The organism is Alteromonas sp. 4NH20-0056 (genome assembly GCF_057539655.1).
Genome location: NZ_BAAJLS010000003.1, coordinates 288358 through 346028, shown reverse-complemented (window position 1 = coordinate 346028; position 57671 = coordinate 288358). Strand labels below are relative to the sequence as shown.

At 41.5% G+C, this 57671-nt stretch carries 48 protein-coding genes (2 of these 48 only partly in view); 14 read left to right on the top strand and 34 right to left on the bottom strand.

Going from position 1 to position 57671, the window contains the following annotated elements; genetic code table 11:
- Window positions 1–1283: the 5' portion of a family 20 glycosylhydrolase gene (locus AC27EZ_RS07660; protein WP_487134774.1), read on the bottom strand. The gene continues 1216 nt to the left of window position 1, outside the view; the window shows 1283 of its 2499 coding nt (coding positions 1–1283); its start codon is at window positions 1281–1283; the stop codon falls past the left edge of the window.
- 92 nt (window positions 1284–1375) lie between these two features.
- On the bottom strand, window positions 1376–4105 hold the full coding sequence (locus AC27EZ_RS07655; protein ID WP_487134773.1) for a TonB-dependent receptor: 2730 nt from the start codon (window positions 4103–4105) through the stop codon (window positions 1376–1378).
- A 219-nt stretch (window positions 4106–4324) separates the two neighbouring features.
- Between AC27EZ_RS07655 and AC27EZ_RS07650 the strand changes: the two genes are divergently transcribed.
- Together AC27EZ_RS07650 and AC27EZ_RS07645 are read left to right on the top strand one after the other, a co-directional pair.
- On the top strand, window positions 4325–5353 hold the full coding sequence (locus AC27EZ_RS07650; RefSeq protein WP_487134772.1) for a LacI family DNA-binding transcriptional regulator: 1029 nt from the start codon (window positions 4325–4327) through the stop codon (window positions 5351–5353).
- The gene (locus tag AC27EZ_RS07645; protein WP_487134771.1) at window positions 5350–6828 is read left to right on the top strand and encodes a tryptophan halogenase family protein; all 1479 of its coding nucleotides are present in this window, start codon (window positions 5350–5352) and stop codon (window positions 6826–6828) included. The genes AC27EZ_RS07650 and AC27EZ_RS07645 overlap by 4 nt, the downstream gene beginning before the upstream one ends.
- A 17-nt stretch (window positions 6829–6845) precedes the next feature.
- Here the strand turns inward: AC27EZ_RS07645 and AC27EZ_RS07640 are convergent, their stop codons facing one another.
- The gene (locus AC27EZ_RS07640) at window positions 6846–7259 is read right to left on the bottom strand and encodes a BLUF domain-containing protein (RefSeq protein ID WP_487134770.1); all 414 of its coding nucleotides are present in this window, start codon (window positions 7257–7259) and stop codon (window positions 6846–6848) included.
- A 34-nt stretch (window positions 7260–7293) separates the two neighbouring features.
- A complete protein-coding gene (locus AC27EZ_RS07635) occupies window positions 7294–7971 on the bottom strand; it encodes a Crp/Fnr family transcriptional regulator (protein ID WP_487134769.1) in 678 nt (225 codons plus the stop codon).
- Between the two features lie 180 nt (window positions 7972–8151).
- Here AC27EZ_RS07635 and AC27EZ_RS07630 point away from each other — a divergent pair, with 180 nt between their 5' ends.
- Window positions 8152–8775: a response regulator transcription factor gene (locus AC27EZ_RS07630; protein WP_487134768.1), complete on the top strand. Its 624-nt coding sequence runs from the start codon at window positions 8152–8154 to the stop codon at window positions 8773–8775.
- Window positions 8776–8869: 94 nt separating this feature from the next.
- Here the strand turns inward: AC27EZ_RS07630 and AC27EZ_RS07625 are convergent, their stop codons facing one another.
- Complete coding sequence (locus AC27EZ_RS07625; RefSeq protein ID WP_487134767.1) at window positions 8870–9544, bottom strand: type 1 glutamine amidotransferase domain-containing protein; 675 nt, start codon at window positions 9542–9544, stop codon at window positions 8870–8872.
- Window positions 9545–9673: 129 nt separating this feature from the next.
- Here AC27EZ_RS07625 and AC27EZ_RS07620 point away from each other — a divergent pair, with 129 nt between their 5' ends.
- Complete coding sequence (locus tag AC27EZ_RS07620) at window positions 9674–10555, top strand: LysR family transcriptional regulator (RefSeq protein ID WP_487134766.1); 882 nt, start codon at window positions 9674–9676, stop codon at window positions 10553–10555.
- A gap of 41 nt (window positions 10556–10596) precedes the next feature.
- Here AC27EZ_RS07620 and AC27EZ_RS07615 read toward each other — a convergent pair whose 3' ends face one another.
- Genes AC27EZ_RS07615 through AC27EZ_RS07585 form a run of 7 tightly spaced genes read right to left on the bottom strand, consistent with a single transcriptional unit; the run spans window position 10597 to window position 17999 of the window.
- A complete protein-coding gene (locus tag AC27EZ_RS07615; RefSeq protein ID WP_487134765.1) occupies window positions 10597–11640 on the bottom strand; it encodes a protein-glutamate methylesterase/protein-glutamine glutaminase in 1044 nt (347 codons plus the stop codon).
- 8 nt (window positions 11641–11648) lie between these two features.
- On the bottom strand, window positions 11649–12254 hold the full coding sequence (gene cheD / locus AC27EZ_RS07610; protein ID WP_487134764.1) for a chemoreceptor glutamine deamidase CheD: 606 nt from the start codon (window positions 12252–12254) through the stop codon (window positions 11649–11651).
- The gene (locus AC27EZ_RS07605) at window positions 12251–13090 is read right to left on the bottom strand and encodes a CheR family methyltransferase (protein ID WP_487134763.1); all 840 of its coding nucleotides are present in this window, start codon (window positions 13088–13090) and stop codon (window positions 12251–12253) included. Before AC27EZ_RS07605 ends, cheD begins: the two co-directional genes overlap by 4 nt.
- Before the next feature lie 15 nt (window positions 13091–13105).
- Window positions 13106–15250: a methyl-accepting chemotaxis protein gene (locus tag AC27EZ_RS07600; RefSeq protein WP_487134762.1), complete on the bottom strand. Its 2145-nt coding sequence runs from the start codon at window positions 15248–15250 to the stop codon at window positions 13106–13108.
- A 3-nt stretch (window positions 15251–15253) separates the two neighbouring features.
- Complete coding sequence (locus AC27EZ_RS07595; protein WP_487134761.1) at window positions 15254–15766, bottom strand: chemotaxis protein CheW; 513 nt, start codon at window positions 15764–15766, stop codon at window positions 15254–15256.
- Window positions 15732–17630: a chemotaxis protein CheA gene (locus AC27EZ_RS07590; protein ID WP_487134760.1), complete on the bottom strand. Its 1899-nt coding sequence runs from the start codon at window positions 17628–17630 to the stop codon at window positions 15732–15734. Before AC27EZ_RS07590 ends, AC27EZ_RS07595 begins: the two co-directional genes overlap by 35 nt.
- Before the next feature lie 3 nt (window positions 17631–17633).
- Window positions 17634–17999, bottom strand: coding sequence for a response regulator (locus tag AC27EZ_RS07585; RefSeq protein ID WP_487134759.1), 366 nt, complete (start codon window positions 17997–17999; stop codon window positions 17634–17636).
- Window positions 18000–18201: 202 nt separating this feature from the next.
- Between AC27EZ_RS07585 and AC27EZ_RS07580 the strand changes: the two genes are divergently transcribed.
- The 5 genes from AC27EZ_RS07580 to AC27EZ_RS07560 all read left to right on the top strand — a co-directional run bounded on the left by AC27EZ_RS07580 (window position 18202) and on the right by AC27EZ_RS07560 (window position 24200).
- Entirely contained in the window at window positions 18202–19353 is a 1152-nt protein-coding gene (locus AC27EZ_RS07580; RefSeq protein WP_487134758.1) for a response regulator, read from the top strand.
- Window positions 19354–19413: 60 nt separating this feature from the next.
- Window positions 19414–20568 carry an EAL domain-containing protein gene (locus tag AC27EZ_RS07575; RefSeq protein WP_487134757.1) on the top strand — a complete coding sequence of 385 codons (1155 nt, stop codon included), beginning with the start codon at window positions 19414–19416 and terminating at the stop codon, window positions 20566–20568.
- A gap of 69 nt (window positions 20569–20637) precedes the next feature.
- On the top strand, window positions 20638–21786 hold the full coding sequence (locus AC27EZ_RS07570; protein ID WP_487134756.1) for an ATP-binding protein: 1149 nt from the start codon (window positions 20638–20640) through the stop codon (window positions 21784–21786).
- Window positions 21787–21794: 8 nt separating this feature from the next.
- Window positions 21795–22166: a response regulator gene (locus AC27EZ_RS07565; RefSeq protein ID WP_487134755.1), complete on the top strand. Its 372-nt coding sequence runs from the start codon at window positions 21795–21797 to the stop codon at window positions 22164–22166.
- 27 nt (window positions 22167–22193) lie between these two features.
- Complete coding sequence (locus AC27EZ_RS07560) at window positions 22194–24200, top strand: PAS domain-containing hybrid sensor histidine kinase/response regulator (RefSeq protein WP_487134754.1); 2007 nt, start codon at window positions 22194–22196, stop codon at window positions 24198–24200.
- Here AC27EZ_RS07560 and AC27EZ_RS07555 read toward each other — a convergent pair.
- From AC27EZ_RS07555 to AC27EZ_RS07540, 4 genes are all read right to left on the bottom strand, one after another.
- Window positions 24197–25060 (bottom strand): alpha/beta fold hydrolase, encoded by an 864-nt coding sequence (locus AC27EZ_RS07555; protein WP_487134753.1) that lies wholly within the window; start codon window positions 25058–25060, stop codon window positions 24197–24199. The two genes, AC27EZ_RS07560 and AC27EZ_RS07555, sit on opposite strands and share 4 nt — an antisense overlap.
- 389 nt (window positions 25061–25449) lie before the next feature.
- A complete protein-coding gene (locus AC27EZ_RS07550) occupies window positions 25450–27939 on the bottom strand; it encodes an Hsp70 family protein (protein WP_487134752.1) in 2490 nt (829 codons plus the stop codon).
- A complete protein-coding gene (locus tag AC27EZ_RS07545; protein WP_100970789.1) occupies window positions 27939–28319 on the bottom strand; it encodes a hypothetical protein in 381 nt (126 codons plus the stop codon). Before AC27EZ_RS07545 ends, AC27EZ_RS07550 begins: the two co-directional genes overlap by 1 nt.
- A complete protein-coding gene (locus AC27EZ_RS07540; protein ID WP_487134751.1) occupies window positions 28316–30463 on the bottom strand; it encodes a hypothetical protein in 2148 nt (715 codons plus the stop codon). The genes AC27EZ_RS07545 and AC27EZ_RS07540 overlap by 4 nt, the downstream gene beginning before the upstream one ends.
- Before the next feature lie 728 nt (window positions 30464–31191).
- Here AC27EZ_RS07540 and AC27EZ_RS07535 point away from each other — a divergent pair.
- A complete protein-coding gene (locus AC27EZ_RS07535; protein ID WP_487134750.1) occupies window positions 31192–31425 on the top strand; it encodes a hypothetical protein in 234 nt (77 codons plus the stop codon).
- 72 nt (window positions 31426–31497) lie between these two features.
- On the opposite strand, the gene AC27EZ_RS07530 is transcribed toward AC27EZ_RS07535, so the two are convergent.
- The 6 genes from AC27EZ_RS07530 to AC27EZ_RS07505 form a co-directional block, all read right to left on the bottom strand.
- Window positions 31498–32232, bottom strand: a complete 735-nt coding sequence (locus tag AC27EZ_RS07530; RefSeq protein ID WP_487134749.1) for a hypothetical protein — start codon at window positions 32230–32232, stop codon at window positions 31498–31500.
- Complete coding sequence (locus tag AC27EZ_RS07525) at window positions 32225–33334, bottom strand: ATP-binding protein (RefSeq protein ID WP_487134748.1); 1110 nt, start codon at window positions 33332–33334, stop codon at window positions 32225–32227. The genes AC27EZ_RS07530 and AC27EZ_RS07525 overlap by 8 nt, the downstream gene beginning before the upstream one ends.
- Before the next feature lie 459 nt (window positions 33335–33793).
- Complete coding sequence (locus AC27EZ_RS07520) at window positions 33794–34273, bottom strand: Panacea domain-containing protein (RefSeq protein ID WP_487134747.1); 480 nt, start codon at window positions 34271–34273, stop codon at window positions 33794–33796.
- On the bottom strand, window positions 34270–35247 hold the full coding sequence (locus AC27EZ_RS07515; protein WP_487134746.1) for a hypothetical protein: 978 nt from the start codon (window positions 35245–35247) through the stop codon (window positions 34270–34272). The genes AC27EZ_RS07520 and AC27EZ_RS07515 overlap by 4 nt, the downstream gene beginning before the upstream one ends.
- Before the next feature lie 120 nt (window positions 35248–35367).
- Entirely contained in the window at window positions 35368–37503 is a 2136-nt protein-coding gene (locus AC27EZ_RS07510; RefSeq protein WP_487134745.1) for a hypothetical protein, read from the bottom strand.
- The gene (locus AC27EZ_RS07505) at window positions 37500–38639 is read right to left on the bottom strand and encodes a hypothetical protein (protein ID WP_487134744.1); all 1140 of its coding nucleotides are present in this window, start codon (window positions 38637–38639) and stop codon (window positions 37500–37502) included. Before AC27EZ_RS07505 ends, AC27EZ_RS07510 begins: the two co-directional genes overlap by 4 nt.
- A gap of 802 nt (window positions 38640–39441) precedes the next feature.
- Between AC27EZ_RS07505 and AC27EZ_RS07500 the strand changes: the two genes are divergently transcribed.
- From AC27EZ_RS07500 to AC27EZ_RS07490, 3 genes are all read left to right on the top strand, one after another.
- Window positions 39442–40731 (top strand): tyrosine-type recombinase/integrase, encoded by a 1290-nt coding sequence (locus AC27EZ_RS07500; protein ID WP_487134743.1) that lies wholly within the window; start codon window positions 39442–39444, stop codon window positions 40729–40731.
- Between the two features lie 105 nt (window positions 40732–40836).
- Window positions 40837–42423 carry an anti-phage dCTP deaminase gene (locus tag AC27EZ_RS07495; protein ID WP_487134742.1) on the top strand — a complete coding sequence of 529 codons (1587 nt, stop codon included), beginning with the start codon at window positions 40837–40839 and terminating at the stop codon, window positions 42421–42423.
- A complete protein-coding gene (locus AC27EZ_RS07490) occupies window positions 42377–42604 on the top strand; it encodes a hypothetical protein (RefSeq protein WP_487134741.1) in 228 nt (75 codons plus the stop codon). Before AC27EZ_RS07495 ends, AC27EZ_RS07490 begins: the two co-directional genes overlap by 47 nt.
- A 242-nt stretch (window positions 42605–42846) precedes the next feature.
- On the opposite strand, the gene AC27EZ_RS07485 is transcribed toward AC27EZ_RS07490, so the two are convergent.
- The 11 genes from AC27EZ_RS07485 to AC27EZ_RS07435 form a co-directional block, all read right to left on the bottom strand.
- Window positions 42847–43509, bottom strand: a complete 663-nt coding sequence (locus AC27EZ_RS07485; RefSeq protein ID WP_487134740.1) for a hypothetical protein — start codon at window positions 43507–43509, stop codon at window positions 42847–42849.
- Entirely contained in the window at window positions 43506–44393 is an 888-nt protein-coding gene (locus AC27EZ_RS07480; RefSeq protein ID WP_487134739.1) for a DNA-processing protein DprA, read from the bottom strand. Before AC27EZ_RS07480 ends, AC27EZ_RS07485 begins: the two co-directional genes overlap by 4 nt.
- A 423-nt stretch (window positions 44394–44816) precedes the next feature.
- Window positions 44817–46754 (bottom strand): ATP-binding protein, encoded by a 1938-nt coding sequence (locus AC27EZ_RS07475; RefSeq protein ID WP_487134738.1) that lies wholly within the window; start codon window positions 46752–46754, stop codon window positions 44817–44819.
- 594 nt (window positions 46755–47348) lie between these two features.
- A complete protein-coding gene (locus AC27EZ_RS07470; protein WP_487134737.1) occupies window positions 47349–48014 on the bottom strand; it encodes a hypothetical protein in 666 nt (221 codons plus the stop codon).
- A gap of 109 nt (window positions 48015–48123) precedes the next feature.
- Entirely contained in the window at window positions 48124–49059 is a 936-nt protein-coding gene (locus tag AC27EZ_RS07465) for a hypothetical protein (protein WP_487134736.1), read from the bottom strand.
- 256 nt (window positions 49060–49315) lie between these two features.
- Complete coding sequence (locus AC27EZ_RS07460; RefSeq protein WP_487134735.1) at window positions 49316–50077, bottom strand: BRO family protein; 762 nt, start codon at window positions 50075–50077, stop codon at window positions 49316–49318.
- Window positions 50078–50284: 207 nt separating this feature from the next.
- Window positions 50285–50548 (bottom strand): hypothetical protein, encoded by a 264-nt coding sequence (locus AC27EZ_RS07455; RefSeq protein WP_487134734.1) that lies wholly within the window; start codon window positions 50546–50548, stop codon window positions 50285–50287.
- Window positions 50549–50669: 121 nt separating this feature from the next.
- Window positions 50670–51419: an HNH endonuclease family protein gene (locus AC27EZ_RS07450; protein WP_487134733.1), complete on the bottom strand. Its 750-nt coding sequence runs from the start codon at window positions 51417–51419 to the stop codon at window positions 50670–50672.
- Between the two features lie 47 nt (window positions 51420–51466).
- Window positions 51467–52168, bottom strand: coding sequence for a hypothetical protein (locus AC27EZ_RS07445; protein ID WP_487134732.1), 702 nt, complete (start codon window positions 52166–52168; stop codon window positions 51467–51469).
- A complete protein-coding gene (locus AC27EZ_RS07440; RefSeq protein ID WP_487134731.1) occupies window positions 52165–53367 on the bottom strand; it encodes an AAA family ATPase in 1203 nt (400 codons plus the stop codon). Before AC27EZ_RS07440 ends, AC27EZ_RS07445 begins: the two co-directional genes overlap by 4 nt.
- Before the next feature lie 6 nt (window positions 53368–53373).
- A complete protein-coding gene (locus AC27EZ_RS07435) occupies window positions 53374–55290 on the bottom strand; it encodes a KAP family P-loop NTPase fold protein (protein WP_487134730.1) in 1917 nt (638 codons plus the stop codon).
- A 152-nt stretch (window positions 55291–55442) separates the two neighbouring features.
- On the opposite strand from AC27EZ_RS07435, the gene AC27EZ_RS07430 reads away from it, so the two are divergent.
- Window positions 55443–55700, top strand: a complete 258-nt coding sequence (locus AC27EZ_RS07430) for a helix-turn-helix domain-containing protein (RefSeq protein ID WP_487134729.1) — start codon at window positions 55443–55445, stop codon at window positions 55698–55700.
- Between the two features lie 14 nt (window positions 55701–55714).
- Here AC27EZ_RS07430 and AC27EZ_RS07425 read toward each other — a convergent pair whose 3' ends face one another.
- Window positions 55715–57671: the 3' portion of a UvrD-helicase domain-containing protein gene (locus AC27EZ_RS07425; protein ID WP_487134728.1), read on the bottom strand. The gene runs 836 nt beyond the window's last position; 1957 of the gene's 2793 nt are visible here — the last part of the coding sequence; its start codon lies off the right edge, out of view; the stop codon is at window positions 55715–55717.

Below are 57671 nucleotides of genomic sequence, written 5' to 3'. Positions count from 1 at the left end.
ATTTTGACGATATCGATATAGTCCTGTTCGCTAAGATAACCGTTGCCCACGGCATTACGATGTGGACCGCTTCCTAACTGAGGCATTAGGCAGCGCGTTTCATTTACGTCATGGCAGCGAAAGCTGCCGACCTCGGTAAGCTCTGGTAATGCGTTAATCTCTACACGCCAGCCTTCATCGTCGCTTAAATGCAAATGAAGTTTGTTCAGCTTATAAGTAAACATTTGCGTGATAAGTGTCTCTATCGCTTGCTTACCAAGAAAGTGGCGCGCCACATCTACATGCATGCCTCTAAAGGCGAAGCGAGGAGCGTCATTAATTGTGGTAATGGGTAGGTGCTTTGTCTCACTATCAAATAACTGCATTAACGTAAGCAGCGCATAGTTTGCGCCTAGCGCTGAAGCCGCGTTAATTTCAATATCAGTGTCTGAAATAGCAAGGGTGTAGTGCGCACGCGTCGCATCGTCTGCCGATATAGTAACCGTCACTGGCATGCCATTTTCTATTTCAGGCAAGCCAAAGCTGGTAAGTTGAGCCCTTGCAGGTGCAAGTAATGTGGCTGTTTCAGGCGTAAACGTAACGCCATTAATCACTCCCGTTTTGCCGGTGTCTTCTCGCGCTGCGACTTGTGGGATCACCCTGAGTGATTTTTCTGAAACCGCGCGTTGTGCCGCAAGCGAATGGACATCATATAAATAAGTACTGTCCATGAGGGGCATGCTGTCTTCACTGCTGCGTAGGTACTGATTTTTTGTTGACCATTGTGTTGCATGTTGGTTTACCAACAGCTGTGAGCCAGGTTCGGTAATGCGCGCCGTTGAATTCACGACTACAGGCTGTAAGTCACCGAAGGTAATGTAGTAGTTGGGCATAGCATCCGAACGTGACGCATGCCAAAACGGCGATGATAAAGTGGCGGTAATCTCTGTGTTCGGTGGTATAGATTGATTAAACGAAACACGGTGCAAATCGCCATTCACATGTTCAATGTTTACGTTACTTTGCGATGTAAACCCTTTTACCGGCGCAATATGGCTAAAAAATAGTGTCGTTGATTCAGGAATAGCGTGTGCTTTTGTTGAAAGCGTTATGCGGGAAGAAAAACACTCACCTTCTTTTATGTGCGCTCTGCACATCGTGTCGTCAAGGTTACTTGTAACGGCATACTTTACCGTTAATTCACTTCCAAGCTTGTCTAATAGCGCCTGGTCAACCGTGCGTTCATCAGACTGCGCCGCCGAGCACGACATCAATACCAACGACAAGCCAAGTATACTTCTCACTTTGCAATTCCTTGTTTTACTTACTTTCTACAGCAAAAAAGAGGGCGGAGTATTTTACTGCGCCCTCTTTAGCGCTTCTTTTTTACAACAACTTAGAACTTCATACTTGCACCAACGAAGATACGACGTCCGTTGGCACTTTGCGTACCACCCAATCGCTTACCATCGCTTTCACGCACGTAGTAGTTCTCCCAAATTTCATTGGTTAAGTTTAGCGCTTCCGCTTTTAGCGTAATCGTTTCCGTTACGTTCCAGCTTAGCTGCGCATCAAGCTGGGCTTGCTCGTCGCGGTAGCGGTCACCAATTTCTGTTTGTGCACTGAAGTACTCAGAACGGTAGTTGTAATTAAGTCGTGCGCTGTAAATGTCTGTTTCATAAAACACACCTACGTTAAACGAGTCTTTTGATGTGTTTGGAAAACTTACCGCGCGAGACGCCAACGTCGCACCCGTAATGTTTCCGTCCTCATCAGTAACGACTACCGCGTCTTCTACCAATGCATCTGCCACGTCGGTATAGGTGTAGTTTGCATATCCACCGAAACCGTTGTCGAATACATGTTGAACCTGCAATTCAATACCATCAATCGTAGTCGAGCCACCATTTTCAGGGGTTCTTAGCTGGTTGATTTGCTGGCCATCAATTTCACGAGATACCGTTTTAGTGAAGATAAAGTCATTAATGTCTTTCTTAAATATAGTAATGGCTGCAATAGATGACTCGCTAAAGTACCATTCTGCACCAACCTCAAACTGATTCGCAGTCAGTGGGTTTAATTGTGGGTTACCTGCCGAGCCTGAGCTAGTCTCTGGCGTTAGGTTAACCGCTGGTGCCAACTGGAACGGCGCTGGACGAGTTAATACACGCGAAGCAGCCATTCTCAGTAGCACGTCATCACTTAGGTCATACGATAAGTTAATACTAGGTAGCCACTCGTTATATCCGCCGTCAAACGCAACCGCTTCTCCGGTGTTCAAGTCGAACCCGTTTGAGGTTGAATCTGTCTCTACATAACGAAGACCTACATTACCTCTGAAACCATCACCACTGAAGACAGCCATGGCATATAGCGCCGTAATATCTTCTTCAATTTCAAACGACGATTCTGATAAAAACTGGTCAGTTCTACGACAAAGCGTAGTGGCATCGCCTGAACACTCAGCGACGTTATAAAGCGCGCTATACATACTGTCTTTGTTTGGGAAGAAATAGCTAGCACCTACCGCATTGGTATCTGAGTGAGATACATTAAGCATTTCACCCGTCCAGAAGTCTGACGCTGGGCCTAAGCTTCCCTCTCCGACTGGCGCTAAGTTAGCAAGGTCAGTTCTAAAACGTGACTGAGAGAAACTTCTATCGCGACGTTTAATCCCTGTTTTTATTTCCGATACCACACCCCAATCTACGCTATGTGAATAATCGAATTGAACATAGTTCTCTTTATCTTCGGTAGAATTTTGTTGATCAAAAATGCCGCCTAACCACATTTCATCTGTTGGGTTTTCAAGCCATGGGCTTGCCGTGGTGAAATCGATGTAGGGCGCATCGCCACCTGGATTGTAAAAGTCAAAGGCAGCACGTGGGTCGTTTGCATCGGCCCAAAACTCTGTGAAGAAATCACGGTTTTCGCCTTCACCTGTTGTGGTACCTATTTGAAAGTGAAGGTTGCCATCACCAATAATGTAATTACCTTCTATATCCAGTAATTCTGTCGACATCTCAGAACCGTCGCGGAAAATATTGTCATAAGCAATAAAACGCGCCCATGCTGGTCGCTGTGGCACACCCACCACATTCAATGACTCAACAACGCCGTCGCTACTTACCGTTCCGGTATTTGTGTCTTCGCCCATATAAGCGATGCCGCGAAATGGAATACCAATTAAGTTAGAGTTAACGTTGTCTGCTTTTAATGTGGACGATAAATAATGCACAGACACATCGAAGTTATCTGTCGGCGCCCATTGCGCAGTAACGTCAAACCCTACACGCTCACGCTCTTGTTTAAATAATGCAGAGCCCATTCCCCATGGTAATGCCCCTTTTTGTGTTGCGCCCACGGGCGCTTCAATAAGTGGGTCGATACGTGGAATGCTTGGTCCAAACCAACCAAAGTCTTCGTTTGTTTCACGCTCTACCGTACGCTCTTGATATGAGCCAGAAAATAGAATACCGAACGTTTCATCGTCGTTTTTCCAGCTGTAGAGTCCTGACAACGATGGGTCGATTTGATCTGCAATATCACCATACTGGGCTTCTACAGAAATTTGACCCGAGTTTGCATCTAAGTCGAAAGGCTTTCTGGTTTTAAGAATAACCGTTCCACCTAGGGCGCCTTCGTCTATATCAGCCTGAGAAGATTTATAAACTTCTAGCCCTGCGATCATCTCAGAGGCAAGAATTTCAAAGTTAAAGTTACGCGTTGCGTCTGATAGTACAAACCACTGACCTGTGCCTACTGCTTGACCGTTGACTAACGTTAAGTTTTGGTCTGGCTGTACACCACGAATAGTCACACCCTGGCCTTCGCCAAAATCTCTGTCTATTGTTATACCCGGAACACGAGCAAGCGTCTCCGCGACGTTTTTATCGGGGAACTTGCCGATGTCTTCTGCGGTTATTGCATCGACAATCGCATTTGAAAAACGTTTTGCGTTTATGTTGGCCTTTTGGCTTCCACGGATCCCTGTGACTTCAATCACCTCAGGCTCAGCTGCCTGCTCTTGGGCATAAGCCACCGGCATAGCGATACTGCTGAATGCGCCCATAGCAATGGCGAGGCGAACGCTTTTTGTTAGTTTACTTTGTTGGTTTTTATACATTGTGTGAACCTTCTCTCAGCCAAAATGACAACGCTGTCATTTATTATAATAATAAAATGACAGGCGTTGTTATAGGATTGCATTTTAAGATGACAACGCTGTCATTAGATGTTAAGTTACATCACGAAATGTAAAGCTGCAAACGCAAATTTAACAATTAAGTAATAAAATTTGCTTTTTTGTTGATTTTTAAAGCAATTTTTTATTCAGGAGAGTACGTTGGCTGCCACCATTAAAAGTGTTGCCGAGTTAGCGGGCGTTTCTATTAAAACCGTATCTCGGGTGATAAACAAAGAGGGCACTGTTAAGCCCGATACATTAAAACGGGTTGAAGATGCCATTGCCTCGCTTCGCTACACTCCGAATAAAGCCGCGAGAGATTTAGCCAGTAAAGCGGCATCAGTGCTGGGCTACGTTTATGACAACCCCAATGCCTATTATATTATCGATATGCAAAACGGTATTTTGGATGTCTGCAAAAAGAATAATTACGAATTGCTTATTCACCCATGCGATGCAAGCTCAACCCATATTTCCCAAGAACTCGTTGAAATGGTAAATGCGGCGCAACTCGCTGGCCTAGTACTATCGCCACCGCTTTCTGAAATGCCTAACGTACTGTCGCACTTAGATGAAAATAATATTAGCTACGTGCGCATATTGTCTGGCGAACGAGAGCAGGACTCTTCGCTCCCATACGTGCTTGTTAATGACTTTAAGGCCGCATTTGACATTACCAACCACCTTATAGAAAAGGGCCATCAGCGCATTGCGTTTATCGCCGGTGATGAAATTCATAAATCCACCATTGAACGGTTAAATGGTTACAAGGCTGCGCTGACTAACGCGAATATCCCCATAGAAGAGAGCCTAATTATTCAAGGGTCTTACTCTTTTGAAACCGGAGTGAAAAGCTCAGAAACGATTTTATCTATGCCGGTTCGTCCTACTGCAGTTTTTGCCTGTAACGATGAAATAGCAGCAGGTACGCTTTTCGGTGCGCGTATGAACGGTATCGATGTCCCAAGCGATCTTGCCATTGCAGGTTTTGAGAATAGCCCCTTCTCTCGACAAACCTTTCCACCGTTAACCACGGCATCGCAGCCAACCGACCAAATTGCACAGTGCGCAACATCTTCACTTATCCATTTCTTAAAAGCGAAGAAGAACAAAGCACCTCATGAGAACTTTGCCCATACGTTTACTCCTGAATTAGTGGTACGCGAGTCAACAGAGGTATTGAAATGAACGCATTACCTCACAACATACTTATTGTTGGTGGCGGAACTGCGGGATGGATGACAGCATGCTATCTAGCGCGGGCACACGAGTTACAACAAGCCAACGTTGCTACGCCCTCACCGTGCAACATTACTCTTTTGGAATCTAATACCATTGGTACCATTGGCGTTGGCGAAGGCTCTACCCCCTATTTGCGCCACTTTTTCTCCTATTTAGGCGTAAATGAAGAAGAGTGGATGCCTGCATGTAGTGCGACTTATAAAATGGGGATTAACTTTGAAGGCTGGAATACACCACATACTAAAACATCCTACTTTCACCCGTTTTTTTCCGAACTCGATTTCACAACAGCAAATCAGTTTTTTGATGCTGTAAACGCGCGAAGAAAAGGGGCGGCGACAGACGTTAACCCTGCTCACTATTTCAGCGCTGCGCAAATGGTTAAGCAACATATCGCCCCCACCGATATTGATAAAAAAATACAGCTAGATTATGCCTACCATTTTGACGCGGGTCTTCTCGGTGAGTTCCTTAAAGCCTACGCGCTCAAAAAAGGGGTAACCCATAAAGTAGGAACGGTAACCGATGTTGTTGCTACTTCAGAGAATATACAGTCGGTCGCAACCGACTTGCACGGTCAACTTAACGCCGACTTATTTATTGATTGCTCAGGTTTTGCCGGGTTACTAGGAAAGCAGGCGTTGGCAAGACCATTTACGTCATTTTCGGACACGCTATACAACGATGCTGCAGTTGCAATCGCAACACCTCAAACATTAGGAGCAGCGCCCCAATACCAAACACGGTCTATCGCACTGAAGCATGGTTGGCAATGGGAGATACCGCTTACCTCACGAGTAGGCAATGGGTATGTCTACAGCTCTCAGTTTTGTTCAAAAAGCGACGCAGAGGACGAGTTAAGACAAGCGCTACAAATAGGCGATGGTGATGCGCGCCACCTTAAAATGGAAGTGGGCCGGTTAAATGAACATTGGCAGGGTAATTGTTTATCGATTGGACTTTCGCAAGGTTTTATTGAGCCGTTGGAAGCTACGGCCCTTATGCTTGTTCAATATGCGCTGCACCACTTCATTGACAGTTGGCAACATAATGCAACACCTTCGCTTGCACAGCCTGCTTACAATAAAGAAATGAACAGAATGTTTGATGGTATACGCGATTATATTGCCGCGCACTATTATTTAAATACGCGAACTGATTCTGCTTATTGGCGAGCATGCCGAAACGACATAAAAGTACCCGACACGTTAGCGTTTCTACTAAAAGCATGGGACAGCGGCGAACGCTTTGAAACCGCACTCAATGCTGTTGACGCAAACCTCGTCTATTTGCGCCCTTCTTGGTACTGCATTTTTGCCGGCATGCAGCGGTTCTCTCACCAAGTAAACCACACTAAATCAAACGTAGGCGCGCTGCAAAGCCTGTCGGAAACACTACGTCAGCATCAACGTAAACCATAAGCGTAGTGTTGATGCTGTCAGCTTAGTTCGCTTTTTAGGTCAGATAACAAATTCAATGCGCTCTCACCTTGCATCGAGAACGGGTTGAAAATATCTGTACTTGCGTACTTCAGCATAAGTTTTCGCTTCAATTTTGACTCTGAGACATACCCCATATCCCAGTCACCGAAGTCTCGTTTATAAATTTCTGAATACGCTAATATCAGCATAGACTCGTGCCTTGAGTCAGCACTTATAGTATTAAAAATTTTGTTTACCGCTGCGCGAGAGCCCTCTAAGCACTGAAGGAAATAGGTAGAATTAAAACAAAGCATTCCCGTAATGCCTAGCGCCTTATTGTTGTTACGCGCCGAATCCAAAATAGATTCCACATCACCGGGTAAAAACATATCACTTACTTTACTGGCGTAAATCAGTTGAACAAGAAACATCTTAACTCTCCCAATCTAAAAGATAACATTTATATCAGGCGTCAAATAACACCTTATCAGCAGGGCTCCTAAACGCTATCGTCCTATGATTGGTCTCAATAATTCCTTTATTACTTAGCCGCTTCATAAGGCGACTAAGTGTCTCTACCGCAATGCCTAAGTAATTGGCAATGTCTAAACGCGACATTGATAACTCAAAGGTATGCTGTTCAGGGTATGTACCGCTATATTCTTCATATAAAAAATGAATTAACCGCGTTTCCGCTTCCATCGTGTTAATTGCTGAGTAATGGTGCTGACGCTTCACTAAACGCTCGCTTATTACGCTAAGCATTTCTGACGCCAATACAGGTGATGCGTGCAAGGCACGCTCAAAATCGCTTTTCTCAATTTTGAGCACCTTGGTGTACGCCATCACTTTTACACTTTCTTGGTAGTGCGCATTACTAAAACCTGAAAGCCCGATAAGATCGCGAGGATGGTAGAACTCAAGAATACGGTCACTACCCGCCTCTTCTTTTAACATCGCTTTCGCGCTTCCTTGACACATGACATAAAACCCATCGTAGCGCTCGCCTTGTTTTATAAGCGTATCGCCTTTATCAAAGGTTAACACTCGCTTAGGTAGCGCTTTTAAACTGCCCTTGTTAGCGCAGCATTCACTTGCAAAGGGGCAGTAATTACACGCGTCAAATAATGTATTGCTATCCATAACTTTTACCTCTGTCGTTCTGCAAAGCGTATTCAAAACTCGAAGTACTTATACAAAAGTAGTAGTTTTTTTTGCATAAAGTTATTGTGTGTATTATCACTATAAGTAAGTAGAAACCACAATCACCAGTGAGTGGGCGCAATTAGCCATAGTTTTGAGTTCCAAAAAAGGGAAAGGGATTTGCAAAATTCTCGTAATGTAGTGCATATCATCGATGACGATGCGTTGTTGGTTGAAACCATTGGGCTAATTTTTGACACCATTGGTATTTCGCACGCTCATTACAATAGCGCTGAAACGTTCTTACAGACCTTTCCTAAAGACGCATTTGAAGAAATGTCGGGCTGCATTGTCTGTGACATTAGGATGCCGGGCATAGGCGGTATCGCGTGTCAGCATATTCTTAATAGCTACGACTCCGCATTGCCTATCATTTTTATAACCGGCTTTGCTGATGTAAAAATGGCTGTCGATACCATGCGCGATGGTGCATTCAACTTTGTTGAAAAGCCGTTTCGTCATCAAGTACTTATTGAAACTGTCCAACAAGCGTTTAGGCATAATGAAGAAATACTTACGCAGCGCAGCAAACGTCACAGTGTCGAAGTTGCTATGGAGCGTCTGTCAAAACGGGAGCTATCCGTACTCGACTTATTAGTAGACGGCCACCCTAATAAAACCATTGCCTCTATGCTAAATATTAGTCTTCGTACCGCAGAAGTGCATCGCGCGCATGTGCTTGAAAAAATGATGACCAAGAACGTCGCTGAATTGGTCAAGAAAGTGATGATGATTAAACAGTAATGACTAACGAGTGACGACGTCATTGTCTTTGACATATAACGAATAAGGCTTGCCTATTAGTGGCAAGCCTTCTTACATAGTGATACTGATAAGATTACTTGGTAAGTAGCCTTACAATCGCTTCACCCACCGCATGTGCGCTAGCGGGGTTCTGCCCTGTGATCAAGCGGTCATCTTCGATAACAAACGTTCCCCACGGCTGTACTTTATTAAAACGAGCGGCTTTACGCGTTAACGCCTCCTCCAACAGGAATGGAATATCATTAATAGTGCCATAATCAACTTCTTCTTCACGCGTAAAACCCGTAACCGATTTCGTTGCAAGAAGTGCGTCGCCGCTGCTTAATGTAATAGGCAGCAATGCACCAGGGCCATGGCATACCGCGGCAATAACACCACCGTTTTCATAATGGGCAGCACTTAATTTGGCAAAATCTTCGTTAGTAGCTAAATCAGATAGCAAGCCAAACCCGCCAGGATAGAAAACAGCATCGTAATCGCTAATCGTTACCTGTGAGACGGGTAAAGTATTGTTGATACGGTTTTGGAAATCTTCACTCGCTAACACGTTTTTATTTATGTCGTCGCCTTCAATGTCTTGTCCATATACCGGGGCTTCCCCCCCTTTTATAGAGGCAATATCGTAATCAATTCCTGCTTCGTTAAATACATGCACCACATGAGTCAATTCAGGAGAGAACGTACCGTTTTCCTGATCGGTGTCGCCTAACGTTGCATGGTTTGTTACTGGAATAAGTACTTTTTTCATCGTTTTTCCTCTCAAATATTAAGTTATAAGGGGTTTTTCACCGTAGCCACACTGTAATTCATTGCCCTATAAATGATAATATGCAAAATTCAATAAACTATATTGCTATATAGCAACAATAGAGCCCTAATGGACAGTTTTGACGGAATTATCGAGTTTGTTGCCGTTGCCGAAGCAAACGGTTTTTCAGCTGCTGCCAGACAGCTAGGATGCAGCACCAGCCATGTAAGCCGGCAAATAGCCCGTCTAGAAAAACGTTTGGGGTGTGCCCTTCTCGCCCGCTCCACCCGATTGGTAACCCTTACCGAAAATGGCACCGAATATTATCACCAAGCAAGAGCGCTCGTCGTTGGGTTACAACAGGCAAACGACCGCGTTAACCAACAACAGTTTTTATTAAACGGAACATTAAGAGTGAGTGCCGCGGGCGGGTTTGCCGAACATTTTGTCGCCCCAGCTTTGATGGAGTTCGGTGCCCAACACCCAGAACTGAGTATTGACCTAGACCTCAATAGCCGCTTTGTTAACCTGCTTGAGGACGGCATTGACTTTGCTATTCGCTATGGGGAACTGAACGACTCTAACTTGGTGGCCCGAAAATTGGTTAACCGCCCTATGATGGCCGTTGCAAGTGAGCTTTATTTACAAAAGCATGGCACTCCAACACTGCCTCAGCACCTCAAGAAGCACAGCTGCATTGTTTCTAATAACGACACCTGGAAATTCAATGTTGAAGGCAATCAAGAAGCAATTAAGGTAAAAGGGCGATGGCGTAGTAACAACACCAACGTGCTTTTAGACGCTTGCAAAAGAGGGTTAGGCATAGCCTATATGCCCAAAAGCACATTCAACGATGCGCTAGAAAAAGACCAATTAGTGCCAATACTCCAGCCCTACTGGGGGCAAGGGGCAAGCAGTTGGATTGTATATCAAAATAAACGTTTCATGCCTTCCCGGGTAAGACTCGCTATAGACTTCCTTGTTCAGCATTTTGCAGATTGGCACGAGTAACTGCTGAAACCGCCTAAAGTGCAATGAAAGGCTCGTAGTATTTAAAGTCGCGAGCCGCTGCCCGTTTTTCTAATATAGTCGAATACGGTTTGTGAAATATCTTTTATGTCGCATACCACCGATGCTGCGCCGAGCTTTATTGCCTCACCAGGCATACCAAACACTACGCATGAGGCCTCGTCTTGTGCAATCGTATATGCTCCGCTTTGCTTCATAGCAGATAAGCCGAGCGCGCCGTCTTTTCCCATACCCGTCATAATAATACCAATCGCATTTTTGCCGGCACACTGACTAACTGACTCAAATAACACGTCTACCGAAGGTTTGTGACCACTAACACGGGGCTTGTCTATCAATATGGTACGGTAATCAGCGCCACTCTTTTCAATTCCCATATGAATATCACCAGGTGCAATAAAAACCGACCCCGGTAGTAAGCGTTCACCTCCTTTTGCCTCACTAACATTTACGCTGCATAACGTATTTAAGCGATCGGCAAAGGTTTTCGTAAACCCTGGCGGCATATGCTGTGTAATAACCACGGCGGGAGCGTTTGCTGGCAAGCTTAATAGAAATGTTTTTATTGTTTCAGTACCGCCCGTTGATGCTCCCACTGCAATGATTTTCTCAGTGCCGCTTATGATTGATTGTTGCTTTACATTGCTTTGAGAACCTTCTCGCTTTGCGACCTTCGACGACGCAGCAACTCTCACCTTTTCAACAATAAGCTGGCGATATTCTTCCATCCCCTCTGCAACTCCTATTTTAGGCTTAGCAATATAGTCAATGGCGCCTAATTCCAAGCATTTAAGGGTCGCATCTGCTCCCTTTTCAGTAAGGGTAGATATCATCAAAACGGGAGTAGGACGGGCCTTCATCAACTTAGCCAAAAAGGTAATGCCATCCACTTTTGGCATTTCGATATCAAGTGTTATGACATCAGGCGAGAACTTATTAACCATATCTCGCGCCACGTAAGCGTCGGGAGCAGCGCCCACTACCACCATGTCTTTTTCTTTAGACAATATTTCTTTTAGCAGGCTACGAATTAACGCAGAATCATCAACAATGAGTACTTTAATCATGAATGCTCCTAGAAAAGATCAACGTTATCATTGCCTTTGGACTGGCGCAGGCGTAATCGATATTCGCTTTCTCTGTCTAATATAGTGGTATTGTGCAACGAGCGAATCTTCTTGATATTAACCACCCCGTCATTTGCTGAAAAATAGACTTTGCGAGGGTAATCAGACAGCACATCGTTGGCGATAACCGGAATATGCTCTCGTTTTAAGTAGTCAAACGTAAAATCAACATTGCGTTCGCCCACATTATTTTGAATAAAGCCTTTCATTACGTTTCCACCGCCAAACACTTTGGCTACCAAATGCTGACGCTGTGCACCTAATTTAAGCATTTTGTTGATTAGCAATTCCATGGCATAACCTCCATATCGCGCTGACTCTGACACGATTGACGAGCGCCCTTCGTCACTTGGAAGTAAGAAGTGATTCATGCCTCTTATGTTATTGATGGGGTCGTACAGACATGCCGCGACACAAGACCCCAACACAGTGACAATCATGGTGTTGTCGCTGGTTGCGTAGAACTCTCCAGGTAAAATTTTTACGGCATGGCACTTAAAAAAACTATCGTAATATCGGTTTGCATAGAGGTTATTGCCGTACTCGTCGATCATTCCTGTGGTACCCGGTTTGTGCGTATTTTTCGATAAGCCGTTTTCCCCACTGGCTTTAACACGTTGGTTGTCCCCGCAAAACTCTCAGAGTGACCGGCAAAGTAAAGGCCGTCGTCTTTTAACGTCGAGACTAATCGAGTGAGCACTTTCGCCTGGGTGGGCTTGTCGAAATAAATCATCACGTTGCGACAAAAAATAATATCGAAAGGCCCTTTAATGGCCGGCCATTGAGGCTCAATTAAATTTAATTTTTGAAACGTGATTAAATGACGTAACTCGGGCACAACTCTTACTTTACCCTCATTGGCACCTTTCCCCTTGTGAAAGAAGCGTTTTAAACGCGTTCCAGCTAAATTGGCGACGCGATCCTTTTGATAAATACCCTGCTGCGCTAAGGTTAAAACATTGCTATCAATATCCGTAGCAATTATTTCTACCGGTGGTGTTAAGGTCATATAGGCTTCGGCAGCGCACATGGCAATAGAATAGACTTCTTCCCCTGTGCTGCTTGCCGTGCACCAAATGCGCTGGTGCCCCTGCGCGCTTTTTAAATAGCGGCTTAACATTTCAAAATGGTGGTTTTCACGAAAGAACGATGTCAGATTCGTCGTTAAACCATTAATAAAGTGCTCTAACTCTTCAGTATGGGTTTCCAAATAGTGTAAGTAATCGGTAAAGCGCGTTATCTTCAGCGCCCTTAAGCGCCTTGCCAACCTGCTATAAACCATAGAGTCTTTGCTATCTGCTAGCTTAATGCCTGCAACATCATAAAGCATTGCCCTTACTCGATTGAAATCGCTAGTACTAAATACAAACTCTCTAGCTTCCATCACCATAATGTGAGCCCTTTATCAGAAAGATTCCCACTCATCATCCTCTGGTGACGACGTTTTTATTTGTCTATCCGTATTGGCTGTAGGCTTAACATTTGACGCAATAGCACGCGTCTTATTTGACACTTTCGTCTCGGGCATATCTTTCAATTTAAACACCGATATTTGACTGATCATGCTCTCTGATTGGGCTTGTAAGCTCTCTGCGGCAGCAGCAGCTTCCTCTACAAGGGCAGCGTTTTGTTGTGTTACTTCATCCATCTGAGATACCGCTTTACTGACTTCGTCAATACCAGATGCCTGTTCGGATGAAGCCGCAGCGATTTCAGCCATAATATCGTTGACTCTTTTAATCGACACCACGATCTCTTCCATGGTTTTTCCCGACTGATTTACCAACTCATTGCCGTTTTCAATTTTGTTCACCGAGTCTGAAATCAGTGATTTAATGTCTTTCGCGGCGTCGGCCGAACGCTGAGCAAGTGAACGAACTTCCGATGCGACCACCGCGAACCCGCGTCCTTGCTCGCCTGCTCTTGCAGCTTCGACCGCTGCATTAAGGGCAAGAATATTCGTTTGAAAAGCAATACCGTCGATTACACCAATAATGTCAGAAATCTTTTGTGCGGAGTCGTTTATAGAGCCCATCGTATCGACTACTTTGTTGATGAGCGTGCCACCATCAATGGCTATGGTTGATGCTTGAGAAGCCAAACCATTTGCCTGATTCGCATTTTCAGAGTTAAGTTTAACCGTGCCAGTTAACTCTTCCATACTTGACGCGGTTTCCTCTAAGCTAGATGCCTGCTCTTCTGTTCTACTGGATAAATCGCTATTACCCTGTGCAATCTCGGTCGCCGCTGTGTTGATTAAGTCTGAAGCCGTTCTGATCTCAGAAATCATCTCTACTAGGTTATTGATAAACGATGTCATTGCATCACTTATTTCAATAAACTCGCCCTCGAAATCAACAGAAACTTCCGTGGTTAAATCACCTTGTGAAAGGCTGGTTAGTACACGTTTAATCTCATTAACAGCGACTTTTCTGCCCGTAATATCGGTCGCGTATTTAACTACCTTAAAGGGCTTTCCATTGACGTCAAAAATAGGGTTGTACGTGGCTTGGATCCACACTTCCTTCCCTCCTTTGCCAATGCGCTTAAATTCATCGCTAGAATGAACGCCTTCATTCAATTGGTTCCAAAATTCTTGGTATTCGTGAGAGCGCTTATACTCGGCGTCTACAAACATACTGTGGTGCTTACCTTTTACTTCAGAAAGTGTGTACCCCACCGTATTCAAGAAATTATCATTGGCTTGAATAATGGTGCCATCCATCTCGAATTCGATCACAGCTTGAGACTTACCTATCGCTTCAATTTGCCCCGCATAATCTGCGTTTTTCATTTTTTGTGCGGTGATGTCAACGGCGTATTTGACCACCCCTGTTACATCGCCAGCATTGTTCAAAATAGGGTTGTAGGAGGCTTGGATCCACACCTCTTTCCCTGCCTTTGTGATGCGTTTAAATTCCCCGGTCTGATACTCGCCTGCTTGTAGCTTCTTCCAAAGATCAAGGTACTCAGCACTGTTGTGGTCTTTAGGGTCGACAAATATTCTGTGATGCTTTCCTACAATCTCGTCGAGGGCATAACCCGTTACTGCCAGAAAGTTTGCATTTGCTTTTAAGATATCGCCTTGAGGAGAGAATTCTATTACTGCTTGAGAGCGATCAAGGGCGTCTAACATCCCACTTTTTAGAATTAATTCACTGATGTCTAGCCATTCAACGGCAGTGCCTAAGCTTGTACCAGAGTCATCAAATAAGGGCATGAGTGTAAGACGGAAGTTTAGCGTTCCAACCGTTATTGACGACACCATGGTGTCACGCAAATTCGCTAGCATATTGCGTTGGTGTGAGGGATTTTTATGAAAAATATCAATATTCTGGCCAATCAAATTGTCGGCTGAAAACTGCGGTAATGCTTTTTGTAGTTCCTTTTCGTTGTGCTTCAACAGTGACAATACTGCTTCATTTGCGTAAACGATATTGCGATCAACGTCTGCAATCATAAAGCTGGTAGAACTTAGCTCTAATGCCTGCAGTTGTCTTTCTGTGTTTACCGATTGTGAAGATGCTTTAAACAAATTTAAGACGTTCATATGTCACTCCTGACCACCCTGGTTACTGGTATCAAATAAGGCTAGCGATTCGCTACTGATTAAGCTTTCAATGTTTACGATGATGACCATAGCGTCGTTGACCTCTGCCAAACCATGCAGAAACTTAGTATCAAACGCCACGCCAAACTCCGGAGGTGGCTTAATATCATCATCGCTAAGCGTTATAACGTCGGAAACCGCATCGACAACAATCCCAACAATCCGGTCTAAAACATTCAACATAATGACAATCGTAAACTCATTGTATGTAGGTTCCCCCACGTCGAATTTAATACGTAAATCAACGATTGGAACGATGTCACCACGTAGGTTAAGCACCCCCTTAATAAAAGGGGGGGCATTGGCGATTTTGGTAACAGGTTCGTACCCCCGTATCTCTTTGACGGACATAATATCAAGCGCGTATTGCTCTTCGCCCAATACGAAGCTTAGGAACTCGCGGTCATGATGCACGTCGTGTTCAGACCGCATGTTTTTGGTCAACGTTTCGCTCATTCGTTTGCTTCTCCGCTATTTCTTCATTGATGTCGTCTGCTAACGACTCGACATCAACAATTATGGCTACATGTCCATCACCCATGATGGTGGCACCTGCGGCACCTGGTACGCGTCTGTAATGCTGCTCCAAGCTTTTTATAACAACTTGTTGTTGGCCCAACAGCTTATCGACCATCAGCCCGAAGCGTTTTTTGCTGCTTTCAATAAGGATAATGATCGCCTCTGTCGGTGACTTTACGGCGTTATCTATATCCATGCGTTTGGCCAAATTTAAAATGGGCCAATAACGGTCGCGCACCCACAACAACTTCTCGTTACCAATAGAGCGCAGTTGCTGCTTATCGGGTTGTATCGACTCAATAATTGCCACCAGAGGAACGACAAAAACCTGATCGCCACTGGCTACGCACATACCATCGACTATTGCTAATGTCAGTGGCACGCTGATGGAAAAACACGACCCGTTACCTTGGGTCGAGGTAATGTTAATTCTGCCGCCGATACTTTCGATATTCCGTCTAACAACATCCATTCCCACCCCGCGACCCGATATATCAGTCACGCTTTGCGCGGTAGAAAAACCGGGGGCAAATATTAAATTCCATATATCCTCGTCGGTGCCGTTTGCTGGAATACTCAGCCCATTCTCGCTTGCTTTCTCAAGGATCTTTTCTTTGTTTAGTCCTGCGCCATCGTCGCTTATTTCTATAACAATATTGCCGCCACGCTGAGCCGCTGAAAGTGTAATGATGCCGGCAGAAGCCTTGCCTTGGCGTTCTCTGGTATCCGGTAATTCGATGCCATGGTCTATGCTATTTCTAACTAAATGCGTAAGTGGGTCGACGAGTTTCTCAATCAACCCCTTATCAATTTCAGTGCTGCCTCCAACGATATTAAGCTCTACCTGCTTTTCTAACTTGTCTGCAAGGTCGCGAACCAGTCTTGGGAAACGATTGAACACGAATGAGATAGGAAGCATCCGCATAGACATGACGGCTTCTTGTAACTCGCGGGTGTTACGCTCCAGTTCCACCAACCCCGTTTGAAGCTTTTCTTGTGAATCAGGGGCCTCACTTGAGCCTTGCACCATCAGCATAGATTGGGTAATGACCAACTCACCGATGAGGTTTACGAGTAAGTCGACTTTTGATGTATCAACACGAATCGATTTTGACTCAACTGATGTGGATTTTTTTGCAACTGTTGGCGCCACTGAAGAAGGCGGTTTTCTGTCTTCAACCGTTTCAGCCTTAGTAGGCGCAGTCTCTTTTTCTAAAGGTTCATCATCGAACAAACCAAAACCGATATCTTCAGACGATGATTGCTTTTCGTTTGCTGGCGTTTCATCGTTATTCTCTTCTTCATCGAAAAAGCCAAATGCATCTGAGTCAGTCTTTTCAGGTTGGTCAACGTCGTCAAAAAAGCCAAAGGTTTCATCATTGCTCTGTGCAGTAATCGATGATGCGCCATCGTCTTGGTTGATGGTTTTTTCAAGTGCCAAAATGCCTTTGTCTATTTCGTCTTGATTAATCGGTTGTCCTGAGCGGTAATCGTCGAGAATACTCTTGAGTAAGTCAGTTGTGTGGAGTAATTGGTTAACAATATCGGTAGTAAGCAACTGCTCACCGTGGCGAGCTTTATCCAGTAAGTTTTCCATGACGTGGGTGAGCCCACCCAAGCCACTAAAGCCAAAAATACCGCTGCCGCCTTTAATAGAATGCGCCGCGCGAAAAATGCTGTTTAATGATTCTGAATCTGGCGATGCGGGATCAATGGCCATAAGCAATTGCTCCATGGTTTCCAAGTGCTCTTCGCTTTCATCAAAAAAGACTTGGTGGAACTGCTCTACATCGATAGACATGGATTAACCCAATACCTTAGCAACAAGCTGTAGTAACTTTGTAGGGTCGAAAGGTTTTACCATCCACCCTGTAGCGCCAGCGGCTTTACCTTGAGATTTGATATCTCCACCCGCTTCAGTCGTAAGCACCACGATAGGCGTTGCACTAAATGCGCTCATTGCTCTTAATGATTTTACTAAGGTAATACCGTCCATGTTGGGCATGTTTACGTCGGTTAGTACGAAATCAAAAGTACTGTCTTGGCATATATCCAGTGCGTTTTGGCCATCGACCGCCACGGTAATGTCATAACCTTCACTTTGAAGCGTCACTTCGACCATCTGCCTAATTGAAGGTGAATCGTCTACAATTAAAATCTTTTTACCCATGTACTTCTCCTTCCCGATTTCTATTCATTACTTAGACTTAACTGAATATTCCTTGTCGGAAAAAAGTATAGTGCGCTCTGAATAAACCACGCTGAGGAAATGTACAAAAGTTGACATATATCAAGATTTGCAATAATAGCCCTCTCGCTTGCATTTAGTTCCACTATATTTCAAGAGCGCATACCAATAGTGGAACGTCGTTGTGAAGCAAACTGCACTGATAGCTGATGATGAGAAAGACATAATCGATCTTCTCAGAGGGTTGTTTGAAGACGACTTTCATTTGGTGTTTGCGTTAAACGGTGACGAGGTATTTGAGCAACTCAATGCGTCTATAGATATTATTATTTTAGATATGCACCTACCTGGTCGTTCAGGAATAGAAATCTGTAAGCATATTGCCACTCTCGATTCCGAACGCCGCCCAGCCATTATAGTTATAAGCGGTGATACCTCAGACGCGCTTGTGAAGAGTGCATACGACTTAGGCATTAGCGACTACATAGGAAAGCCATTTAATCTTGTCACTTTTCACGAACGAATCATTCGATTCTCTCGCGATATTAAAGCGATTCACGAGCTAGAACAAAAAGACAAACGAATTGAAAGTCTTGCCCAAACTGCCATGAAACAAGCAGCTTCCTATGGGCGAGCGCTAGAATTAGTCGCTAAATTAAACGACTGCCGCTCTCCCCTAGATATCATGCATGCGGTAGCCAGTAACATGCTCAGTCAAGACTTAAAAATTGCAATTCAATTGCGCTCTGACACCGAGACATATAGTTACGATGTAGATACAGGGGAATGCTCTCCCGTTGAATTACAAATTTTTGATGTGTTAAAAGAGCATGGGCGCATTTATCATTTCGGCAGAAGAACAATATTCAATGACCACCACGTTTCAATTCTTTTTAAAAATATGCCCTTCGAGGGCACATTATCTTTTGACGCAGTGTTGGATGTAGCAGCAAAGTTTATCCTTGCTGTGAACTCTCGGTTTATCTCTCTTCTTCAGCAGCAGTCACTGATTTCAACCAAAGATAAGCTGGGTTCGGCCCTAGAGATGCTTGGTCAAGGCATCAACAGCATGGAAGCTGAACGTCGCGAACTCATCGATCAAATAGAATTAAACATTAGCTTAAGCTTTCACGAATTAGACATGAGTGAAGAACAAGAACAATTTTTTGTATCACTTATTGAAAAAGAAGTAAGGAGCCGAGAAAAAAGTACGAATTTGAGCGCGCTTCAAGCCCTGATTAAACAGTGTGTAGACGAGATGATGCTGTCAGAGGTCGATTTTCCCCAACAGGATGAAAATAATGGAGTGTCGGATTGTGATGTCGAATTATTCTAACTACGGGATTTTCGCGGCGTTTGTAAATTACAAACTAGCATGTCTTGAACAGGCGGTAGCATGGCGAATATTCTGATAATTGAAGATGTTAAAGAGATTGGTGATAACCTTTCTGAGTTTGCTCGCCTTGCAGGACACTCAAGCCGCTACGCACAAAGATTTGCAGACCTCACGGTCTCGCATTTACACGAAGCGACTCATATCATTCTTGATTTGAACATGCCTGAACATGATGGCATCGATATACTCGAAGCCTTGAGCGAAGAACATATTGAGGCGCCCATAATCCTATGTTCTGGTATGACCGAAGACATTATTTCTAGCGCTATTGATGTTGTGAATGAGTTGGGTTTAAGCTTCGGCGGCGCATTACCTAAACCCTTCACGTACGATCAATTTCGCCATACTGTCTCCAGCGCGAAGAAAAATAATTCTTCGGGGGCAAATCAACGCAAAGAGCGCGACGCTATTAGCCTTACCCGAGGCGACTTGAGAATAGCTATTCAGCGAGAATGGTTCTATCCCGTTTATCAACCTCAATACGACATCATTAATAACCGTATTATGGGAATAGAGTGTTTGGCTAGACTTAATCACCCGCTATTTGGACAATGTACCCCGGATGTTTTTATCAATAGATTGATTGAAACCGACCTAATGGATGAATTCACGGTAAGTTTTATAAAGAACACTGTGTCGCAGCTTAGAAAAAGCGGCTTTCCCGTAGATAGACGTATTTCATTCAATATTGCGCCACAATCGCTGCATAAACCACTTATTAACGAGCTTTTACGGTACTTTTTAGATCATGGAATAGACCAACACCAAATCTGTTTCGAAATTACTGAAGTGTCAGAGATTAAACTGACGAAAGAACTGAAAACCCTTTTGACAAAATTACGACTGGGTGGCATTCACATTTCTATGGATGACTTTGGAACTGGCTTTTCTACCATCCATGAACTCGACAATTTACCGTTCGACGAAGTTAAAATTGATCGTGAATTTGTTTTCAAAATAACCGAGCGCTCAGGCTCTCTGGCTATCGTCAGGAACATTGTTGCGCTAGGGAAAGATTTGGGGATGGTCGTCATTGCAGAGGGCGTAGAAACACTAGAGCAAGCCGAATTACTCGCATCGGTTGAATGTCGATATATGCAAGGTTTTTATTTTTCAAAACCTGTCGATATTACAACGCTGATGGCTCAGATGTAGCTGCAACGAATAGTCTAGCGCATATTTAGGTGATTTGAGGTATTGCCTAATTAAGGAACTATTAAACATATGAGAGCACCACAAAAGTCATCTTCAACCAACAAGGGAAAAGCGGTTTATAGCCCTACTGTTTTGGTAGTGGCTATTGATAAAAACGGCCGAATTCTTCGTGTGAATAATGGCTGGACGACACAATTGGGTTGGGAAGCTGACGAACTTGTGGGAGGCCCCTTTGTCGCTTTTGTGGGGCAGCAAAACCAAAACAGTGCTTCTCGTATGTTGACTAACGTTATCAAGGAGATGCAGGGCTCATTTACACTTAATTTAAAGCATAAATCTAAAGAGGACATCGCTTATTCTTGTCATGCAACTATGCTGACAGGCCTCGATGACCATGAAATATATATTCGCGCACAACGGCACCTGAATGACGACGAGTTGAACGTTGAGGTAAAACAATATGATGACGCGCGAAACCGCCACCATGATATCGTTTCCCGGCGGCTAAGAATGCATGCAGTAGCGCAACTTGCTCGTCGTATCTGTCACGACATTAATAATATTATGACAATCATCTCTGGGAACATTCAATTGCTGGGCATGAGAGATAATGATGAGAAAAGTAAAAAATATATTTCAAATATAGAAATAGCAACCGAGCGGGCCGCCTCTGTTACACAGAATCTATTAAAGATTGTGAGAAACGACCAACAACATCAACAGCCGCTACATATTGATGAAGAAATTCGCGATATTTTGACGATTATTGCCAATGCATTTCCGCCCTCTATCGTCTGTACACAGCGCTTGCAGAGTGACCAACGTGTAATGATTGATAAAGCAATCTTTTCTCACGCCATAATCAATATCATTATGAATGCTATATCATCGATAAATGATAAAGGAGAAGTTTGCGTTGTGACACGTAACGAGGATAAATTTCTCGAGCAATGTGGTCTTATCATTTTTAAACCCACAGACGCCCAGCTATACGCTGTCGTTCATATTAAGGATGACGGAATAGGTATAGCAGAAGACGACATTACGCAGCTATTTAACCCGCAGTCTGAAAACGCAGTGTCGACACAAGACTTAGGGCTAGGCTTAAGCCTTCTTAGCGACTTTTGCTCCAGTAATGGCCTTGGATTACAAGTACAAAGTAATAAAGGTATGGGCACTTCCGTATTTATGTGGATACCCGTATTGTCGACTAATTGAGTAACGTTATGGATAACTTAACAATAGTAATAATTGACGACGAAGCATTAATTACGGGCGTACTTAAAGCGTTCATGGAACACAGCGGGGATACCGTTTATGACTTTAACGATGCTTCTGCTGCACTTACCTTCATTGAACAGCATCATAACGAGATACATGCTGTTGTGACAGATTACAAAATGCCAGGGCATATTAATGGTAGCGATGTTTACACGTTTATTAAAACAAAATACCCCACCATTGTGTGCTATGTCATTACCGGTTACATGGATGTAATGAACAGCGATATCGACGATAACTTTATTATCGATAAGCCCATCGATTTCAACACATTCTTACCGAAGCTGTACGATTCAATTAAGAAAAGTGGAAGGTGACAGTATCCTCACATTAGGCGTATTACCATGGCACAGTATAAAAATAAAGCGGCCCTTGAACAGCGTATTGAACAGTTAGAACGAGCGCTGGCTGAGGCCAATGAACAAAAAAGCCGTGACTATTATTACCAAATCCTCTTTGAGAATATGCAGCACGAAGTTCACATATGGAAATTAGTGTACAACGACGATGGAAGCATTAAGACGTGGTATCTCGCAGATGCAAACAATAAAGCGCTCACATCATGGGGTAAGTCGCTAAACGATATAATAGGAAAAACAGCTGACGAGATATTTGAATCTAATGTCACGCAACAATTTTTACCTATCGTAGAACACATATTTAGCGACAATCGTCCCTATTCATGGGAGTACCAATTTGACCCCACCTCCCAATGCTTAAGTATGACAAGCTTTCCTTTTGACAACTATTTCATCAGTACCGGTGTCGACATTACATCGACCAAACAAATAGAAATAAAACTTCGAGATACTGTTATTAAGTTAGGAGAAGCTATTTCCGCTGGAAATATTGGCCTCTGGGATTGGGATCTAATTACTAATAAAACCTTTTTTTCTCCCGAGTGGAAAAAGCAATTAGGGTATGCATCGCATGAAATAAAGAACGAGTTTACTGAGTGGGAAACACGCGTTCATCCAGATGACATACAGAGGACACTTAATCATATAAACCGTACGTTAATACAAGGCGAAAACTATCACGAGATTGAGTTTCGCATGAAGCACAAAGATGGCTCATATCGATGGATACTTGCCCATGCATCAATTATCAAAGATGGCGATGATAAACCGATTCGACTAGTTGGTTCGCATATCGACATTACGGATCGTAAAAGCATGGAAGAAACCGCACTGCAACAGCAAAAACTTCAAGCCCTAGGCACCTTGGCCGGAGGCATTGCTCATGACTTCAACAACCTATTAACGCCTATCTTAGGCTATACACAACTGCTGAAGACTCTCACACAGAGCAGCAAAAAAGAGTACGAATATTTAACCCATATCGAAGACTCTGCAACGCGAGCACGACAACTTACTCAACAAATCTTGATGATGAGCCGAAAGTCGGTACAAAATATTGAACCGGTTTATTTGGATAAACTGGCCGCAGAAGTATGTTCTGTCATTAAAGGCGGTAATTGCGACAATATAATCATAAAGTCAGACATAGAAGAGGAATTACCAGCTATTGGAGCAGACCCAGATCAACTGTACCGTGTAATGCTGAACTTATGTACTAATGCCGTTCATGCTATGCCAAATGGTGGAACACTTAGCTTGGACATTAAAGCCTGCTCAAAGAAAATCGCAGCCCTTGATGATGATACGCCTAATGATTATATCTATATAAAAATCTCAGACACAGGCAAGGGTATAGAAAGTAAAAATCTCGACCGGATTTTTGAGCCTTTTTTCACGACAAAGCTTCATACGTCACAGCGTGGAACGGGATTAGGTTTGGCTATTGTAAATAGTTTGGTAGAACAGCATCGAGGGCATATTGAAGTAAAAAGTGTCGTAGGGAAAGGTACCGAATTCATCCTCTATCTTCCTGTCATTTCTGAAGATATTTTAGCGCGAGAGTATCATGTAGAAACAATGGGCACGTTCAAAAACTGTCACGTGGTACTCATTGATGATGAACTAGCTATTTGCCAGCTTGGCGAAGCATTACTCAGTCAAATGGGATGCAATATTGTAACGTTTCAGAACACCGAAGCCTGTATTAGCTACCTAAAAATTCATGAAGAGGAAGTTAACGTTGTAATTACTGATTACGCCATGCCAGAAATGAACGGCGATGCCTTTATCGCAGCACTTCGCGCAACAGGCATTTCACTTCCATGCGTAGTGTCGACAGGCTTCACTGACTTGGTGAGTAGCGATAATTGTGCGCAATGGGATTGTGCAGCAATAATTAGCAAGCCTTTTAATATACAAGAGCTTAGCACTGCTATTGCAACCGCTCAGAAAAAAAATGACGTTAAAAAATCAAACACTTCTTGTCGTTAAGCAAGTGCATCAATATTACGCCAAAAATGCAGCGCTGATTCGCATACAGCATCAGGCGACTCTACTTGAGGGTAATGCCCTGTATTTTGTAACCGAACGACGCTTGCATTACTAACTCTTTCTTCATAGGCGTTAGCAAGGTGTCCGCCAGAAATAGGGTCATCAATACCGTTGATCAGTAACGTTGGGCAAGGAGGGTTATTTGTCGCTGCCCCCCACCGCGCTTGGTGCGTTTTGCGCTCAGCCATATAGCGAATTAATGCCGGCAACATTGCACGACCATTATCTCTGACCATCAGTTCCCAGTATATTTGCATGTCGTTTTCACTGATAGGTTGAGTACAAATTGTTCTCATGGTTGATGCAAAGCGCTTATATGAAGTTAGTTTTGCAACTAGGCTACCAATCGGGCTCATCAACAGTTTTTGAATAAGTCGAGGCCGATGTACTCCAGGATAGAGGCCACCGTTCAGAAAAATACACGACTGAGGTGCAAACACCTCATCGCTTGCTGCCAGCAACTCTTGCCCTACCGAAACCCCATAGTCGTGACACAAGACATGCGCAACCTTGATACCTTTCTTCGATAGCACAAAACGGCACATGTCAGCTTGCTGCATTATAGTGATAGGGGCATTTTGCGGCTTCGATGTAAGCCCAAAACCAATCAGGTCAAACGTAATACACCGGAACATTTTTGCTAAACGTGGCCAAACAAGCTGCCAATCTATACTGGCGGTAGGAAAACCATGAATGAGCAATAAAGGCGGCTTTTCGCCACCACTATCTTTTACAAAAACATCTAAATTGTTAAACGTAATGTATTCGGCGTTTTCCTGCCATTTCGTTAAATTAAGCAAAGTGATGGAAAAACCCCGATAGATAAATTAAGCCTGTAATAAAGACTACCTTATGAGGCCCTGTGAATATAGCTTTAGTTATGGAGACACGAATGCATTGAAACCGTCACATAACGCGTGGTGCAGCCGCAGGGGCTTCTGTGATGGTGCCTCGACCCGGGGTCGAACCAGGGACACGCGGATTTTCAATCCCTACAAGCCTTGTACCAATGATGACACCTATTGATTTTAGCGGCCTGTAGCGCCGCTTTCCTGTAACAAAGCAAAAAATCGTCACACTTTTTTATTGGTAATAACATCGCTGTTAATTTCTGATTTTGCTGAAAAAACAGTAGCCAATGTAAGTTTAATAAGGGAGGCAAATGCCTCCCTTCGATTTAACCAAAGTTCTAGATTATTCCCGTTACAAATTTTGTTTGATCAATGTTTTGCTCGTCTTGTGGCATTAAATCCCACAGTCTGGCATTTACGAGACCTAAGTCGCTCCATTGTTCGCTTTGGATTAAACTTTTACCAGTTTCTATAAGTGAATTGGCTTGAAGCTGATCGTTCATCGAAACTCTGCTATCTACCAAGTGCTCGAATACGTTGACCAAAAATGCTGGAGTTCGGAGCAGTATAGTGTTTTGAATCGAGCTTAATTCACTGATCGCGTTCTCAATGGTTGAATAATTATTTGAATTTAGGAATACCTCTTCTCTTCGAACAATATCTTTCAAACGATGCTTCTCTTGATCATTGCCCGCTTCTTGGACGATTCCTGATACCAGTTCCTTAGCCTCTTTATACTCTTGTTTGCAGCTCTCAAGTCGCTTTCTCGATGTAATTTGATGAAGTTTCTGTGCCACACTTCGCTTTTTATCTTCAAGTTTAAACTTGTCATCAGTTATAGAGTCTTCAGATAAGTTTCCTGTTTCTAATAGCAGCTCTTGAACCTCTCTTTGTACAGCCGCCAATTCTTTTTCAGTTTCTGTATTATCCGAAGCTGACTCCTGCTCAGAGAGGATAGTTTCTTCTAATTTAATAATGTCTGAACCCAACTGCTTTGGAGATACATCACGCTTCGTCGGGTTAAAGATTTGAGAAAATTCTTGCCCTGTACCATTTAAATAAGCAGATACAGTTAGGTCTCTCGACGTAGAAATTTCGAAAGTAATATCGATTTCCGTACCTTTAAGCAAATCCCTAGTTAACTGCTGTCCATCTATCTCTAAAGTACCAATTGGTTTATTGCTAAGAGGGTGATTATTAGAATTTCCTTCCACCATTATTATCTTTAATGGAAAATCACTTGAACCTTTCACTATAGTTTTGGCAACTTCAACTGTCCGTGTTGCTCTAGTTGGAAGAATACAATTACGTTCAAATATCTTGCGTAAGACCGTATCATTAGAAGCTATATCGTCCGTTACCAAACTCAATTCTTCCGGAAGGACTTGGCCTGCAACACTGTAACGACCTTGTGCAATTTGAATCTGTTCGTGTGAATGTGAAACGTTATTGCCAGTTGAATCCAAGATAGTGAATGAGAATATATTGAATTCACCTTTCCTAAGCGGTAATTCTTCATTTATCCGTGCAATAAGAGGTTTTGTGCCGGAATCGAAAGATCCGTCTACACTATGGATTCTGTAAGTGTAGTCCTTGAAGTCACCAACAACCTTAGCAGCAAATATTTCTTCCTCGTCTTGTGTGCTGGTCACATACGTTGCTTTTACCTTTAAAGAGGAATTACTGCCAGTTTTTTCTGATGAAGCATTTGTATCTGATTTTTGGCAGCCTCCAGCATAAAATGCAGAACCAATGGCAATAGCATTTGTAGGGTCAATATCGGTATTTACAGGTATGTTCATTAGCTCTTCAATTAAGCTTCGAACATAAGGTATGTAAGTAGAGCCACCCACCATCAACACAAACTCTAAGTCACTAGGCTGAAGAGACTGGCGAGTTAAGATCTGCTTCAACATTGTTGCAGTGCTTTCGATTTTTTCCTTAATTAAAGATTCAAATTGAGAACGGGTGACAGTTACAACCCCTTCAACCTCTTCACCATCATCGTCTTCGAGTTCAAATTCAATTTCAGTTGACATGTCTGTAGAGAGTTCAATCTTTGCGTTCTCGCAAGCATCTAAAAGCCTGTACCAACTTTTTTCATGTTTGCCTGAAGCGCTTTTCAATTCCGCTAGAAAGTTATCAAATCGTCCAAGAGTCTCGATATGAGGAGCGACAATCTTCTCGACAATCAATGAATCCAGATCTGTTCCTCCAAAGTAGTTATCACCTTCGTGATCAACGACAGTAAGCTCACCCTCAACAATTTTTACTAGTGCCACATCAAAAGTACCACCACCTAAATCATAAACAATCCACTGACTATTCTTAAGATCGATTGAATTGTCTTTATTTGCATATGCCAAGCTAGCAGCAATCGGTTCTTGAAGAAGTATAATTTCTTTTAAGCCTGCTAGTTTTCCAGCTTCTTTGGTAGCGTTAGACTGGATAGTATCGAATGAAGCAGGGATGGTGATCACAGCTGATTCAACATTCTCACCTGACTGTACAAATCCTTTTAATTCTTTCAGTACGAACGATGAAAGCTCCTCTGGGGTTTTAGAGGCTTTAATAGAGTCTATTTTTAAAGTTTCAGATGTACCCATCTTACGTTTGAATCGAGACTTAACATTTTTGGGATCTTTAGCTGAAAAATCTCTAGCTTTGTCACCAACGAGAATTTTGTCTTTTCTAAAACCAACAATAGATGGAAGACCTTCTTTATGGCCCCTAGGGTTTTTAAAAACTTGAACTTTACCGCCACTAAATTTTGCAATTAGAGAATTAGTGGTTCCCAGATCTATCCCGAAATCTATTGTCTTTGACATTATTTTTCATCCTTGATGTTTTCTTTTGATGTAACTGAAACGAGGCCACGCTGAATCACCTGCGTTAAGCCTAGCTGTCTATTGCCATAACGGATTATTGGTTTAATAACATCCACGACAATCAAATCCTGTGTATTCTCACCGACGATGTGTACTTCAAGGTCATTTCTTGTCTCTGAATATTCCTCACCTGTCGGATCTTCATAGAAAATTTCTCCGCTTTGATTATCTTGAATTAGTGCAGATTTTATTCGTTCGATATTTCTGGCGATCTTATCGAGATGACCATTTTCTTTTGACTTTCTCTCTATCTCAAAAAGTTGATTTAAAATTGTGATTATTTTTTTATCTACAGATATGTTTTTATTATCTAAAATCATGTTCGATCTTTCCCTATAAGCAAGAGCATGAATGCATTATCAACATCCCTTAAAACAAGAGATGTCTTTGCGCCCCCCCTATTGCTGAAAACAATTACTTCGCCATTATCAGCCTTAACTTCATAATCCGACCATTGAATGAAGTTTGTTTTTGAGAACACGAACCAACCACTCTCGAACTCAATACCTTTTGGCGTTAGAGTAATATGACCAATCTTAATTGAAGCTCCTTTTTCCAATTGAGACGAAATATTAGACATCACAACTGGTAAAAGATAAGCGAACAGAGCATTATTCAAATCATCAACCAATTCTTTATCCAGTTCGGCACGGGGGCTATTGTGCTGGAAAGAGTAATTAATTGTGATAACTTCACCATCGTTTGACTTAAATACGAATAGAGAGTTGGTTTCTACTCCAGATGCAGTTCGTGTATTCAAACCTCCCCATCTGAGTGACACTAGATCTTTAGTTGCAATACGCTTTGAATCTCTCTTAATTTCACTTTCAGTAATAGAAAATTTTGAACCAGAACCAAATTCAAGGTGCACTTCGTCTTTCTTTTTTTCCTCAATAATTTCATTTATCGCGTCAATATCTTGCTCAATTTTTTGCTTAAACATTCCAGATTTGAAATCGAAAGAGTGCGTCATTTCGATGATCTTCTTTGACAAGTCAGCATCACCGTGCAAATTGAATGTCGAAATTGCGATATCTCTAATGTTACTCACAACATGGTCTTGTTGTTCCCAGAAGAATGAAGGCATGAGATTTAGTAAGCTCAAAAGGCCATTATGTTTCAGATATTTCTCGACATCCTCATAGCTAACCTTTTGCGATTTCGATTTATCGACTAACCCATCAAGCTCCTCAGCCAAAAGATCTAACTCTCTTATGGCTGACTTAAAGCAATGCTCGCTATCCTCTACCGTTACCCATCGCCGTCCATCTAGCAATACTTCTACAATCGCAAATGATTTTTTCTTGATCGCCTTAGATAAAACCCTATCAAATTGAGAACTGAAATACTTACTTAGCCATGTCTTAAACCCAGAGTCTTGATCATCAAGGACTTTAATCAATTCTGTTGGGGAGCTATTTTGATCTACGCAAAAATGCTTATGATTTCCCGTTGAAAGGAAATCAAGGAGAGGTTTGTTGTTAAAAACTAAAGAGTGATAATAGCGCTTTTTTTCATCATACAACTCGTCACAAAGCCCTATCGCGGCTGACTTGGATATTTCTATATCACCAAGCCAGTAAACTTTACCGTCCTCTAGTGAAATTTCTTGCAACAAGTGCTTACGGAGTTTCTGGGCCTTTTTAAAGTCAAATTCACCTTCAACATCCACAAATCCAGAGTAATTGAGAAGCAAAAATGGATTCAAATAGACATCATAGTAAAGCTCTTTTTCTAAAACAGTTTCACATTCATTTTTAGCATTTTCTGCCAGGTCTAGTAATCTTGGTAACAGTTTTTCGATATTTTCTTTAGACCTATCTACCATTACGTTTCGTTCAATTGCAATTCTCCAAATATCAATTGCATCAACGTCCTGAGATACTTCTGGGTTATTAAAGGCAAGGCCAAGATTGTAAAGGCTGGCACCGCTTGGTGAATTCAAATTTTGTTCCCAAGCATTTATAGCCTGAAAATAATTTTTGTTTTGATAGTGAAGTATTCCAAGGCGATTAAGTTGGTGTGGGGTCAACCCCTCCATTTTCTTAATAGTTTGCAACACCTTGATCTCTTCTTCTGATTTCGCCTTATCATCCAATTTTCTATAAAGCCGCTCTAATGTAAGAATGGTTGATAAATGAGAGGGATCGCACCTGAAAGCCTGTTCGTACGCATCGATTGAATCTTCATCAAGCTCATCATCATAGAGATGTTGAAGAATCAATGCGTATTTGGCCCAGCCATTAGCGAAATCAGGTGTTAGTGAGAGTAGAGTTTGTGCACTTGTTGCGGCACTTGGGAAATCTTCCAGTTCATACAGAGCAAGAGTGAGAAACCACCAGGCATTTGGTTCCTCTGGGCCAAGTTCAACTGCTTTTTCTGCGGTTATTTTGGCTAGTTCGTCATTGCCATCGTGATAATGTTGTCGAGCAATATCGATTAACTCGATTACTTCTTCGTCCATTGAAATCCTGCACATTTAGTCCTTTATACTTATACTAAAGTATCATAAAATTCTGCTATATCAACGTCTTTTAATTCGGAATGATGTTTTAAGGCAGACAAAACAGGTAAAGCTAAATCGTTCAATATAAGCAAGGTTAACTTCTACGGACTAATTATTGTACTATTAAAAATTCGCTACTTTTAAGTAGTTTCTAGTAATATCCTTAGGTTAAGTGCCGCAAAGTTCAGTTTTAATTGTTGTTCAGACTGTATTGACGTTTAGCACTTTCTGGTAATTTCGAAGAATGATTCCAATAGTTAACAATGCGCTCTTCGGCAATTTTAAAGCGCAGCTGAAAGATTGTCCGGCAGTACAGTTTTTTAGGCATCATCGTCATCATCTTTAACTTTAGTAAACTTGTTTAGATCCGCTTCATGTAGCCACTCATCTATCGTTTCATCCGTCACATTCTCATTTTTTCTTAGTGCATTGATTACTGATCCGATCTCAAAGCTATTCTCAATTTGATCATTTTCACCGCATGCGATTATTAATTTCTGTATCTGCTCTTTGCTGTAATCACCCGCGTAGCTTATAACGGTAGAGGCAAAATTATTTGCTTGTTGATATCTTCGAGATTCGGAATTTAATCGAATTAAGAGCTGTATATGACGAACTATTTGCGAAGCGTCTTATAAATGAAAATATCAAGGCGTGCTCTTTCCAATCAGGAAAACGAGAATTAATTGAATCGTCTACTAAGCAATTTACTAACTTCCGCGACGAATATGTTCAATGAGCTACTGAAGCAAACCGACTCACTTTTGCGTTCTACTCTGGCATACGCAAAACGTGCCTACAGACGCTTTCTTAAAGGGGGCAAAATAGTGACCAAGAAAAAACGCAAACCCAAGGAGGCGAAATCGTTAAAGCCGGATGTGGATACCAATAAAGACCTTCCGCCTTGGTGCTTAGACTAGCTCGCACGTCAAGTGCGTGGAGCTATACGGTAACTTCTATCGCTCCATATTTCGTAATTACAACCGTTAGAGCTAATTAGAAGGCGATGAGTCTACGAGAGATAGTCCAAAATGATGGACGAGGAAAAGAGGTAAGCCTGACAAAATGAAGATGTGATCTGACGTTTGCACTTTGGCTTTTTGTGATAATAGTATCGACAGTTGATTGGTAAGTGCTTCCTGAGCTTCGTTCGTTATATGACATGCTTTTTGATGATTGATCGTCGCTAACTGTATCCAGTAAGCAAGTGTTATCTTTCTCGCATCACTTAACTCTTTGATTCCCTCATCAGCTGAAAGACGTTTGTATATTTTTCCTCTGCAACTACTTACTGCTATTTGGCTCGATAAAAATGACTCCGGCGTTTTGACATGCCTTGTAGCTTCGACCATAGGGTAGTTGATGAAGGCGTATCCCAAATCAGTCTCATCAGAATAAAGCCTAATGAATGACTCTAGCGTTTCGAAGGAAAACTTATCATCGTTGTATTCGAGATCGAAGAACAAATAAATTTCTGTGAATTTATGTCGAGATATACCAACTAAGACTTCCTTATTCTTTGGCTGAGTTTCCGACTCTCGCAATAATTCGACCACATCTAAATCAGGGTCCTCCAAAAGCTCTTCGGAAAGCTCATAAACATCATTTCCAAAAACGCAGACGCAAACCGCTGTTTCGTCGTGATCGAAAAAAGCTCTTTTAAGACTTTGATAGTAGTTAAGCTCGGTTTTTTCCCCCTCAAAAATCAGTAAAATGTGTCTACTCAACCCTCATTCCTCTGTAGATTTTCTCTATATTATGAGCTTTCCGTAGTTCTTTATGAACTAAGCTTGAGAAAGGAACGATTTTGTTGTCGTTTACCTCGAAATAACAATCTGGCCTCAGGAGATCATTGTCCAACAGTGATAAGTTATGAGTCGTTAAAATAGTCTGACATTCTAGTTCGCTGAGTTTGTCTACAATTTTTCTCGACAGCTCAAAATGATAAAAAGCGTCAAACTCATCAATAAACACGAACTTTATTTTTCTGTCACACAACTGCAAATACCAATAATAAAAAATACCCAAGGACAATGTTCCAGTACTGGCTATTCTTGAAAATTCTATTGTCTTGTTCCGATACTTAAAGACAATATATTGGTCGTCTGATGCTCCCTTTACATCAAGAATGCAATTCACACCCACTTCATTCAAAAATTTTTCGAATTCTTGGACTTTACCTTTACCTATTATTTCGTCTGAAAGCTTACTTGAGCTAATCCTTTGCCCTTGATATTCCGTCCGATTGAGGCTTCGAAAGAACACCATACCACCTACAAACTCAATAAACTTATCGAAAATATAATTAAGTCTAGTCTCATCCAGCACGGACATACTGAGGTAGCGAATGATGGAGATATCAGCTCTGGATAAGTCAGTCTTCAGATTCTCACTACCATCTAAATCAAAGAAAGCCTTATGACCTTTGTCTCTGTTTATTTCTGCTACTAGTTGCTTGTCTATATGGAGTGATTCATACACGAGGCTCAAATCGTCAGTTTTACCATAGCGATATATCACCTCATGTCCTTCGATCTCAAACTCATACTCAAAGTTTGCGTGTCGCTCATCCGTATCCGCATTGAGAAAGTTATCTTTCAGTGTATTTATTTGCACGGTTGAATCAGGTATTACGTGAGAAACGATATCTAATATCGCCAAACCGACATTTGATTTCCCACTACCGTTTTCACCATAGATGACACTATGGTTTACAATACCGTTTTTGAGAGCATGTGTATTAAATTCGTACTTGTTAGTGCTTCGCAGATCGAATTCTAGTTTGTCTTTAAAATTCCTAAATCCTTGCACCGAAAAATAAGTAAGCATCGTAGTCTCCAATATTCAGTGTCAAGATAGCACAGCTTTATCATGCCGTAAAAAAATTACGGTACAGTTTCTTATCTTTTGAACTACATTGGTTTCGTAAGACTCTTACGGCACTTCACACTTCTTCTTGGCCTCAACAAGCATTACAAACGATAAACCAATCGACTGATCAACAGGCTCCAAACTTGGGGAAAGATACCCGATTCAAACAATTGATTGGAAGTTATTCATTGTCTTAACCCCCCACTAAAATTCAGAAGAAGTAGGTGTAAATGATTATTATTCCCGCATCGATATAAAGAGGAGACAGTTGCAGTTAATAACTAATGGAGGCCATTCCTTTTATCAAGGAAATTACAAAAAGATAGCTCCCCGTTAATGCAGCTTAACAGTAACTTACTGATTAGCCAATTCACTACTGCTCAATTGACTTGAACTAATACAAGTAAAAATCGTATCTCACGCATTAGCCGCTCTTTTTTGAGATTTGTATTGTTTAGCTAGAGAAACCAAATCCATGTGAGAGTATCTCTCATTAGAAGACACTGGATACGTAGAATATACGTAACTGATGAATTCATTGAAGTACATTGATTTCGTCTTCTCAATGATGGTGTCTATGATATCTTTCTCGCGGTCAGTGAGATCTACAGAATTCAGGTTTCCGTTGAACGCGATAACGAATTTATCACCGCCATATATTGTTTTTTCAGGTTTTATTGAAAACTCGCTGTCTGTACTTGCAACATCATATACATCGTCAACGTAAGGACCATAGTGATTGAAAAGCCAATCAATATCCGTCATTTTCTTATCATCTAGCAACGAAGAAAACCAATCCGAAAGATATACCAGCTTAGTCAACCGTGCCTTCGACAATTCATTTTTGTGAGGATATTTTGTCGCAATGTAGGCCATGATCGAGCGCAATTTATTCATGACTTCCTCCTAAAAGTAGATACGAATTCATCGTCAACATCATGATCAGCAATTGGAGTAACTTTTAAAGTTTTATCATATTTGATCGCCCCATGAATAAAGTCGACCATATAGCTTTGGTAGTCAGAGCAGTATCTTTTGATTTGAGCTACCTTTTGTTCTTTCCATAATGACTTCTTGTCAGACTCAAAAACAATTACACCTATGTGCTTGTCAGCTTCAACTACCGAGATGGCTATGTACTGACAACTTTTCATCGTAAGCTTTTCGATTTTGTCGTGCTCATAACCATAATGTGCTTTCATATACTCAATGTATTCCTGTTTGTCCTCATCAAAAACAGGGATATTTTCAATATCTACACAAACTCCATGTTCCCATGCTTGGCTTATTACGCCTTTGTTTCTTGGAAATGTTAGTCTGTGAATTTCTGTATATTTAGGGTTTTGTGAGTATCTTGCTATTAAGTAAAACTTCTCATTAATATAATAATAGATTGTTGCACGGCAATGGGTTCCTAGGTTTAATTGCCTAGCACTTCCTTTTAACCAAGTCGTTACTAACTTAACCTGTAATTCTGCAAGCTCATTTTGCAATAGTTCAGAATCCTCACTAACACTGTTGATTTGCTCTTTTAGCTGATCAACGTTTTTTATCTCTTCACTGAGCTCTTCATTTCTTAAATTGAGATTTTTTTGATCAATATAAGTTCCTTTTCCTCCATAAATTATCATCAGAGAGCCCAAGACCAGCCAAGCCCAAGGCATGAAAAGTACGAATAATGCAAAGTCTGCAACTCCAGAGGTCGATTGCCAACTATCACAAATGTCATAACTTCCAGCGAATGACGCTGATACACTAACAATTGCTGAACCAACGGCTGCCGCAAATATGTACCACCACTGCCCTAATTTGGTAGAGAAATCCTTTAATGAGGAAGAGCTTCCAGTAAATCCAAAATTTAAATCGCTCATTGGTTCCAATTCTTAGTAATTCAATCTGCTTTCACGTAGTTACATTAACATGCCTTCGTATACATTCAGACTGTACGCTTGATATATGTTCTATATATTCCGACGTCATATACTATTAAATCAGAGTTCGAGATTGAAAATCTGAATCATAACTGATGTAACCTGATTTAAATTTGTTGGGTCGAGTTCGTTGATGATAGTACGAAGTCTCTCCAAAGCTGTATTACAAAGCACAACCCGCCCAAGAATCACTGCCAACAACAAATCGGGAAATGCCTCTCCTCTCTCCTCTTTAGTAGCGCGTGATAGTCGCTCCATAATCGCAACAAATTCATCAGATAGCGTTTCATCATAGCTGTAATCAAGTTCTGAGCCTTTAGCAGCACGCCATAAACAAGACTGTAGTAGTGGATCGTTATACCGAACAAAGTTATCAGGCGATAGGATTGCTTGCTGGTGTGGTGTTGATTCCAAACTATCCTCAGGTGAGTGCTTAAAATTATCTCTTGCGCTTTGTAGTATTGACGCAACTGTTAAATATACTGCTTCTGGTTGCACAGAAGCGGGCTCATATTCAAAGTTCCAGAATGCGAAGTGACGAGTAAAGGAAAGATGTTCCGAATGTGACCGTCCATTAACGCCTATCTTTCCTTCCAGTCCTTTTGACACGTCATTCAAGCGCATGAATCTATCGTGAAGCTCCGTGTAATTTATGAGGTCTTCGTGTTTCTGCAATAGGAGACGTTCAGCCAGCCAACTACTCTTGTCAATCCTTGCTGGAACGTTGATAGAATATTTGGAAAAGAACTTGTACTTCTTAAACACTGGCCCAAAAATCAGGGATTTCTCGAATGTTGCAAGGGCTGATTTACCCTTGAATAAATGGAAAAACGTTACAAATACTCTCAGTCCATCGTGGCCTGCTAATCGAAGATCTCTATTGGCGGCAATAAATTTGTCGCCGGAACCCAGAACAGGGAGGAGAAGGACGGCAGCTGAGTTTGCAGACTGAAATTCTTGATTTATAACATCTTCAAAGTCGATAACCTCAACAGTGAGGTGTGTTTGCAATGATTCGATATACTTTTTGAGAAACGCGTCCGTTTTATCTGTAATGATATATTTTGTAGTGACTGGAATATGCCAATTGACAATATCATTCCACCAGTCATCCAGCTTACTGAGTAGACTCTCTGGTATTTCATTCAGGTCCACAGTTAATTCTTTTTCTTTATGCCCAGCTATTTTGGGTCTATTACATGCGTGGCTAAGAGATTGATACAGCTGTTTGAAAGGCCACTTAGAAAGTTCCTCTCCATGTATTTTCTTAATGACCACGCTTTTGGGTTCAGAGTGCTCTATGGTGAAGTATTCATCTACCCTTTTTACATAACGTTCAATATTGTCCGGTCTCCTTTTTATTGAAGACTCGAGGGAGCAAAGAACATTCTCAGACTCAGTGAATGACAAAAGTGTAATAACGTCCTCGTTTTGGAGCCTATTCCATTTCTGATAAATCTCTTTCGCCATATTGTTGCTCGATGATGCTGATATGAGGATTAAGGCTTTTTCACCGAGAGGTATTCGAAGATTTCCTAGTCCTCGATAGGAATGAAATGATTCAAACTTTGGTTGATAGTTAACGCTTTCCTTTAGTCGGTTTATTAAATTTATTAGCGCAAGGACAATGTGATTTATCGCAGATGTATCAATGTATATTTTTTCGTACTGGGTGATGTTTTTGATTTTTGTCAATACGCAAAAACCAACGAATACACATTCGGAATAGCTTTGCGCCAGTCTATTTGTTGCAATAAATTCTGTGCGCTGATCTTGAGAAGGTTTTATAAATGAGGAGCCAGGGGGACTCATCTCTACCACTTGATTTTTCGACGCCAAATGCCTGATCCCTTGCACTACAAGCTCATCTCTCAGTGGACCAAGCGCATCACTATTCAGCTCGACTCCGCTCACTCCAGATAGATCGCCTCGTTCGTCGAATGCGACAACAGACAGCTTAACTTTTTCACCATAGCGATATAAATTATTCGTTAAATCTTTAGAATAACTCAGAGAGTTGTTAAAGATGTCTTTTTCACATAACGGGATAACCACAATTACTTCATCAGGCCTATGGTACTTCTCATAAGTTTGCTCAACTATATCTGAGAGAGAAGGTGATTCTTCCTGAATTAGGGGGATGAACAAAACAAGTCTTATTTTTTCTCTTTGTGCCATCTCGAAATGAAGCATCAATATTCATCCTTAAATATCAGTGGTACCAGAATAGTGAATGAAGTCCCAGCTAGCTCATAGTCTTCAATTTGTATTGAGTTTTTATCGATACTAACCGCACCATCCCTCGCGAAACTTGACACTGTTGTGTGACCGGTTTTAAGAATAAAGCCGGCATTCAACGAACCCAGGCTATCCAAAACATTCGTTAAGCCAGACCCAGCATAACTTTTATTTTTGGTTGTATTATGCTTTTCGAAACAACTTAGAACTGCATTAATTTCTTCATTAATGGATATTGATTTAGCAGCGTCGCCTGTATTCCTAATCCAACTTTTTGCGTATCCAATACCTGTGTCAACAACGCTCAGTTCTAAAAAAGTGACTTTAGGAGGGCCGTTGTATAAGCAATTGATATACGAACTTTCTTTCTCACCCAAAAGTAACAAGAGTTGATTTCTTTCAAGAAGAGAAATGTTTAAATTAATACCCCTTACAGAATTTAAATAGAAGTTACCTTTTTCATCCCGCAAAGAGTGGTCATCAGTATTTTTAAAAAGTTCATAGACGCAAGTAGCCAGATTAATAAACAGGTCTGGTTTTATTATCTTTCTTTGTTCATGACCTAGAAGAAAATCCAATGCCTCCTGAAATATATATTTGAATTCTCCTCTTTTTGATATTTCTCCCGCTTGGTATAAGGGCTCTATTAATCCGTTACTTTTTGATGGTTTCAAGCAAGGAAAAAAAAGCTTTCTACCTTTGAACGCATTTTTAAAGTCAAGTTTTTGCAATTTTTCAATAGAACTAATTGCTGGTGAAAAGGCTTTGCCTTTCGAGAGAAGGGTCTCCCCATCTGAGAGAAGGATGTTGTCACATAAAGTCAGGTAAGCCATTCCAAGTAAACTTTGGCATAGGTCACCTAACTGCGGGTCTTCAACGTAGCCTAAATAGGTTTGAATTGTTTTGCTGGATTTTTTAGAACGGAACCAACTGGCTAATAATTGTATTACTTGAGACTCTAACCCGAGCGAACCGCTAAATTTAAGACCCTTAGAGCTCATACGAATGAATGCTTCAGGATTGTCTAATACTTTTTTGAAAACGGCGCTTTGAGTTTTAGGATTTAAATCCTTCGGAATAATTAAAGTATTCATAAGTCAGAAGTACCATCCTGTTGGTTATTGTATTGCTTAAGCTTCCGAGGCATTGATACCTATCGTATCAAATACACCCTCTATCTTTATACTCTTTTGTCCATTCCTTGAACTGTTTCTCATCACGCTCCTTACTCTTTTCTTGCCTTGCTAAAGCTTTTCTCGATTTCTTTTTTGGTTTTTCATCATCAAAAGTAACTCCAGACAGTGCATCTGCAAACATCTCAGGTTTAAGATGGCTATAGTGCTACTCAATCATTGCTGCACTGGTTCCACATTGGCGTGCAATAACGTCCATGCTTGTCCCAGCTAGTAGCTGCCAAGTAATGTACGTATGCGTCGAAGAGTTGAGTGTTCAAAGTCCCCAGAATCTTGTAGTAGCGAGCCTTTCAGTGGTTTGGAAGGAACTGGTCGATAGAGAAGCTGGTTTGGAGCTTCTCCAGTCGACTATCTTGCTAAAACCGTGAAAGAAGTGCCATGAATTTATTGATGAATTAACTGCTGAACAAGAGCTATGTAAGGATACAAAAAGAAGAGATGGTACATTGGGCGGACTTGAACCGCCACGCTATCGCTAGCAATGGATTTTGAATCCGATGTATTTACTACCGATAAAACAGTAAGATCAAAAAAGCCCTCGCATTTCTGCAAGGGCTTCGATGATGGTGCCTCGACCCGGGATCGAACCAGGGACACGCGGATTTTCAACGCATTACGACGTCGCAACCCTTTGTTTTCATTCAACTTATAATTTCTTTGCAAAAACTTTGCAAATCACATCATTTCCTGATGTACTGGTCGTATGGCTAAACAGATTGCTAGACACGACATAAACGACGAACTGTATATCTTTAAACAAGATAACAGCGAACGGTGGTATGCCCGATTCATACTAACCAACCACAAAAAATGGCTCTGCAAATCCACCAAAAAGAAAGATAAAGACGAAGCCATAGCGATGGCTCACCGCATATTTCTTGACCACCAAATTAGACACGAAAATAACACCCTAGTCCAGAGTAAACGGTTCAAGGACGTTGCTGACCGTGTTATCGAAAAGCTTGAGGAGCAACTCGAACATGGTGGCGGCAAACGTAGTTTCGAGGACTATATTCGTGTCTTAGAGAAATATCACATCCCATTTTTCGGACGGACATTCGTTACTTCCATAGATCAAGAGGCTATTTCGAAATTTGTTGAGTGGCGAAAAAAGAAAATGAGTAAGCCGCCAGCCTCTTCTACCCTATTAACGCATAATGCTGCATTGAATCTTGTCTTCAAGGAAGCTATCGAACAGAAATGGATGATTGCAGCTCAGGTTCCTGTTCTTTCGTCAAAAGGTGAAGCCGGTACTCGCCGTGCTGCATTTTCAGAAGATGAGTACGACGCAGTCCTAGAGGCTATCTATGATAGTGAAGAGCAGGCTCATAGTGAAAAAACAAGGCAAATACGTGAACTGTTGTACGACTACTGCGAGATTGCTGTAAATACGGGCATTAGACCCGGTACAGAAATGGAAAACATTAGATGGAAAGACATCGAGATTAAAACGCAAGGTGCCAAGGCCCAGTTCTTCATCCATGTGACCAAAGGCAAAACAACGAAGTACACGGGTGCTAGAAAAGTCGTCTGTAAACGCGATGTTATAGGCGCGTTGGTTCGCCTTCGAGATCGTTTTCCGTTACGTACGCCAAACCAAAAACTTTTCTTACTTAAAAATGGTGAACCCACGCCACAGCTGGGTAAAGCATTCGAGAAAGCTCTTCAAAATTCCAAGTTAAAAGACTCACCCAGAGGGCCACGAACACTCTACTCTTTACGACATACCTATATCACTTGGCAGCTGCTAGCCGGAACCAGTATGGACGTTATCGCTCGACAATGTGGAACAAGTGCTGCGATGATTGAACAATATTATAGCCATGTAAAACCTGAGATGTTCGCAGATGCGCTGTCTGGAGTTACTTTTGACGATGAAAAACCTAAACAAAAATCGAGGAAGGCATTAGCCAGAAGAGCATTAAGCAGCGAGCGTGATGAAAAACGTTTCAAAGAATGGGTGTCTGAGTTCAAGCAACGAGGCTGTATCTGAATAATTAAAAATCAGACCGAAAGAAAATGTTTAAGACTTTGGATCATTATTTACGCTAGTATCATAAAAAATAAACAACTTATTCTAATTAAAGGAAGATTTAGAATGGCGGAAACAGCCAAAAATATCATTCCAGTAGAAAATATTACTGACGAGACTAATGCAAGAATAAAGCCTCCTAAACTAAAGGATCGATTAACAGAAGAATTGATATTTTCCTTTGTCGGTCCAGTTGGTTCAGGGTGTACTGCTTCTGCTGACCTACTTGAACAAAAACTAAGAAATGATTTTGGTTACGAAGTTCATCGATACAAACCAAGTTCGCACATCGAAAAAAATGCTCACTTAGTTGAGAAGAAAGTTCCACCAAACTTAAGTCCTGCCGACAGAATATCTTTACTTCAAGGGATAGGTGATGATTTGCGTAAGAAATTTGGCAATTCTTATTTAGCAGGAAAAGTAATCGAAGATATAGCATTACTAAGAAATAAAGATGGATTTGGAGAGTCAGAGAGCAATATGCAAATACCTCTCAAACTAAGACGGGCACATATCATTGATTCATTGAAAAATCCTGAGGAACTGGAATTATTACGTTCAACTTATGGTGAGATTCATTGGTTATTTGGCGTGTTTGCACCATTTGAGATTAGAAAAGTCAGGCTTCAACATATTCAAAATGTTGAACGTGAGCAAATAGAAAAAATTGCAAGCGTTGATTACAAAGAAGACCTTAGTCATGGCCAGAATGTGAGAGATGTGTTTCATCAATCTGATTTTTTCATTCGTAATGATCGAGAAAACACAAGTTCATTGGAAGCCTTTTTGGACAGATTTCTAGAAATACTGTTTTCTTCGCCTGTACACACTCCCACTAGCGAAGAGTCTGCAATGTACGCAGCATACGCAGAAGCAACGAAATCGGCATGCTTATCTAGACAAGTAGGCGCGGCTATCGTTAATGAAGAAAAAGAATTGATTGGCGTTGGAAGAAATGACGTTCCTAGAAGCTCTGGTGGCCTCTACAAAGAAGATGATGGCGAAGATGACCACCGATGTCATGCGTGGCAAGGAAAGGTCTGCCATAACGATAGAAAAAAATCTCAATTATACGAGCAGATATTCAATGCTCTGAAAGCTGAGGGTCTCTTAAAAACAGAAACCGCACAAAACGATGTGACGAAAGCAATTAGCTCGACGGATGTAAAGTCGTTAATAGAATATTCAAGAGCAGTTCACGCTGAAATGGATGCGATTGTATCTGTAGCAAGAAGTAATAAGTCAGGTTTGAAAGGCGGAACTCTATTCTCTACTACGTTTCCTTGTCACTCCTGTGCAAGACATATAGTGGCCAGCGGTATCATGAAAGTATATTTTATTGAGCCTTACCCCAAAAGTCTTGCGATTGAACTGCACTCCGACTCAATTTCTGAAGATGAGACGAACCACAATGATAAAGTAGTCTTTCTTCAGTATACTGGCATCGCTCCTAAAAATATCCTAAAGTTATTTAGTTATAAGAGCAAGCGCAAAATAGATGGAAAATTACGCCGTTTCAATAAGTTAGAGGCAAAACCAGTCGTTTCCGTTTCACTGGACGACTACTCTAGTCACGAAAAATTAGTTATCGCAGAGCTTTCTGAGAATGAAAAAAAATCAAAAGAGCCACAAACAGCTTTCTCTGACATTTGATAGCCAAATCCAGTCAGAGTACCTTGCTTTAGCAACAAAAGAGCCCAGCCACGAAAAGTGCGGCTCTTTTGTTCAAGACAATGTTATTTCTTTTGATGCAAAAGAAGTGGCTAGAACTAAATTTATAAATAGTGTTTTGCAAGATGTACAGCAAAATATGGTCATTGTTTCTGATAAGTAAAATTGTAGATTCCATTAAAACATCTGAATTAGACTATTTTGCGCTGATTCCCTTATAAATTAATAGTTCGCAACACAAAACTTTTCTTTAATAGCTTCGTTGTTGTTCGCAACTCACGACGTATCGAGATAAGTAATGTGAATCACTATTCACACTACCAAAAAAACGGTAATGAGATTATGTTTAGTGATTAGCATACGAACGTTTCTTGATGTCGCCTAACTGCAATTCACACCGTGCAATTAAAATAAATCAGACAGGTCTATTACTTCAAAAGGATTTTCATGAATTCGGCGAGCAACAAATAAGCCTCGAACCTGTATTTGCGGGTACAGTCTTTTGAGTGCAATTTCAGCACCTTTGTAATGACTGCCAGTTGTCAACATGTCATCTATGAGGAGTACACCTTCTGTACCCGCAGGTATTAATCCCTGATGAACTTGATAAGTATCAGCCCTATCTTCTGGATACAGCCGACTATCATCAGACTCATGATCGGGATCAGCATTATGAATTTGTGTGATGCATTCAGCTATTGGTAGATTGCAATTTAATATTGCTGCTGCCTGATCCAATGTCTGTCTCATTCTCGGATCATAACCTGGATCACCAACAATCTTTGAAGGAGGAATCGGGACGAGTAAAAACCTTTGAAGCCTCTGGGGATCGATGACACTCGCGAACAAATCAGCTACTTGCGCAATTGCTCTTAATTTATGAGGCCATTGATTAGTACCCTTTAAGGACATTTTCTTTTTCAAGTTTTTAATGAGTTGGTTGGTTTCGCTAAAAGACCAATCTTTATAAGCAGTATATTCGCCAAAGTACCAACACTCATCACTATCGGTTAAATGATAATGATCACTAAGACTCAATTCATCTACTTTTTGAAGTCGAAAAGTCAAGGCTGCAAATGCTCCTTGATGTCATCGTATTCTCTTACCCTAATAGCGCCTTTCTTTTCAAATGTACTTGGCCAAGTAATATTAGTATTTTGAAAACAACTTTCTAAAATAAATAGTTTTCGTCCTTGCTCTAGAGCAGCTCTTGCTTGAACTAAAGTACCAGACGTTTCGCTGGCTTCAATTATTACTGTCGCTTCAGTAATTGCCGACATCAACTTATTTCGTTCTGGAAAGAAAAGCTTGTTATACATCGGTGTTTGTTTTGAATAACGAACAAAAGGTACTTGGCTGATAACTAGAAAATTTTTACTTAAAAACTCCTGAAGCTTCTTATTTTCTTTTGGATAGTTTTCAGATAACGGCGTACCAATTACTGCCATTGTTCTTCCACCTGCTTGTAGTGCAGCTTTATGCGCGGCGGTGTCGATTCCTTTTGCTAGACCAGAAGTAATCGTGTATCCATCTTCGACCAGTAATTTCACTAATTTGCGAGTACGCTTGACTCCATCATCAGAGGGATCTCGTGTACCAACAATCGCAACTGATGGTGAGCTGGCAAGATCCCAAATCCCTTGATAGTACATCAATTCAATAGGATACCTAGCGTCTCTCAATTTCGGAATATACTCAGCAGTACCATGAATACGAATACCGAAATTTTCAACACCAGCTTTATGAATAAGTTCTAAGGCTTTCCTTTTGTAACTCTCAATTTCATTGGGTTCAACAAAGTCAGATGGTAGAGAACTAGGTGAACTCTTAAATTTTTCTGCAATACGTTTAAATGTCGCTCCTTGTTCTGCCCATAAAGCTTCATAGGCCCCCATCTCAGTCGCAGGACTGATAGGTTCGAATTGGCTTCTGTTTGAAAGGTTTAGCTGCATTTAATTTATTTCTCACCAACTGTATTTTTAAACAGTTTATCATTGAATTTAAGTTGCCGAAACGGTGAATAGATGAACGCTATAGACACATACTGTATAAAAAGTCGCACTAAAGAAAGTTACGAATATCCTAAACCGACTGACGTTATTTCATTTATGTTTGATTAAACAAATAAGTTGTTAAGTACACTAAAAGTGATAACCAGTTATCTCAAATGTTCCACTTATACTGCGTAAATAAATTGTCTTGCTTGTTACTACTAAATTAGTATTTTATTTCGAAGACTAGATCCTGTTTTACCGGCTTAGGAGACAACCCCTGAAAAACCATGTTTCGTGTTTTCATGGCAAGTTTTCTATGTCTCAAACACCGGTTGCACGTAGCCACGTCTAACGCGCATTAACTTGCTAACTCCTGCGGTATTATCCCTGCCCTACCGCCAAATCAAGATTATTTTGCTCGGGCATACCCAATAATTCACTAATAAGAGGCTCATCTTGCAACCCGTCATAACGGCCTTCGATTTTTTCTTTAAGAGAGAATAAGCGAGCCTCAGCACTTCTTACCAGTTCGCCATATGTTATCGCATGAACCTCTCCGAACTGTTCATCTTTTGACTTTCCTACCGATTGGTATTTTCCAGTTAGATTATCAATGCGATCACCTACTACATAAGCCTTAATGTAGGGCTGTGCGGAACCCACTCCCGCATGCCAAATGTCTTCAACATAGTATTTAGCTTGATCCATTTCACCTCGACCAATTTCAAAACCGCCCTTTTTCAACTCAATTAGCAAGACCTTTTTTGTTTTTTTAATTTCCTCAGAAAACTCTTCTAAACCTAATGAACTGATCGACGAATTATCTCCAACTACAATATCAGGCCTTTTTGATGAGTTGATAAAATTCTCTTTTTTAAATTTTTTCTTAAAAACGATTTCCATCGTTTTCCTCAGACCTTTGTTGCTTGCATATTCTGGTGTGTCAAACTCAGGCCCGAATACCCAGCGAGCTCTTTCAATTAATGGATGGAGTGTATGCAACTCATCAACTGTGTGATCACCACTTAGCCTATCAATTGCTTCAATGACTTTAATTCTCGAATCAATCTCGGCGAGAATAGTCATCGCATCTGAAACAGTCCATTCTTGAAGAAAGTTATTCAATGATTCAGAGTCATCTGGGGATATAGTGGTCAGCTTATGCAGGAGAGAGATACCTGCTCTTGACCTTTCAAGGTTCAAGGCCGCTCTAAAAGCGAGCTCTAGAAGCTCAATTTTTATATCTGGGTTATCCGTCAACATTTGATCGACGAATTCTAGTAATTCTTTTTGTGCAAGCCTAGGCAGCTCTTTTAGTTCCTCTTTGTGAGAACCAACTACATGGCGTTTAGCATTTTCAACCTCGCTTTTAGAAAACTCCAAGTAACAGGCTTTAACAAATATAGATATTTCTTCCGTAATAAGGTTTAACGTTGCAAAGTCATGTCTAAAGCCAGACCAATCGGCTTCTATATAATCAAATAGATCGTCGGATTGCGCGATCAGAGTATATCTTTTCGCAAAAGACCTTCTTCCATCAAGAACCTGTTGGCCATTGATGGACCATGATGGATTACCTAGCAAGCGCCCGCCAAGCCAAAATGCAACGCCATGTTGCCCAGAAGTTCTAGAAACTATTGATGAATCGACAAGCGTTAATTTAATTCTAATATCGCCAATAGGGTTTATTTCAGTTTCTTTAACAATCCCAGGATGTTCAGATAATGTTATTAACTTCCCATTTATATAAACCTTAAATTCTGGGTTGAATAGAAATCTTGCGGATATAATTTCGGTTAACTCTTCTACGGAAATAAGATTTCTTTCAGCAATAACTTGAATTCGTGTGCCATGCCCTGCTTTTTCGTCTTTACGATGAGCAAGCACTTTAATGGGTTGCTTCCCGGAGGATATTTCCAAATCATATGAGTTAGAAATACTGCCACGCCATGTTTCAACCATATATGAATCGTTGAAACAAAGGCCGGCATGTCTCCCTACACCGTTACGGCCAAAGGCAAGTCTTTTTTTGCTTAAATGGTTGTCTTCTGGGATTTCAACGAATGCTCCTTGATGTTTTCTTCTGTCATAACGTAATTTGAGCCATCGCGTTTCAAACTCCACCTCGGTCAAACCCATTCCATTGTCTTCTACCGTAATAAGATCACCTTTTTCTTCAGGAAAAATGATCTTTACCTCTGATGCGCCCGCATCATGTGCATTAGCTATCAACTCAGTTATAGCCACATCAGCTTTCGTTGCTATTGAACCAATTTCCCTTATTAGGAATCCATCTTCATATGTGACTGAGTAATCCATGCCGTTCCTTTACATTTTTCACTTGTTCTTCGCTAATGGAGATTACTGCACTGAGTTAAGAGTTTAGTAGTGCGCAAATTGTGCATTTTTCTCCCTAGCCCATGCCCACTTTTATCCATAGTGCCATCATTTCGAATTTACTGAAAGTCAAAGCATACAAAGGTTACGCATAATTTGTGCTAATTACTTTTAGGACAAAAGCGTGCGTTTAGATCGTTTCCCTGAGTATACGGAGAACGCCGCTACTACTGTATACCCAAAAAGATACCTAACACTCAACAATAAAAATACTTTAGTCAGCAATGACACTGAAAGTAGAAGGTTGTTATCAGAAGTAGGAATGTCAGGAATTCGCGAATTGACGCAATAATGAACCAATGTTCATAAAGCTTACAAAGCCATTCTTAGGCCGTAACTCATTTTTCTCCAAAGGTCTGTTTGAGCAAACTTCCGTTTTTCTATCAAAGTCGACTTCTGTCTTATGTTTTTCAATGATCACTTGCTGACCAAGCGAGCTGTATCTTTCCGCAGACTCACCTTCATTTCCCATTATGACTAATCCGGTGAACAGCCATTCACACTACTTATTTGGAGCTATCTAGATGAACCGATTCTCCACAGCATTTTGTCTATGATTCTGACATCGAACTGATACGTCGTATTGTGTTTTTCCTTAAGTTTGTTTAGGGAATTTGTTTGACTTTTCATCACTTCTTGGACTAACTCAACAAAAAGAAAATAATGATTATTGTCATCAGCTATTTGTTCAGTATTGGAGACTGGAGAAGGAGCAGTCAATTTGCCCAATTCACTGAGCTTCGGATCAAGTTTTTGCAAAACTAACAAGGTTCTCCAAACAAACTGATCATAGATAACAACATGCCTCGGATACCTACACCATAGAAGTTTAGATGAGGCGGACGTCCAACGCTGTGGGTGAACTTTGTACAGAGTTTCATATATCCTGCGATAGCCTCTTTTATAGTTATCGATACTGTATCTATTAGATAGGCTCATAAGCGAATCGGTAGCTGAATCAGCAAGCGCGTCTCGTATACCTTTGCTTTTGCCTTGAAAGAGTCCATATCGCCTCATGAAGTCCGCTGTAACTGATGGAGCCAGTGAGCGTTTGCTCAATGCAGAAAGAATTTCAAAGTCGCCAGAGCCCCTATTGTTCTTATGATTTAAACTTATTTCTCTTACAAGGCTTACATAATTTTCATGTAAGTAGTCCCTTAGAAGCTCAGTTGACCCTTTCATTTCGAGCGATATCCTATTAGTAGTCCCTACTTAACGAAAAATCTATTGAAGACGGTATCGTTCTATTAAGCGTAGAATATAAAAAACATCTTGAATTTAAGAAACCAAGTCATTCGGCAATTCTGAGCATAAAGTGATCAAGGTTGTTAATCTCAATATTATACACCTCAAACTCCTTACCATTATGCTGAACAGTCTTTAAATGGGGGTATGCACTGAGAAAAAAGCAGTCAACTTCTTCATCCGAATCAATAAATTCTCGCATTTTTTCCTCAAAATAGGTCTTTTTGTAATAGGCTGCGATGCTAGCTTTAGGGATGTAGGCACTTATTGAATGGCCTGAAACTCTGTCTTTAAAAATTACACTAAATGAAAATTTGTAGTCCTTTATTTGTTTGATGCGACCCCAGTAAATAAGTCCTTCGCGATCTTCGAAATAACGAATTTGTTTAAAGAAGAAATTATAGTTGCCTCTTAAATCGCCAATAATCAGTGGCATGGCTTTAAGAGCGTCTCGGTCATGCTTATTTGCCAAGAAACTCTCGACTATATGCTCGAAAATGCTGGTTTTGTTTGGACTCGATTTAGTGTCGCTATCGCTCTTTTTTTTCCTAGGCTTTGTTTTTTGCTCGATGTCAGCAGGATCGCCTGCACCCTCATCATTACGCTTTTTCTTACGGACGTATTTCTTCCTTTCTAAAAGGAACTCAGATGGATGGTCTGAGTACTTTATGCCTTCATCATGAGAGGTTTCAGGAGCTCGGTCGATGATGTCTTTTTCTGGAGAATCATAAGGACAAAACTCCCAATGTTTTGTGCTTTTTTTGTCTTTGAAATGCGGGGTCTTTTTATACTTTTTGTTTCGCGCATTAAAAGTTGTCAGGACGCACAAGTTGTCCATTTCATGACGGCACTTATGATCTGGGCATAAGAAAAGGTCTGATGAAAGCTCGTAATCACCGTCTTCGGAAAAGATTAGGTCTCTAAGCTCGTATATCGTCACGCAATCATCTAACGCTTCGCTGTAAGCCTTATCAAACTTCATGATCAAATCAACTTAACATCTTTAATCCGAAATAAATATAACATCCTATAACCAATTGTTTGACAGAATAAAAAGCTAAACTCTTGTTTTATTATCAATAAATTCACACTATTTTGTTTTTTTCTGCAGCCTCGACGCTTTACTAAACGTCAGAAAATAACTGGCTAAAATTAGCGAGAAACAAGCAGAAGAAAGCTCTGATATGAAATACAGTGTTACTTGGTCTTTTTATTGTCAGCCCGGAGGTCAATATGTGTTAGACACTTTTTTCGATGTTCCTTACTGCTTCAATCACCACATGTGTCGGAAATCGCAGGACTTCTTGTCCGTTCTCCAAAGATTTGACTGTGGGCTCTGATTGCTCTACGCAAATTTTCAAACACCAACCAAAAACAAGCTGCAAGTCAATATCTTTGAGGCCTTCCGATTCGCAATATTCGGTGGCTGTAACAAATTTCGTATTTGGTGAGACTTCTTCCAACGTATTAAGCTTTGAACTTATAGATTTAATAACTTCTTCATGCTTGGCAAAGCGTTCCTTAGTCTCTCTTTCTAACCTTTCTCGTTCTTCTATTTCAAGTACAAGAGTTTTGGCTATTTTCATAACATCTGATTCTTGATGTACAAGTGGAGGCGGAAATTTGCCATATTTCATTATAGAGGGCACCACTTCGTGATAGAGCCATCTCTGAAATTTCTTACCTGCTACGCTATCATCGTATGACAAAACCCTAAAGAGGCCTGGTTGGGTGACAAACATTTCTTTCTTATCTAAATGGGTAAGACGTTCGTTGTGAATATAAATGTATTCATCACTCTCAAGTTGTTTGAGGCGGCCTTTCAATACACCAATAATGGATTTTGATACATGAGACTTATCTATATCCCGATTTTCTTTATTCAACGCAGTCTGAACATCTATCAGCGAAATATAAAGAATATTACCCTGCATTACGGTTTTAATATCTGATGTGCCCTCAGTTCCTTCGTAGCATACATTAATTAAATTATTTTCCATTAAAACTTCCTTTTTGGCTGCTGCCTAACAGCTTATTACTGAGACATAATAGTAACACCCGTTTCTCCATGACAAACCATCTTCCGTGTTTTCACGGGAAAAGTAAAATGCTTGCTACTCGTACAGGCTGTATGAAAACTATTTTAGTGATAACTCATTGGTGATACTAGACGTCCGGTACAGCTATTCACTTTACTAAACACCGATTCATTTGCATACAAGCTGTAGATGAGAGCCTTTCTGCACATGTCCTCTTAATACAATAAGTATATCTGCCTCTAGCAAAACCATTTCATCAATCAGCTCCTCGTCTGTAAACGCTGAAAATCTTGGATCTCTCCTAACATCAACAAGAGGTTTTGATCTCGAAACGAAGCGTCTAAATGCTTCTGCACCGTCAATATCAGAGGTATAAGCGAGGTAGGTGTCGGCAACAATAGCTTTCACTTCATTAGCGAATGAACATTCCATGTCAAAAACTCATTCAAGAGAACAATTCGATTAAATCTAACTTACTTTCATCGAACAAGTAACTGGACTAGCGCACGGTTGTTCTATTTTTTGCGATGACTCTTCCGTCATTTTACATGCGCTAATTACCGCTACAGGCTTTCTGCATTCTATTGATGACTCTTTTCTCGCTAGCAATAAGCAGGAGACCATATTTGTCGATGACGTACATAAATCGTTCTATGTATTCACATCTGTAGGCATGATTCGGAGGTAACCACTCGTCTAAGCCTTTGGCACCTTTTTGTCGATTAAGCGATGCTTTGACCAGTAAGAGGTTTTCAGGATCATTTGCAAATGTCTGTCGTTTGTCGCGGGACCATTTATCGCCACCATGACCATGTGCAAACTTGAGCGGAACAATGTGGTCAAGGTCTAGTGCGGAAGAATCGGCAAATGTTTCACCTGAATACGGGTCATACCATTCACCGACGGCGACTTGGCAGCCTTTATCGGTTTTAAACTCGACAGGAATGTTAGATGTTGATATCAACATTTCGTGGCGCGTGTTCTGGCAGTCACTATCATCATCAATCCAATGCGGCCAATCGGCTCTATCGTAGTCAGAGGTGAAGGCTCTACCTTCGTTTTGCGCCTCTTTTTCAGCTTGTTGGTATGCCGATTTTGCTTTGGGTAATCGGCCACCGCTTTCAAGACAGGCTTCAATAGTACTAAAGGCTTCGAAGTTCTTGGTTCGATTGTAGGATGCACTCGATGAGTCATGACATATGCCCGATGTGCTTTTCTTGACTTGGGCGTATGCGTCATTAGGAAACGTGCATGCGAATATAAAAAAGCTCAGTAGAACGAGTATTGATGTATTTCGAATCATGATTGCCTTGTTCTTGTTTCTTTTACAATTACCCTATATTGCCAAGGTTATTGGTTATTATCACCTTTGAACGAGTTCCTTATTTTTCCGATATTGGTAATACCTGAACGAGACAAGCTGGTAGGATTGAAGAAACGTCCTTCTTTATATTTCACCAGTTTTGCCACTACAGGCGCGGCAATTAACAAAAACATCGTTGCTAGTGCTCTTGCTCCGCGTCGTGCTTCTGCATTTTTCCCGGGCGGCGAGAGTAACCACCATATCGCCAACATCGTCAGCGTACCCCAGAACACTTTCGTCACAAATACGACAGGAAACATTCCCCTTACGCCCGACTGCCATGTGTAATGTAGCACCCCAAATAAACATGCTAAGACCGCGATGCCCGACAATATAAAATACAGGTCAGTAGAGAAACCAAATACCATCCACAAAAAACCAATTGCAGCAGGCGAGGCAACCATACCAAAGCACAATGCCAAATCATCAAAGTTATAAAATACCGTTGTGTTTTGTCTAAATCCGCTTATGGTGCCCCAGATAACAACAACCAACATTACGATGATAATCGCATCATACTGTTTAGCACTTATGGGCTTTAATCCCGACTTATCTTTGATGACTTCTACTTTATCTTGTGCCGCTTCTGACAGCGTTTGTTGGTCTTGATTTGTTTGTGCAGAAACGCTTAAGGACAAACAACACAACATAAATACACAAAAAATTACGCTAGCTACTTTATGCTTCATAGCTGAATTTCCTTATTTTTAAGAACGGCCTTGATGTCATCGACTTTGAGGGTCGTCAGCGCCAACTCCGTGTTCATGTTTTCATTAATGATGCGATTTGATTGGTGAACAATGGCTCGTTCGAACAGATTTCTCGCAAGGCGACCGTTCGCGAAGTTCTTTTTCTTTCTGCTAATAGCGACGCTGTAGACTTTATTTAGAAACTGTCTCGCGCCTTCATCAAGAACATAGCCATTTTGTTTGCAGATAAGGTCAGAGATTGATACCAGTTCGCTGGCACTGTAGTCAGGAAAGTCGATATAACGGTTGAATCGCGACGCGAGCCCCGGGTTTACTTGAAGCATCGCATTCATTTCTTTTTGATAGCCAGCCATGATAACCACCAAGTCATCGCGGCGGTCTTCCATGAGTTTAAGCAACGTTGCTATGGCTTCCTCGCCGTATTGGTCTCGGTCATCTTTCACCAATGCATAGGCTTCATCGATAAATAGCACACCGCCCGTTGCTTCATCAACGATATCGGTGACTTTGATACCTGTTTGCCCGACAAATCCTGCTACCAGCCCTGAACGGTCTGTTTCTACCATATGGCCTTTAGATAACACGCCTAACGTGCCTAAGATACTGGCAATCTGACGGGCGATGGTTGTTTTGCCCGTGCCCGGATTCCCCGTCAAAACCATATGAAGGCTTATAGAGAGCTCAGGCAAATCATGCTCGCGTCTGATTTTTTGGACTTTAACGAGGTTGATAAGGCTTTTGATTTCCTTTTTAACCGAGCCCAAACCGATAAACGCTTCTAGCTCCTCCATAAGTGTTTCAAGTGCTTTATGGCTAGCTTTGACTCCTTCAACCTTGGCCCATTCTTCAGGGTTTTCCACATCACGCCTTGCGCAAGGACGATTATCTTTTAAATAGCCTTCATAACCCAATTTCCCCTGTTCATCATAAACTTTACCCTTTCCATGCAGTTTATTATCTACCCATGTTCCTTCACTGAACTTGATTCCGTTTGGGAAGTAAGCAATCCCTTCTCCTTCAAAGTCACCCTCTGCAAATTCACCTACATAAAGTAAGTGCCCTTCTTCTGCGAACAAAACGCCCTTACCGTGAAACTGTTGCGTGACTGGATGCACCGTGCCGACGTACTCGATGTTGCCATTATCGTAAAAAAACTGAACGCGTTCTAAGTCACTCATACTGCGCTACTCGACTCCTAACAGCTCGCTTAGGCATTGGTCTAACTCATCTAACCCCTGCCTCACCTCTTGCTGGTTCTGTTCTTCGTCGTTGTTAAGCTTAATCACCTTTTTGATGATTATTATGCTCTTATAAGCATGTGCGTGAACGTCGAGATTATACTGAGAGGCTACTGTTTCCATCTCGCTGCAAATGTCGTTTAACGCACGGTGTGCCTTTCGTCTTCCGCTGGCATACTGCGCGATAATGTCATCGCCATCATCGACGGTAATTTCACAGACAAGTGAGATACTATCGGGAGAGTCGTAAGTGCGTTCTGCATCTGATATGGCAAATGAAAATGCCGCTTTGAAATACCGTGTCGTTTTTGCTTTTGACACGATTTTAAATCGTGTCGTATCCCCATCTCGCTTGATTTTGCACTCATCCAGTGTAGGAATAATTATGAAATCTAATGGTTGCTGGACTAACTCTTCAAATAGCACACTAAAATATTCAGAAATGGCAACCTTTCGCTCCTCGTCAGTACCTGTTCGTGAACTAGAATATGACGTGTCGTCATCATCTACTGAAGTTAACTGAAGCCCTTGCGCGATGCGTTTAACTTTCTGCATCTCAGCATCATCGAAATCTCCATCCCCATTCTCATCAACAACATCAGCTAGCAACCGTAAAAAGACTTTAGGCTGCTTTTTCTCAGCTTCAGCGCGTTTAAGAAGGCGGATGAATTCGGCAAGATGGGGATCCTCCTCGTGGCTGTCCCAATCTAGTAAATCAAACAGTAAGAAATCTAAGCTCTCTGTGCGATAGATAAAGGAAAACAGCGGCTCGTAAGCTATCTGAAAGCACGTAAATCCAAATAAAAGTAACTGATCGTGCTCATCGTTGTCTAAGTCTAGCTTTTCGTCAGAGGTTTCCAGACTGTGCGAAATACTCATTAAGGAGAGCACATTAATCAATCGTTTAATGCTTCTTGGGTTCGTGCCAATACTGGTCGTGAGCAGGTTCGCACATGTCGTTAGCCCTTCATCTGACATGCCATTGCCGTAGTTCGATCGCTCTAAGAGGCGAGTGAGGTACGTTTTAATGTGTGCACCGTATGTCACAGTAGGCATTTGAAAGGGCAACTGGATGATCTTATCGAAAAAACTGCGCCCTTCGGCGTCGACTTCATCGGTGCCAAATTTGGCACTCACGCCTTTTTTCACCACACTGATATCAAGTGCCAGCACGAATACGCACTTGGGGATATCGACAAAGAGTTTAAGTGTTTCAAGCAGTTCAATGGCACTTTCAGGCCGAATGCGATCTAAATCATCAATAAAGATAACGATGCGGTTAAGCCCTTCATCTTCACAGATTTTTTCGACATACATTGTCAAATCACGTTTAAGGTTAGAGAGTGCATCCGACAATGCCAAGGTATTCGTATTTCCTCCGCCCCCCTGTTTTCTTGCTTCGTCGTAAACCTCTGTCGCAATACCACCTGTTGCGGCATAGGCAACACCTCGTCCTGCTGCGAAAAGAAAAGGTTTAAGAGTGTTTAATGAACCTTGCACTTTCTTCAGCATATCAGAGCTTTTTTCATCCAATCGCTGTTTAAGCTGTCGCGTTAAACTTTCCAAGAAGATGAGTGGCAACAACGAACTATTCGATGAAAACTGCGAATACTGCCATGTGTTGAACCAAAATGATCCAACCTTTACCGCTTCTTCATTGGCCAGTGTCGACTCAATCAAGCGCATCATGCTTGTTTTGCCTGTACCCCAATCCCCCTGAATAGCGATAGTCATGGGCGTACCGCACTGCACGATGAACTGGCTAAGTGCTAATGCATACCGAGTGAGTCCCAACATTTCATCTTTAAAATCACTGCCTTCACCTAGCGGAATATCTTGTACAGCGTGGGGAATAGTGTGCATGAGCGTCGTCCTCTGATAAGCGTAAAACATAACGTTCGAGCGCAATGCTTGCGCTGAACATGTCACACACCAATCTAGCACAGAATATCTGAAAATCAGATATCTAATATTCAGATATAGAGTGCTTGTCCGCCAACAAATGAGATGCGGATATGTCAAAGACACTCTATACACGTGAACACGATATTTTTTTAAAACTTATTAAATCAATGAGAGCAGAGTCAGGGCTAACACAAGCTCAATGTTCAGCGGCGCTTGGCCGCCCTCAATCTTTTATGAGCGATGTCGAACGCGGCGTAAGAAGGCTGGACATTATACAGTTAAGAGAGCTGTGTCATGTCCTTGATACGACGTTAATCGAGTTAGTAACAAGACTTGAAAACACGATAGAGTCGTATAAATGCAAATAGAGGATTGTTATCTTTCAGTCAATACGCTTTACATCACATAGCTCTGGCAGGCTCGATACAACGTCAAGAATGTTAAGATCCTCTTCTTCTCCGTCTCGATAGAAGTGGGTGGTTGTATCCTTTTTGAGGATGAGTAGATTGTCACTAGGACGCGATAACGCCGTATATATGAGTCGGTGATACTCAAGTCGGTTTTCTCTTTTGGTGTTTGAAAACCGTGGATCGATTACGATACACGTATCGCACTCTATGCCCTTGGCTTTATGCATAGTAATGACGTTTTCGGCATTAACAACACCATCAAGGTCTTGTTGCAGAGTCTCAACTTGGTTGTTTGTTCTAGCAAGGACTTTGATATCAGAGCTAGATATTTCTTTGATATAGGCAATCAGTTCTGATTTTGCGTGCGCCAACTCTTTCGCTACTAACATCTTGGGACGTGTGCCTTCGCACGGATTGAGTGACGTTAGTACGTTACTATTGCCACCCGTAAACCCCCTAACGAAGTTAGTAAGACGCAATATTGAAAGATTAGCCCTGCGCTGCCTACTTAATCTGAATATTTTTGGTTCGTGCTTGGTTAAAATGCGATCTATCAGCTCAGGCTTACTACCTCGAAATGCATAGATTGATTGGGAGGTATCACCCACCATGAACACTCTAATACCAGCTCTGATCAATTTTTCGATAATACGCAGTTGAACGCGATTACAGTCCTGCATTTCATCCAGCAATAGGTGGGAAACACAATTTGCTACTTTCCTTGCGAAAGCTTCACCTTTTAGCTGTTTTTCTAATAACACGAGTACATCATCAAAGTCCCATTTACTAGAGCCTTTATGAGCTTGATAGGTTTGTATAGCATTGAGAATGTCCTCTTTTTGCTTTTCAAACCCTAGCTCTGCGATAGCCCACTCGTGAGACTTTATGTCCTTACACGCAAACGATAAGACATTATCAACCTTCTCTGATAGCTCTTTTACTAGACCAAGTTCTTCAACCAGATATTCCGAACGCTTGTTGCCGTAATCCTCTAAGTCGAGAAAAGTAGTCTTCTCAACGCTCTGCTTATCAAGATTGAGCATTTGCCCACACCAAGACGTGAATGTCGCCAAGGTAGGTAAGCCATGCTTTTGGAATACTTTACTTTGAAAACATCTTCCTTCTAGCTCATCAACAGCAGCGTTGGTAAAGGCGATGCTATATACGTTCTTAGGCTCAACTTTCCGCTCACCAATAAGCCATTCAGTATGTTCAAGCAATAGCCTCGTCTTTCCCGTACCGGCTCCGCCATACACAATCGTTAGTGGATGTTTGCTGACTCCTGCATTACGCCAACTTCGGTAGTCTTTTTCATGGTCAACCGTTGTAGGCACTGGCGTGTCATAGTTAAACAGTATGTTCGTGTCGCAGTCACGCCACCATTTAAAATAGGCTTCATACTGGTCTTTTTTTAATGCTTTTATTCGATGTAAACAAACAGTCTCAACCAACCTTGTTATTAATCGCTTACACTCTTTCTCATACCAGACTTCATCTAGCTTAATGGAGTACTTGCGCTGTTTAACTTTGGCTGTTCTAAATGCCTTCCATATCGAAGCAGGCTTGCCTTCTGACCAACCTACACTCTTATCAAATAACGCCTGCTTGAGCTTTTTCGTTGGTATGAGGGGCAATAGTTCCGGATTTAAAAAGTGAATATCCGAGAAGTCGAGCTGCACGTTATGCATTTCGTTCTTAAGGGTCTGAACTCCTATTGGTAGGGTTTTAATTAACTCTTTGAGTTTTAATAAGGGACGGTAAAGTTTTTTATTTGACGCTTTGTCGAGATAGCGTGGATATCTAAACCAGTGGCGACGCTCCACCCGTGCCGTTACAGTATGCTTATCTAGCTCACTCTGCCTGCGTTTTGCATACCACCCTTGTTTAAGCGCATGTAGCTTGAGTTCTTTCAGCAGCTTGTCGTACACA

Bases quoted from the DNA above. Each gene is read 5' to 3' on its own strand.
- AC27EZ_RS07655 (WP_487134773.1), bottom strand. From the start codon at position 4,105: ATGTATAAAAACCAACAAAGTAAACTAACAAAAAGCGTTCGCCTCGCC.
- AC27EZ_RS07645 (WP_487134771.1), top strand. From the start codon at position 5,350: ATGAACGCATTACCTCACAACATACTTATTGTTGGTGGCGGAACTGCG.
- AC27EZ_RS07640 (WP_487134770.1), bottom strand. From the start codon at position 7,259: ATGTTTCTTGTTCAACTGATTTACGCCAGTAAAGTAAGTGATATGTTT.
- AC27EZ_RS07635 (WP_487134769.1), bottom strand. From the start codon at position 7,971: ATGGATAGCAATACATTATTTGACGCGTGTAATTACTGCCCCTTTGCA.
- AC27EZ_RS07625 (WP_487134767.1), bottom strand. From the start codon at position 9,544: ATGAAAAAAGTACTTATTCCAGTAACAAACCATGCAACGTTAGGCGAC.
- AC27EZ_RS07620 (WP_487134766.1), top strand. From the start codon at position 9,674: ATGGACAGTTTTGACGGAATTATCGAGTTTGTTGCCGTTGCCGAAGCA.
- AC27EZ_RS07615 (WP_487134765.1), bottom strand. From the start codon at position 11,640: ATGATTAAAGTACTCATTGTTGATGATTCTGCGTTAATTCGTAGCCTG.
- cheD (WP_487134764.1), bottom strand. From the start codon at position 12,254: ATGATCGACGAGTACGGCAATAACCTCTATGCAAACCGATATTACGAT.
- AC27EZ_RS07605 (WP_487134763.1), bottom strand. From the start codon at position 13,090: ATGGTGATGGAAGCTAGAGAGTTTGTATTTAGTACTAGCGATTTCAAT.
- AC27EZ_RS07600 (WP_487134762.1), bottom strand. From the start codon at position 15,250: ATGAACGTCTTAAATTTGTTTAAAGCATCTTCACAATCGGTAAACACA.
- AC27EZ_RS07595 (WP_487134761.1), bottom strand. From the start codon at position 15,766: ATGAGCGAAACGTTGACCAAAAACATGCGGTCTGAACACGACGTGCAT.
- AC27EZ_RS07590 (WP_487134760.1), bottom strand. From the start codon at position 17,630: ATGTCTATCGATGTAGAGCAGTTCCACCAAGTCTTTTTTGATGAAAGC.
- AC27EZ_RS07585 (WP_487134759.1), bottom strand. From the start codon at position 17,999: ATGGGTAAAAAGATTTTAATTGTAGACGATTCACCTTCAATTAGGCAG.
- AC27EZ_RS07575 (WP_487134757.1), top strand. From the start codon at position 19,414: ATGGCGAATATTCTGATAATTGAAGATGTTAAAGAGATTGGTGATAAC.
- AC27EZ_RS07570 (WP_487134756.1), top strand. From the start codon at position 20,638: ATGAGAGCACCACAAAAGTCATCTTCAACCAACAAGGGAAAAGCGGTT.
- AC27EZ_RS07565 (WP_487134755.1), top strand. From the start codon at position 21,795: ATGGATAACTTAACAATAGTAATAATTGACGACGAAGCATTAATTACG.
- AC27EZ_RS07560 (WP_487134754.1), top strand. From the start codon at position 22,194: ATGGCACAGTATAAAAATAAAGCGGCCCTTGAACAGCGTATTGAACAG.
- AC27EZ_RS07550 (WP_487134752.1), bottom strand. From the start codon at position 27,939: ATGTCAAAGACAATAGATTTCGGGATAGATCTGGGAACCACTAATTCT.
- AC27EZ_RS07545 (WP_100970789.1), bottom strand. From the start codon at position 28,319: ATGATTTTAGATAATAAAAACATATCTGTAGATAAAAAAATAATCACA.
- AC27EZ_RS07540 (WP_487134751.1), bottom strand. From the start codon at position 30,463: ATGGACGAAGAAGTAATCGAGTTAATCGATATTGCTCGACAACATTAT.
- AC27EZ_RS07525 (WP_487134748.1), bottom strand. From the start codon at position 33,334: ATGCTTACTTATTTTTCGGTGCAAGGATTTAGGAATTTTAAAGACAAA.
- AC27EZ_RS07520 (WP_487134747.1), bottom strand. From the start codon at position 34,273: ATGAATAAATTGCGCTCGATCATGGCCTACATTGCGACAAAATATCCT.
- AC27EZ_RS07515 (WP_487134746.1), bottom strand. From the start codon at position 35,247: ATGAGCGATTTAAATTTTGGATTTACTGGAAGCTCTTCCTCATTAAAG.
- AC27EZ_RS07505 (WP_487134744.1), bottom strand. From the start codon at position 38,639: ATGAATACTTTAATTATTCCGAAGGATTTAAATCCTAAAACTCAAAGC.
- AC27EZ_RS07500 (WP_487134743.1), top strand. From the start codon at position 39,442: ATGGCTAAACAGATTGCTAGACACGACATAAACGACGAACTGTATATC.
- AC27EZ_RS07495 (WP_487134742.1), top strand. From the start codon at position 40,837: ATGGCGGAAACAGCCAAAAATATCATTCCAGTAGAAAATATTACTGAC.
- AC27EZ_RS07490 (WP_487134741.1), top strand. From the start codon at position 42,377: ATGAAAAAAAATCAAAAGAGCCACAAACAGCTTTCTCTGACATTTGAT.
- AC27EZ_RS07480 (WP_487134739.1), bottom strand. From the start codon at position 44,393: ATGCAGCTAAACCTTTCAAACAGAAGCCAATTCGAACCTATCAGTCCT.
- AC27EZ_RS07475 (WP_487134738.1), bottom strand. From the start codon at position 46,754: ATGGATTACTCAGTCACATATGAAGATGGATTCCTAATAAGGGAAATT.
- AC27EZ_RS07470 (WP_487134737.1), bottom strand. From the start codon at position 48,014: ATGAAAGGGTCAACTGAGCTTCTAAGGGACTACTTACATGAAAATTAT.
- AC27EZ_RS07465 (WP_487134736.1), bottom strand. From the start codon at position 49,059: ATGAAGTTTGATAAGGCTTACAGCGAAGCGTTAGATGATTGCGTGACG.
- AC27EZ_RS07460 (WP_487134735.1), bottom strand. From the start codon at position 50,077: ATGGAAAATAATTTAATTAATGTATGCTACGAAGGAACTGAGGGCACA.
- AC27EZ_RS07455 (WP_487134734.1), bottom strand. From the start codon at position 50,548: ATGGAATGTTCATTCGCTAATGAAGTGAAAGCTATTGTTGCCGACACC.
- AC27EZ_RS07450 (WP_487134733.1), bottom strand. From the start codon at position 51,419: ATGATTCGAAATACATCAATACTCGTTCTACTGAGCTTTTTTATATTC.
- AC27EZ_RS07445 (WP_487134732.1), bottom strand. From the start codon at position 52,168: ATGAAGCATAAAGTAGCTAGCGTAATTTTTTGTGTATTTATGTTGTGT.
- AC27EZ_RS07440 (WP_487134731.1), bottom strand. From the start codon at position 53,367: ATGAGTGACTTAGAACGCGTTCAGTTTTTTTACGATAATGGCAACATC.
- AC27EZ_RS07435 (WP_487134730.1), bottom strand. From the start codon at position 55,290: ATGCACACTATTCCCCACGCTGTACAAGATATTCCGCTAGGTGAAGGC.
- AC27EZ_RS07430 (WP_487134729.1), top strand. From the start codon at position 55,443: ATGTCAAAGACACTCTATACACGTGAACACGATATTTTTTTAAAACTT.